Consider the following 57,671-nt stretch of genomic DNA (forward strand, 5'->3'; position numbering starts at 1 on the left):
AAAATAGTTGATTTTATCATTGGTCGTTAACGGTCTGTCTTCAGGTAAAGAAAGCATGTCCAGAGTCTCAACCTGATATTGGTACATTAATTCCTTAATGATTTCATGCTTATTCCGAAAATGATAATACAAATTTCCAGGACTAATACCTAACTCCGCAGCAATATGATTGGTTGTAACCGACCGTTCACCTCGCTCATTAAAAAGCTGCAAACTGATTTGTAAAATCCGGTCCTTTGTCTTCAGAGCTTTAGGTTGAGACATTTTAATAACCTTTAATAATTCACATGGTTAAGACTTGAACACATAAACTGACTTGACTATTTAGAGTATTTACTCTAAAAAATAAGTATATCAATATATTTGGTAAGTACCGATGAACAGTCAAACAAAAACAAATCCAGAGACTCAGCTTCCTTATGATGTTAAGCATTTACATGATTTGCTTGAACAACAAAAGCTGGCTTACCTACGCCATCCGGTACCCACTGCTAAAGAGCGTATTGATCGTTTAGCTCGTCTTAAAAGAGTCTTGGTAAAATATCAAGATCAGATTGCCGAAGCAATTAACCTTGATTATGGCAATCGTGCAGTTATGGAAACAAAAATTGGTGAGCTACTCACCAGTTTGGAGCAAATTAAGTATTACAGTAAACATCTAACTGCATGGATGAAGCCATCAAAACGCCATATTAGTGTATTACATCAGCCTGCAAAAGGTTGGGTACAATATCAACCTATGGGTGTGATTGGTATTATTACACCTTGGAACTACCCATTATTGCTTTCAGTCGGACCTTTGATCTGTGCGCTAGCTGCAGGCAACCATGCCATGATTAAAATCTCTAGCGCTTCGCCAAACTTTGGACGAGTCCTTGAAAGTGCACTAGCTGAAGCATTCCCACAAGAATTAGTGGCTGTGGTGAATGGTGGTGGCGTTATTTCAGATGCTTTTAGTCATTTGCCTTTTGACAAAATGATTTTCACAGGCTCAACTTCTGTTGGTAAAACAGTAATGGCAGCCGCAGCTCAAAACCTTGTTCCCGTGATTCTTGAGTTAGGTGGAAAATCTCCTGCCCTTGTGCATGCGTCAATGGACATGAAAGATGTAGCTCAGCGTATCGCTGTAGGAAAATTATGGAATGCGGGACAAACTTGTGTTGCACCAGATCATATTTTCTTACCACGCGGCAAAACTGCCGAGTTCATTGAAAACTTTAAATTGATTGTGGCTGGAATGTACCCTCATTTCCGCAACAACCAAGACTATACTTCTATTATTAATGATAAACAGTACAACCGGATTCAAGGCTATCTCGAAAACGCCCGCGATCAAGGTGCACGTATTGTTGAAATTAACCCACAAAATGAAATTTTAGATGATGTCCGTAAAATTGCACCGACTTTAGTCACTGGTGTGACAACTGCAATGGATATTATGCAAAATGAAATCTTCGGGCCTATTCTGCCGATTTTAGAATATGACCAAATAGAAGAAGTCATCGAGTTTATTAATAGTCGTCCGCGCCCTTTAGCAATGTATTATTTTGACTATGACCAAGCACGAGCTGACTATATTGCACAGCACACCCATTCAGGGCATTTCGGAATTAACATGGTAATTACCCATGTTGCACAAGATGATTTACCTTTTGGCGGAATTGGCGCATCAGGTATGGGTAAATATCACGGACCAGAGGGCTTTTTTAGCCTTTCTCATGAGCGTTCGGTGATGTCAAATCCAAAACTTTATAGCCTTAAATACATTCTTCCACCGTTCAATAAGCCTATTCATCGTTTCATTTCGAAAACCTTGTTGCGCTAACTGATCAAGGCATGATCTGTTATACTAAATCATGCCTCGTTTTTACCAATTTCGCTTGTCTTTTAATCGTATTTTTGGTATAAAACGCCCCTTGAATGAATTCATCCGTTTACATTTAGTATGACTGGCCACAGATTTGCTGTTGGCTGAATCAATGGAGTTACACCATGTCTAAGGTTTGCCAAGTTACCGGCAAGCGTCCAGTCGTTGGTAACAACGTCTCACACGCCAACAACAAAACCAAGCGCCGGTTCGAGCCGAACCTGCACCACCACCGTTTCTGGTTAGAAAGCGAAAAACGTTTTGTACGTCTTCGTTTAACCACTAAAGGTATGCGTATTATTGACAAATTGGGTATCGAAAAGGTTGTTGCAGACCTTCGTGCTCAAGGTCAAAAGATCTAAGGAGTCTGAGCAATGCGTGATAAGATTCGCCTCGTTTCTTCAGCTGGTACAGGTTACTTCTATACCACGACTAAAAACAAACGTACTATGCCGGAAAAAATGGAAATCAAAAAATTTGATCCAAAAATCCGTCAACACGTGATTTTCAAAGAAGCTAAAATCAAATAATTTTAGCCTCGAAAAAAACGACTTCTTTATGAAGTCGTTTTTTTTTGCATTTTTTTTATACCTACCTTTTTGTTAAACTTTATCTATATTCCGCCTTGGCATTTTTTATGCTTGTCTTTAGCCTAACTCACGTAAAAGGAGTTTTTAGTGCCGCATGACGTAGATTTAATTATTTTACTTGCTGTTGGTTTCGGCGTTGCCCTCATTTTTGGCTATCTTGCAGCCCGATTACGACTCCCTCCTCTTATCGGCTATTTAATTGCCGGAATTATTATTAGCCCAAATACACCAGGTGTAGAAGCAGATATTCATCTTGCTAACCAGCTCGCAGAACTCGGGGTCATGTTCCTGATGTTTGGTGTAGGGATGCACTTTTCATTAAAAGATTTATTGCAAGTTCGACGCATTGCTTTACCAGGCGCAATTTTACAGATCGCTGTTGCAACCTTACTGGGTATTGGGGTTTCAATGCTATGGGGCTGGAGTTTTGGTTCAGCACTTGTTTTTGGTTTAAGTCTGTCGTGTGCGAGTACGGTTGTACTATTAAAAGCTTTAGGCGACCGTGGTCTTTTAGATTCAGTTAACGGCAAAATTGCTGTGGGCTGGCTGTTAGTGGAAGACTTAGTGATGGTACTAGTTTTAGTACTCCTTCCTGCTACAGCAGTTTTACTCGGTGGCAAAGCACCAGCAGGTGCAGAGGGTAATATCTGGTTAACCCTTGGGATAACCTTATTAAAGGTGATTGGCTTTATTGCCTTTATGCTCATAGTAGGTAAACGTGTTGTGCCTATTATTATGCAGTTCGTTGCACGTTTAGGCTCAAGAGAGCTATTTACGCTGACCGTCGTCGCTGCTGCCGTTTCAATTGCCTATGGTTCATATGCCATCTTTGGGGTTTCAATGGCATTAGGAGCTTTCTTTGCGGGCATGGTCGTTAAAGAATCAGACTTTAGTCATCGTGCTGAGGAAGAGACTCTCCCACTACGTGAAATTTTCTCGATTTTATTTTTTGTTTCTGTGGGCATGCTGTTTGATCCACACATTCTTGTTGAGAGCCCACTACATATCTTAGCTGTTATTGCGATTATTATGGTGGGTAAAACACTTGCTGCAATGGCATTGGTTTTATTTTTCCGCTATCCAATCAATACAGCTTTAACAGTCGGGGCAAGCCTTGCACAAATTGGTGAGTTTTCGTTTATTTTGGCGACCTTGGGTGTTTCTTTAGGACTATTAAGCTTAGAAGCTCAAAACCTGATTCTAGCAGGCGCTTTATTCTCAATTACGCTCAACTCGTTCATCTTCTCAGCTATTGAGCCTGTACAACGCTGGATTCGCGAGCGTTCTCACTTAGCCCGACTTCTTGAACGTAGTGGTGACCCATTAGCAATGTTACCCGATGAAGTTGATCAAGCTTACTTACGCGATCAGGTCGTGATTGTTGGATATGGCGGCGTGGGACGACGCATTACTGAAAATTTAATTAATGAGAATATTAAGGTCGTTATTGCAGAAGAGAACCGTGAAATCGTAGAAAAACTGCGTCAGGCAAATATTGCTGCGGTGAGCGGTGTTGCTACCGAACCGAGCGTTTTAATTCAAGCACATATCATGCATGCACGACTCTTGGTGATCTCTCCTATGGATATTTTAGATATCCACCGTATTGTGAGCATTGCCAAGCAATTAAATCCTCAAATTCAGGTATTAATTTGCGCAGAAAGCAAAGAAGAAGCAGCAATTATCCGTGAAGAAAATATTGGCGAAGTGTTCTATGCAAAAGAAGAAATGGCAAAGAATATGAGTCACCACATATTAAATCAGATCGAGCTTGCCCATCAGTCAACAATTCATTAACCCATATAAAAAGCGTACTTAAAAGTACGCTTTTTTTAACTCAAGAATTTAGGCTGTTCGTCTAATACCTCAGCCTGCCACTCGTTTACCTGCTTCTCTAGCAGTCCAAACAATGCAGCCTGAATCATATGCTGAGCAACAACTGGAGTCTGCTCACCCAAGATTGCTTTGACTTCATCGCTAAATTGAATTTTAACCAAGGGTTCATTTTCAGAACCTGCATTACGCAAGGCGAGTTCACCACCTTCGAGTTGAACCAATTCCAACACTGCTTCTTGATTTCCAAATAACTCTTTCAATTGCTGTATAGACATATACTTCCTCCATGTTTCAACATGGTGGCAAAGCACCCTTGCACTTTGCTTCTCTTGTCTTATTTATATAGGCACACCTAGTCTAAATTTCAAGCATCTAGGCAGTTTAATTTTAGAACTCAACCATTTCATTACGAAAACCATCAATTAAATGGCTTAATTCTCGGTGCCATTCACGCAAGATTTTAACATCTGGCAACCAAGACTGAGGACCTTGTGTCACTTTAATAATGAGATTAGAAGAAGTTTCTTCTTCTGGAGTCGGTTCTTTTGGTTCTGGGGCGTATTGGCACATACGATAAGCACGTTTTAACTCCGCAACAAAACCATCTTTTGCCAATTGCTGCAAAACGGACACTTCAGGAGAAACCTGTCCTTTTGCCGCCATATGTTCCTCAATAGATTTTAAAGTAGGTTGCAAATCATTTAAACGGTAATAACGTACCAATTCTTGTAAGAACGCTAACATTGCGCCATGTAAATGAAATACAGCTGTTTCACGATAAGCTTGTACCTGCTGTACGTGATCGGTCTGCTCTGCCTGTTGACACGCTAGACGTGCGAAATAGAGCTTCTGATTGGTACGATCGGCATGATAACGAGCAACACGTGACATAACTAAACTTTCCTGTTCTAAAATCGCCATTGCAATAGCTATTCTTAGCTTAACGACTCCATTGATAAAATCAACGTTATTTATGGTAAATCCAGCTCAACTTGATAAATTTTACGTTTAGCTAAGACTTATTCTTCGGCTGCTTTAACTCGAATTCCATAGCCTTTAACTTTAAGCGTATTTAAGCCTTTAATTGCCTTAATCGCTTCACGTGGATTAGGCATTTCAACAAAACCAAAGCCTTTCGATTTACCTGTGTCTTTATCAGTCACAAGAACACATGTATCAACTTTACCATATGCCTTAAATAACTCTAAAACTTCAGCTTCACTTACAGCACGATCTAAATTACGAACTAATATCTTCATTTTCTAACCTTAATTGGCAATAAAAGGGAGGGCCAATATACATTTAAGTAATCACAGCGTCTTATACAGTAGTTTAGTCCAGATCGATACCAAAACCTAAATTTACTGCAGGAGATCTGTTCCATTGTTTTTTAGTAAATTGCTGAGGTACTTGTCTATGTATCTTTGCTTGAACTAAATGTGTAGGTAAATCATTTAAGAAATAACTCTCGACTTTACGACCTTGCTCGTCATACGTGTCTTGTGACCACGTATTAAGATTTTGTTTCGTCAAGATTAATTCATTTTCAGCACGTGTTAAGGCCACATACAGCACACGGCGTTCTTCCTCAACATCATCAAAATCACCCTGTGCTCTTGCATAAGGATATTGATTTGGTGATACATGAGGTACATAACAAACTTTCTGTTCGGCCCCCTTAGCTGAATGAATCGTAATTAGAGTCACTAAATCTTGATCAGCAGCTTTTTCAATTTCAGAAACTGAAATAGGTTCAAGCACATATTCTTCAAGGAATTCACCCAACGATGCATGCTTACGCGCAAGTTGCTTAACCAAATCAAAGTCTTTTAAACGGCGTGACCAGTCTTTAGTTTTATAATTTTGCTCTAGCTGCTCGCCTAAAGCATCAAGAGCTAAGCCAATACTTGCTTCAACATGCTGCTGTAGTACGTCTAACTGTTTTAAAATTAAAATTGCTTGTAAAGGGACCTTGCCATGGCGTTCAAGTCGTTGACAGCGTTCTTCAACATCAGCGATTCCCATTAGCTCTTGGGCTAACTTACTCGCTCCAACATCACCAATTCCATCCCATAAGGTTAAAAACCGCATCCAAGCCAAATCATCATGAGGGTTGCTCACAATACGTAGCAGGCTCAGTACATCTTTTACATGGGCCGACTCAAGAAGTTTTACTCCACCAATAAAGCGATAAGGTATTTCAGCAGCAATAAAAGCCCCTTCTAGATATCGGGCACTATAGCCAGAACGCACCAAAACCATATGGTTATGCCAGTTTGCACCTTGTTGATGGCGCGTTATTAAATCTTGTGCAATCCAGTTTGCTTCTTCAAACTCATTACCAAACAAATGTAGCTGTGGCTTTTGCCCTTGGCCACGATGTGCTTGTAGCTGTTTTTGATAATCAATTGGGCTATGTGCCAACAGCCAGTTCGATAAATCTAAGATTTCTTGAGTCGAACGGTAATTTAAAGCAAGTGTAAGTACTTCTGCATCAGGTATTCGTTCTTTAAAAGAATGAATATTTTCAAAGTCGGCGCCGCGAAAACCATAAATCGACTGCGCATCATCACCCACACAAAACAACTTCACTTTACCAATTAAGGGCTGCAACAAAGCCCATTGCAAAGGGTTTGTATCTTGCATTTCATCAACTAGCAATGCCTGACAGAAGCCTGCCACCCAATTGGTGAGCGCTTCTGAGTTTTGTAAATGCACCGCCACAATCGACAAGATATCGTCGTAATCTAAAAAATTACGCTCTTTCTTACGTTGCTCATAAGTTTTCATCAACTCAGCAATTTGTGCCTTGTGCTCGTAGGCTTCTGGAAGTTGCTTAAGCAGTGCTTCAGAAAGTTTGGTTTGAGTATTTCGAGCAAAAGAATACAAATCGCACAGCTCTGCCGCTTTAGGTAAAACGTTATCTTTGTCTTTACCTCTTAATAAGCGAAACATCAGTAACTGATCATCACGATCAATAATACTAAATTGATTTAAACCAAAAGCTTGTGGGTTACGGCGTAGCAAATACATGCAAAAAGTATGAAAAGTCGAAGCTCTTAAGCCCTTTGCCTGTGCTCCTACATGCTGCTCGACTCTTGCAACAATTTCACTCGCAGCACGTCGAGTAAAAGTTAAAATCTGGATTTGGTTTGCTGGTAAGCCTTGATCAATTAAATAAGCGGCACGAGCAACAATAGTCTTTGTCTTGCCACAACCAGCACCCGCCAAAACTAAACAGTTCTGAGCAGTCGTCGTGGCTGCTTTTTTTTGCTGAGCATTCAGTTCATTAATTAATTTTGCAAGACTCATAACACATATCGCTAAAACACCAAGACATAGTTTAACAGACCAAAGCAACAGATGCGTCTGCCATCCTAAAAACAAAAAAGAGCACCTAAAGTGCTCTTTGATACAGTATTTTTATTTAAGATACTGTTTTTGAACTAGATGGCAGATGCTTAATCGCGGAAGCCAAACCTAAAAAGTTAATTCCTTGAAATAAGATATCAATAGCAAGGAACATTCCTAACACCCAAAAAGGCGAATCTTTGGAAACTAAAATTAAAATACCGGTAGCGAGCGTTAATAACCCTGAAAATAGGGTCCAGCCCCATCCAGTAATTGGCTTAAGTAAAATCGCGTTTACTGTACGTATAGCCCCGGCAATAATCAGTGCTATAGATAATAAACTCGTCAAAACCACGGCTGTGGTGACGGGAGTAGAAAAAGCGTAATAACCAGCCATTAAATAAAGTATGCCAAAAAGTGCCCATAACCATCGGCTAGCACCTTTAAAAACACTCATAGCCGCGACAAGATGTAAAACACCTCCGACCATCATGAGTATTCCAAATAAAAAAACGACAGAAAAAGTCGCAAATGGTAATGAACTAAATAAAATCAGACCAAAGCCAATAAGCACAAAGCCTAATATCAAATACCACTTACGATCAGCATGTAACTGATTACGTACCAAATCATTACCGACAGTTTTCATCATGGCTACTCTTATTATCAGGTATTAGAATTTCATCTACCCAATAATAGTGATGCACTTCACATTTTTTGTCTGTATAAAATCTGCATCGTTTCTTAACAATTGATGTGGATAAAGCAGTATTTATCCACAGTTTTATTTCACCCAGCCAATTTCTTGGGCTGTAGGTAAACCTATGATTGTTTCATGTAAACCATTCGGCATTTTACTGCTCTGCTCAGATAACGGTGTTCGACCACCCATGATTTCAGCGTCAGTTTGTGGATATAAAGGCACTTTTTCAGGTTGCGCATAACCTAGAGGATAAAGTGGTTGTCCTGTTTGTAAATCATATTTGTCTTGTGCCCCAAAGCCATGTAATAGCTCATGAACAATTACGACCTGATTTTGTGAGGCTTGTGTTTTGGTCGCAAATAAATTCACACTACCAATACGACCTTTTTCTAAAGCAGTCGAATGGATCAAAACTTTTTGATAATTTGGGTCGTAATAATTTAAGTAAAGTTTGAGTGACGCCCCCTTATCTTCAGGTTGTTGATGTTGCCATGCATAAAAACGAAACTTTAAACTCCACCACATTACATGAAAGATATTGGCATTCTGAGGAACCTCAGGAGGACGTTGTTGTAACTGTTGTCCTAAACGAATTACAAAATTCGCTGATTGACCACGATAATGTTGTGACCACTGCTCTAAATAGGTTTTTATTTTCTCAAAATCAGTGTTTTGCAATTGATGGACATAGCTCTGTGATGTCTGTAAACCATCGGCATTAATAGGATGTAAAACCACAACAATAGGTTGATTCCAATCTTGGTTTTGATCTCGCCATGCCTGAACAGCAACAATCAGCAAAATAATTAACAAACATAAAACTCGAATGTTTTTCCACATTCTTTTTCCCCATAAAATTAAAATTTTCTTTTATTGTTTTAGATATAAAAAATGCTAGCTGAGCTAGCATTTTTTATTGTGGACTTAATTAGCCTTCAACCCATTTACCATTTTGATAAATTAGGCTCCATTTAGTTTGTTTGCCTTCTGGAGTTTCCGAGCCCACATATTGTGATTGATTCTTACGACTGAATTTCACAACTGTCGGATTACCTTCAGGGTCTACATCTGGTGCTTGTAAAATAAATTGATATTTAGGATCAAGCTGGGCTGCAACGCTACGTAATTCCGCAACTTTTGGCGCACGAGTTTCACGAATTTTCGGGAATTTACTTGCAGCCAAGAATAAACCAGCCGCACCATCACGCAACACAAAATAGTCATCATGTTTCGTTGAGCGTAAATGTTCCATCTTGATCGGTTCTACACGTGGAGGCGCAGGTTGACCACTTTTCAAGACCTTACGAGTGTTGTCACAGCTTGTACAAGCGAAATACGGGCCAAAACGACCAGTTTTAAGCTGCATCTCACCATCACATTTATCACACGGAATGGTTGGACCATCGTAGCCTTTAATCTTGAACTCACCTTCTTCAAGCTCAAAACCATCACAGTCAGGGTTGTTACCACATACGTGCAGTTTACGACCACCATCAATAACATAACTGTCCATAGCTGTGCCACATTTCGCACAGCGATGTTTTGACATCAAGTCTGCGGTTTCAGCACCATCATCATCAGATAGGGCCGCTAAGGACTCAACAGGTGTTAAATTCAAAGTACCTTTACAACGCTCTTTAGGCGGTAAGTTATAGCCAGAGCAACCTAAGAATACGCCTGTTGTACCTGTACGAATCTGCATTGGACGTGAACATTCGGGACAATGTACAGCTGGTACTTCAACCGGCTGGTTACGACGCATTCCATGCTCGCCTTGAGCATTGGTAAGACGTTTTTTAAAGTCACCATAGAATGTATCTAGTAACTCTTTCCAGTTACGCTCACCTGTTGCAACTTTATCGAGCTGTCCTTCAAGATCTGCCGTAAATGCATAGTTCATCAAGTTATTGAAGCTTTCATCAAGACGATCCGTCACAATTTCACCCATTTTTTCGGCGAAAAGACGACGGTTTTCTAACTTAACGTAGCCACGTTCTTGAATCGTAGAAATAATCGCTGCATAAGTCGAAGGACGACCAATACTACGTTTTTCAAGTTCTTTAACCAAAGAAGCTTCAGTAAAACGTGCAGGTGGTTTAGTAAAGTGCTGACTTGGGTCTAACTTTTCTAATTTTAAGATTTCACCAACTTTAATTGCAGGCAAAATAATATCGTCATCAGACTTGTTGGCACCACGAACTCGTGTAAAGCCATCAAATACAAGCGTACGGCCTTTTGCTTTTAATTCAACATTTGCAGCTTCAACCGTTAAAGTCGAAGATAAATATTCTGCTGGAGTCATTTGACATGCAACAAACTGACGCCAAATCAAATCATACAAACGTTGAGCATCACGTTCCACACCCGCAAGTTGATCACCTGTAAGCGCAACATTTGACGGACGAATGGCTTCATGGGCTTCTTGAGCACCCGCTTTGTTACCATAGCGGTTTGGCTTTGCAGGTAAATATTTCTCGCCAAATTGGCTTTCAATATGAGCGCGTACCATGCTTACTGCGTCATCACTCAAGAATGTTGAGTCAGTACGCATATAGGTAATAAAGCCTGCTTCATATAAACGCTGAGCCAGCATCATGGTTTTCTTCACAGAAAAACCTAAACGAGTACTTGCAGCCTGTTGCAACGTTGAAGTGATATAAGGTGCACTTGGATTCACCTTAGTCGGTTTATCTTCACGCTGTGCAACTTTATATTCAGCACCTTTTAAAACGTCTAATAGAGCATCGGTTTCAGCTTTATTTTTCAGTTTAAGAGTTTTACCAGCTTGCTTAACTGCTTCAAGACGAATGTCATCTTTCTTGGCTTGCGTGTCTGCAAAAACTTGCCAGTATTCTTCTGGAATAAAAGCACGAATTTCTCTTTCACGCTCTACAACCAGTTTCACCGCTACAGACTGCACACGACCAGCTGACAAACCACGGGCAATCTTTTCCCAAAGTAATGGCGAAACCATAAAGCCAACAACACGGTCTAAGAAACGACGTGCTTGTTGAGCGTTAACTCGGTTTAAATCTAGGCGTGTAGGTTGTTTAAATGCTTCTTGAATGGCATTTTTAGTAATTTCGTTAAATACCACACGGTGATAACGACTGTCGTCACCACCAATAACTTCTCTTAGGTGCCAAGCAATGGCTTCCCCTTCTCTATCCAAGTCCGTTGCGAGATAGATTGCATCGGCATCTTTGGCGAGTTTCTTTAGTTCAGCAACAACATTTTCCTTACCTGGCAGAACTTCGTAATGAGCTTCCCAACCATGTTCAGGATCAACCCCCATACGATTAACTAAAGCCTGACTAGCTTTTTGTTCTTTTTCTGCTTCAGTGAGTTTCGTCCGGGCAGCCGGCTTTTTCTCAGTCGATTTGCTGCCGCCTGTTGGCAAATCACGTACGTGACCTACAGAAGACTTTACAATGTATTGCGAACCCAAATATTTATTGATGGTTTTCGCTTTGGCAGGCGACTCCACAATCACTAAGGCACGTTTATGTGCAGCAGGTGCAGTAGATGCTGTGCTTTGAGATGCAGAGCGCGAGGTATTCGCCATATAAAATGTTATTCCTATACCAATAAATTTAAAAATCAGGCTTTAGCCAAGTTCAACAGATAAGCCTTCATCTCATCTAATTGTGTTGCTCTCAGGTCTGATTCCTCATCCCAATAAAGCCCTACACAGTTTGCCTGCATATCAATAGCATAAATCCCTTTTAATGCAATGGGAGAATCATTAAATTTCTCATCGCCCTGAACCACTTTTAATTTGCCGTCTATAACGCGAGCACGCATTAAAGATAAACGAGCATCGGGAATCAATACACTATAATAAGCAACCATGCTGGCACGCTTTTCAGTCGCCATTGGGACATGTGTCCATTCAGGTGCAACGATTACACGTGGGTGTAAACCCATTTTACGAGCTTTATCACGCATAATACCAAGTGCCTTTTCACGTGGGCTCACCCTTAAACCAAAAATGGAGCCTAGTACGAAAAGAACAATGATAACGGTAACCCAAATTCCCATATTGTCCATAGCAAAACCTATTAATCTCTTTTATTAGAGTTGCATAAGCTGACCAGAAAACGCAAGTTTCAACATAAAAATAATGCCCGATAAGATGGCAAGGCTCAAAATATTGAGATTTCACAGCGCAAATTGCGATGAGCTGACTCAAATATCATTAAGGATTCGAATGTCCATCAACAAGTGTCAGCCTTCCAAATTGGTCAATGTGAGCATCACCCCACTGTTTTAAAGCAAATAGAATTTTCTCAAGACTTTGTCCCAAATCAGTCAGGCAGTATTCCACTTTAGGCGGTACCTGAGGATAGACTTCTCGATGAATAATGCCATCTTGTTCCAATTCACGTAGCTGATTTGTCAGCATTCTTTGAGTAATACTCGGAACACGCTTTCGAATTTCATTAAACCTTAAGGTGCCTTCATTAAATAAATGCCAAAGAATGACACATTTCCATTTTCCATCAATCAAACTAATTGCAGCCTCAACGGCACATCCCGGAGAACAGTCAAAACTTGAATGTCTTGCTTTTGCCATTTTACAGTATCCTTTTTGACACTATGAGCGTTATTTGTCTGTAGTCACTCTTTTAAAGCTTACGTTATGATCAAACTCTCAACAAGAGGAATCATCATTATGAAAGGTGTGGCATATCAAAAAGCGGGGCCTATTACATCATCAGAAGCACTCGTGGATATTGAACTCGACACTCCCGTTGCAGAAGGCCATGATCTACTTGTTCGTGTCCAAGCTGTTTCAGTAAATCCGGTCGATACTAAAATCCGCAAGAATGTAAGCCCTGAGAATAATCAGTGGAAAACGCTTGGTTGGGATGCAGTAGGTATTGTTGAAGCGATTGGAGACAAAGTTACTCAATTTAAGATTGGCGATGTTGTTTGGTATGCAGGTGCTCTTAATCGCCAAGGCAGTAATAGTGAATTACAGCTTGTTGATGAACGCATTGTGGGTCATAAACCAAAAACTTTAGAAGCAACCAAGGCGGCAGCTCTCCCTTTAACTGCAATCACAGCGTGGGAGATGCTATTTGATCGCCTGCAAGTTCCAACAAATGCTCCAAAAAAAACATCAATATTAGTCATTGGTGGAGCGGGTGGTGTAGGTTCAATCACTATTCAGCTTCTTAAACAATTAACTAACTTAACGATTATTGCAACAGCTTCACGGTCAGAAACTCAAGAATGGGTTAAGCAACTTGGAGCAGATTATGTATTAGATCATCGTCAGCCTTTAGCAGCCCAAATCAAGCAATTAGATTTAACGGCACCTTTATATGTATTCTCAACCACTCAAACAGATCAACATTTATCAGATATCGTAGAGTTGATTGCACCACAAGGCCGTTTCGGACTTATTGATGATCCAGAACAGTTAGATATTAAACCGTTTAAATCGAAGTCCGTATCTGTGCATTGGGAATTTATGTTCACACGTTCAATGTACCACACCGAAGATATGGCAAAACAAAGTGAACTATTAAATGAGGTCAGCAAGCTAGTTGATGAAGGAAAAATTAAGACGACCGTGACGCAGGTTTTAAGCCCTATTAATGCTGAAAATTTAAAACGAGTTCATCAGCAAATTGAAAGTGGCACAACAAAAGGGAAAATTGTCTTACAGGGTTTTTAAGCAAAATTAATAATATTCCCAAATAAAAAGGCAAGTATCGAACTTGCCTTTTTATTAATAGTGAGGAGGTTTATTCGTTAATGGATCAAAAGGTGCAATACCTTCTGATAAATCCGAAGATTCCACACGTTGATAAAGAAATTGCATTTGTTTTTTCAAATCAGCTATTTCCTGAGTCTGAATAGCGAGTTGTTGATTTAATTGTTCAACTAAATCATCCAAAAATGTAATTCGCACTTGCAAATCTTCAATGGGTGCGGAAAATGACGCTTGATCATCATGATATGGTGGTTTAGTCATTTAAATCCTCATTTGAGATTCTGGAAAACATTATGGCCTATATTACCCTAAGGGATGTCCAACTTGCTTTTGGCGGACCTGCCCTGCTCGATGGCGCGAACTTTAATCTAGAACGTGGCGAACGAGTCTGTTTAATTGGTCGTAATGGTGAAGGTAAGTCTACTTTACTTAAACTGATCGAGGGAAGCCTATTACCAGATTCTGGTGAAGTTTCCATTCAAAATGGTTTAACAGTTTCAATGTTAGCCCAAGACGTTCCAATGGATTCTGGCAAAGTTGCTGACATTGTGGCTGATGGTGCAGGAGAAGCTGCCGAAGTACTCAGAGCTTATCATGAAGCAACTGATGCTTGTATGCTTGGCGACATGGAAGCGTGTGACCGTATGGGGAACCTACAGCACAAGCTCGACCAACTAGACGGCTGGGCACTCGAAAACAAGGTCAATGCCCTATTAAGTAAAATGGGACTCGACCCAAATGCGGATTTGGCAGATCTTTCAGGTGGACGTAAACGCCGTGTTTTACTTGCCCGCGCTCTTTTGACACAACCGGACGTATTACTTCTAGACGAACCGACGAACCATCTAGATGTTGAAAGTATTGAATGGTTAGAAAAATTCCTACTCGATCAAAATAATTTAACGCTTCTATTTATTTCGCATGACCGCTCTTTTGTAGATAGCATTGCGACTCGTATTGTTGAACTTGATCGTGGTATTTTACGTGGCTATGAAGGTAACTATTCACGTTACTTAGAGCTTAAAGCTCAGCAAATGGAAGCAGAAGAGAAACAAAATGCTTTATTTGATAAAAAATTAGCTGAAGAAGAAGCTTGGATTCGCCAAGGGATTAAAGCTCGCCGTACCCGTAATGAAGGTCGTGTGCGTGCCTTAAAAGCTTTACGTGAAGAATCGAAAGCCCGCCGTTCACAACAAGGCAAAGTGAGCATGGCGACTCAAGAAGCAAATCGCTCTGGTAAATTAGTATTTGATATTGAGCACTTAAGCGTATCTTATGATGATAAACCGCTTATTAAAGATTTCTCTACACTAGTCATGCGTGGTGACCGTATTGGCCTAGTAGGTGATAACGGTGTCGGTAAAACCACCTTAATTAAAGCCATTTTAGGTGAAATCGAGCACGGTGGTTCTGTTAAGACAGGTACACAGTTAGAAGTTGCTTATTTTGATCAATTACGTAATGCCTTAGACCTTGAAAAAACAGTAATGGCAAACGTTTCAGAAGGTTCTGACTTTGTTGATGTAAATGGTAACCGCCGTCATATCTACAGCTATTTACAAGATTTCTTGTTCTCACCTGAACGCGCACGCACACCGGTAAAAGCTCTTTCTGGTGGTGAGCGTAACCGTATCTTGCTTGCTAAATTACTGCTTAAACCATCGAACCTGATTGTGATGGACGAACCAACCAATGACTTGGATATGGTGACTCTAGAGCTTCTTGAAGAGATGCTTTCTGAATATAAAGGCACTTTGTTGCTCATTTCGCATGACCGTGCATTTATGGACAACGTCGTAACATCGACTTGGGTCTTTGATGGCAAAGGCAATATTGCAGAGTACATTGGTGGCTACCAAGACTATTTACAGCAACGTCCAGATGATAAAGTCGTAGACCAAAAGTCTGACGTTAAAAAAGCTCAGGCAAAAGCGGAAGCTGAAAAAGCCGCAGCTCAAAGTAACGTTAAAAAAGTCAAACTGAGTTATAAAGACCAACGTGAACTTGAGCAACTTCCTACCGAAATCGAAAAACTGGAAGTTGAACAAGCAGAGCTTTCTGACAAACTTGCAGATGGTTCATGGTTTGTCAGTAATGCCGATGAAGCAACCAAAGCAAGTCAACGCCTTGCAGAAATTGAAGAGGTATTACTTGAAAAATTAGAACGTTGGGATGAACTTGAACAAATGAGCAAAGGAAATTAATTTGCTTTCTTTCCTACAATTTAAATAACAAAAAAGCCTTCTGAAATTAAGGGGGCTTTTTTTGAAGGAAAAATGGCGGGATTTATTTCACTTGCTGATGTCAGCGTTGGCTTATGGGAACAGTGCTAGCTGGACTTGCAGTTCGCATTCTTTTAGAAAATCGTCGATAACCGCGCTTTACTTCTTCATCTTAACCGCTCAATTCAACAGTGTATTACGACGATAAATTCAGTTCGTGATACACTTTTGCCAGTTTTAATTTTGAATTCTTTATATCGCTATGAGCCAAAAGCAGACTTATACGCCCGGTGAATTTCAATGGTCCTTTTTATTGCCTAAATATTGGGGTATTTGGATTGCCATTGTTTTTTTAATGCTTTTGGCTATTTTGCCGTGGGCAATTCAATGGCGTCTGGCTCATGGCTTAGCAAATCTTGCTTGGAAATATTTAAAATCTCGCCGAAAAACAACTATTCGTAATTTAGAAGTCTGCTTTCCCGAATGGTCAGCCGAAAAAGTACAGCAACAAGCTAAGCAAGTTTTTGTAGATATGATGCTTGGTATTTTTGAGACATTAAATGCATGGTATAAGCCTTACTGGTTTAAAAACCGTGTCACCATTGAAGGTTTAGAACACATTACCAATGCTCAAGCTCAGGGCAAAGGCGTTTTATTATTGGGAACTCATAGTACGCTTCTTGATGCAGGGGGTTATGTGTGCGCTCAATATTTCGAGCCAGATGTCGTCTACCGACCTCAAAACAACCCATTGCTCGATATGCTGATATATCGTTGCCGTGGCACCATTTATAAAGCGCAAATCGATCATGATGATATGCGTGGTTTAATTTGTCATCTTAAAGATGGTGATGCAATTTGGTATAGCCCTGATCAAGACTTCGGACTCAAGCAAGGCGTTATGGCACCATTTTTTGGTGTACCAGCAGCTACAGTGACTGCTCACCGACGTTTATTAAAAATCTCGAAGGCAGTCGCAGTTCCTTTATATTTTTATCGTCAAGGCAATGTACAAGACCCTAAATATCATATCTTGATTGAACCTGCGGTCGACAATATGCCAAGTGAAGATGAAGTTGAAGATGCAACACGTGTGAATAAGATTATTGAAAATCAGCTTCGCATCGCACCAACTCAATATATGTGGTTCCACCGTCGCTTTAAAACACGTCCTGAGGGATATGAAGAGATTTACTGAAACCTTCAATAATTACCGCACTATAGTTATAAACATCTAAATAAACTCCAGTATGTACTATCGTGCGAAGGCGACATGGATGTCGCCTGTTGGGCTACGACATCATGGATGTGTCGTTAGTCCAACAAATGGTTTTGTTACTTTTGCCAAAACAAAAGTAAGGAGTAAACTCCAAATATTAAATAAATGAACTGCAAGACTCCGCTTTGCTACAACCTAAAGGCAAAAAACAATGAAAGTGATGCAACTTCTCCCAGAACTCAATAGCGGTGGCGTAGAACGCGGCACACTAGAAATTGCACGTGCACTGGTTGCACAAGGCCATCAATCTTTGGTTGTTTCAAATGGCGGACGTCTAGTGTCCCAGCTCGAAGCTGAAGGTTCTACTCATTTAACGCTGCCTATCCATAAAAAATCATTGTCAAGCTTGTGGCAAATCCGTCCATTACGTCAGCTGATTGAACAGCATCAACCGGATATTGTTCATGTGCGCTCTCGTGTACCAGCTTGGCTTACTCACTTCGCTTTGAGAAAAATACCAGCAAACAAACGCCCTCACCTCATTAGCACGGTACATGGCTTTTATTCAGTTAATCGTTATAGTACGATTATGACTCAAGCTGAAAAAGTCATTGCTGTTTCTGACAGTGTGGTTAAGTACATCACTGACCATTATAAAAACTGCCCACCACAAGATATTGTGCGGATTTATCGAGGCATTGACCCTGCCGCTTTTCCGCATAATTACCAACCTTCAGCACAATGGTTTAATCAAGTTTTTAATGATTTCCCTGAGCTTGAAAATAAGTTTTTACTTTGCTTACCTGGTCGTATTACGCGTTTAAAAGGACATGAAAGTTTAATTGAACTGATGCAGCAACTTCAGACGCAATATCCTCAGCTACATGCAGTTGTTGTCGGTGGGGCTGATGCCAAAAAGCAAGCTTACTTAAACGAACTGCAAAGCACCATTCAAAGCAAAGGACTTACTGATAAAATCACCTTTGTAGGCCATCGCTCTGATATTCGCGAATGGCTGGCTTTTAGCGATATTGTGCTCTCTCTATCCAATCAGGCAGAAACATTCGGTAGAACAGCATTAGAAGCGCTTTCAGTCGGTACGCCAGTGATTGGCTGGAACCGTGGAGGTGTTGCTGAGATTTTATCGAACGTCTATCCGCAAGGTCTTGTTGAAGCAGAAAATGAAAAAGCTTTAATAGAGACTGTAAAAAAACATATTGAACAACCGCAAGTCGTTGCTCCTGTCACGATGTTTAGCTTAAAAGATATGTGTGACCAAACACTAGAACTCTACCAACGCGTTTTAAAATAACCCAATAAAAAACCCGCGATCTTCGCGGGTTTTTTTCGACTAAAAAACTTCTTTCTTATTTAAGAGATGCTTCATAAGCAGCAGCTTTTTCAGAGTCGTATTGCTTTTCCCATTTACTGATTACAAGTACAGCAAGTGCGTTACCGACAACGTTCAGCGCAGTACGAGCCATATCCATAATACGGTCAACACCAGCAATAAATGCTAAGCCTTCAACAGGAATACCCACACTACCTAATGTCGCTAATAACACAACAAATGATACACCAGGAACACCAGCAATACCTTTAGAAGTAATCATTAATGTTACAACCAAAATCACTTGTTGGCTGATTGACATTTCAATACCGTAAAGCTGTGCAATAAAGATTGCTGCGATACTTTGGTACAGCGTAGAACCATCAAGGTTAAATGAATAACCTGTTGGAATTACAAAACTGGAAATTGCTTTTGGCGCACCGTAAGCTTCCATTTTTTGCATGATACGCGGTAAAACTGTTTCCGAGCTTGCAGTTGAATAAGCTAAAATCAATTCATCTTTCAAAATCTTAAACAAGATAAAGATATTGATACCGAACATTTTTGCAGTTAAACCAAGCACCACTAAAGCAAAGAATAAAATCGCACCGTATACCAACACGACTAATTTGCCTAAAGGGATAAGTGAAGCAAAACCGAAGTTTGCAACAGTTACAGCGATTAAACCAAACACCCCCACAGGCGCATACTTCATAATGATATGCGTTACGCGGAACATCGTTTCTGAAACAGCATGAAACACGTTCAATAATGGGTCTTTTGTCGTTGCTGGTAAAGAAGATAAACCGATACCAAATAGCACAGCAAAGAAAATCACAGGTAACATTTCGCCATGTGCCATCGAACTAATAATGTTCGTTGGGATAAGCGATAATATTGTTTGAATAAGACCATGTGACTGAGACTGAACTTCTTCAGTTGTATGCTTGTACTGAGAAATATCCGACTGTACCAACTGAGACATATCAATGCCTGAGCCCGGATGGAAGATATTTGCTGCAACCAATCCAACCAAAATAGCAATAGTCGTAATAATTTCAAAATAGAGAATGGTTTTAAAACCAAGTCGCCCTAAACTTTTCGTACTGCCAACACCTGCAATACCTAAAATTAAGGTAGAGAAAACGATTGGAATAACAATCATTTTAATCAGGCTAATAAAGATCTTACCCAATGGGTTAAGAACATTATTCACAATACTGTCTTTGATTTCAGGCTGGTTATGTAAAACAGCCCCGACAACTATCCCTAGGATTAAAGCAATTAAAATTTGCCATGCAAGGCTAAATTTAAAATTCTTCATAAGACAATCCTTATGCACCGCAAAGTATCAAATATGAGAGGGAGAAGACCACTAACTAAGAGTGAAACCTCAATATGTACAGTAATTTCCAAACAGAAATTTAAATGCACAAACAAATCACAACTCGCCGATCCGGCGAGATAAACAACAATGCCTGTTGACGATCCAACATGTCAACGATCGGCACATTCTATTGAGATTTATTAATTAAACAACCCCAATTTATCCTTAAATAGATCAAAGCCTATATTTATTCGTCAATAATCTATAAAAACAGAAGCTTAATAAAAAAAAATTTTGTATCTTTTTTCATTAAAAATTGCACAAATTTATATCAAAAAATGTGAGTGTTTACCTAGTATGAGATAGCTTTAAAAATTAAGATGAGCTCAAAATTTTTTATTTTATTTACACAGAATTAAATAAGGTATATAAAAATATCAACCCGAGTTCTGCGTCCTGCAAAACTCGGGTAAATGAGGTTGTGCTTTCAGGTTAATAATTATTTTTATCGTGTCCGTTCCAACATCTAATCCGTGATGCTATTCCATATCAGCTTCGTGTATCCTTACGTGGGACTATCCATTCCCGTTTCCATGTGCCGATGAATATAGAATAAGGTTTTTATAACTATCTGCCTATTCGCCCTAGACTCAAATCTTTGTACGATATTGCTTACATCGATTTTTATATTCTTTTTATTTATAAGGCTGTGCAATTTTATCAGTCACTATTTTCTCTTCTGCTTCTGCTTTGGCAATTCCTTCTTGGATGGCACTTTGCGCCTCCTCTTCATCATTTTGAGTTTGCTCAAGCTCTTCTTGAATAAGTTCAAATATTCGACCAGTCTGCAAAACCACATAGACAGGGAAATGATCAGATCCGATATGAGGCAAACGCTGCATTTTAACCAAACCAAAATCGGTACTATGGAAAATATGGTCTAAAGACCAACGCAGTAACGGATAGTCTGCATGAAAAGTATTAATGAAATGTCGGCCAACTCGCGGATCAAGTAATCCACTAATTCGCTGAAATAGACGCGTAGTACGCGACCATGCTACATCGTTTAAATCCCCCATCACTATACAGCTTTCATCAAGATCTTTAATTTGGTCACCCACAATTAAAAGTTCTGCATCACGTAAAGTCGAATCTTTCGCCTCAGTCGGACTAGGTGGTTTCGGATGTAAACAATAGAGTTGAACCGGCATACCGGAGCGTAAAGTCACAGTGGTATGAATAGAAGGAATTTCATCACTGAGAATAAATTTAACTTCGGTATTTGATAAGGGTAAGCGACTATATAAATGCATGCCGTAGAGGTTATCTAAAGGCACAGGAACACGATAAGGATAGTCGCCTTCAATCTCTTTTAAAGCATTCTCCCATGTCTTATCACTTTCTAGTGTAAGTAATAAATCAGGTTTTAATGTCTGGATATGCTCAAGAAGTAAATGATATTTATCATTAGGAGTAAGAACATTTGATACGATTAATGAAATCTGCTTTTGCGGATCTAATTGAGATGGTCTCACCTGTTTAACCTGTTTTTTCCAAAACAAGGTATAGGGCAAAACCATTTTAAGTTGGTAAGCAAGAGCGGCAATGAGCACAGCCAAAACTATTTCACGCCAGAGGTTCCATTCGGTAGGCCAAAAAAGTATTCCAATAAAGGCTAACAAACCAACAAATAGAATCTGCAAACGAGGAAAATCGGCACCACGAAACCACCACTCATCACGAGGAATAAGTGACCAGAAACTCAACCAAATCACCAGACCAGCTAGAACTTCGATATAAATCATTGAATTTTCTCTTTTAAGATGATTTGTTTTTTAAAGTTTTTGTCATCTTTATCAATTTTGTATGTAACATAAACAAGATATTCTACTCAATAAACATGGTGTTTTGTTTCTGTAACGCTTGCAGTTGTGGACACTTTTGATACACTCAACTCCCCCTAACAATTTTAACGCACCGAGGCAAAATGACATGAAAGTAGGTCTGGTCGGTTGGCGCGGGATGGTCGGTTCCGTCCTTATGCAACGTATGGTTGAAGAGAATGATTTTGCTCATATTGAGCCATTCTATTTCTCTACCAGTAATGCAGGTGGTGAAGCTCCTTCATTTGGTGGTAAGACTGCCCCAGCACTTATGGAAGCTACAGACATTAATAGTCTGAAGCAAATGGATGTCATTATTACCTGTCAAGGTGGTGACTATACGTCTGAAGTTTTCCCACAGTTAAAAGCAACTGGTTGGGATGGCTACTGGATTGATGCAGCCTCTACTTTACGTATGTCAGATGATGCAATCATCGTTCTTGATCCAGTAAACCTTAACGTGATTAAAGACGGCTTGGTTAACGGCACCAAAACTTTCGTAGGTGGTAACTGTACAGTATCGCTTATGTTGATGGGTGTAGGTTCACTTTTCCAAAATAATTTGGTGGAGTGGATGACTGCTATGACTTATCAAGCAGCATCAGGCGCTGGCGCACAAAACATGCGTGAGCTCATTACTGGTATGGGCTACTTATATAACAATACCAAAACATTGTTAGATGATCCTAAATCTGCAATTTTGGATATTGATCGTCAAGTTGCTGAGTTACAACGTGGTGAAGGTTTCCCATCTGCTAACTTTGGTGTGCCATTAGCGGGTTCATTGATTCCTTACATTGATAAGCAACTTGAAAACGGTCAATCAAAAGAAGAGTGGAAAGGTCAAGTTGAAACCAACAAGATCTTGGGTAACTCACAAATTGTTCCTATTGATGGTCACTGTGTCCGTATTGGTGCAATGCGTTGCCACTCTCAAGCACTTACAATCAAGTTGAAAAAAGATGTACCGCTTGATGAAATTGAAGACATGATTCGTACTTCAAACCAATGGGCGAAAGTTGTACCAAACACTCGTGAAGCGTCTATGACTGACCTTACACCTGTTGCTGTAACTGGTACTTTAACTGTGCCTGTAGGTCGTCTACGTAAACTCAACATGGGTAAAGAATATCTAGGTGCATTTACAGTGGGTGATCAGTTACTCTGGGGTGCTGCTGAGCCTTTACGTCGTATGTTACGCATTTTAGTTGAATACAAAAGCTCATAATTTGATTTGAATTATTCAGTCAAAATAAAAAGCCGATCACATTAGATCGGCTTTTTCGTAACTGGTTTGTGAAAATTTTACAATTTATTTACATTTCATTATTGTATAATTTTGAACGACTTTACGACTAATTAGGTCATGGATTGAGATGACTGTTTATAACAAATTAAAAATTGCCATTTTCACCATTATGTCTTCGCCTTCTATTTATGCGATTACATTAGACCCTATACAAATTCAGTCCGCACCTGGCGATTTGTTATATGCCGAAATGAATTTCCAACAAGCTGATCCCAACGCTACTTTACAAGTCAGTTTGGCAACTCCTGAAGATTTAAGCGCGTTAGGAGTGACTCATCAGCCGCCCGGAAATCTTAATTTTTATACACGTCAAAACGGCCAAGGCTCAGGGGTTATTATTATTACCTCATCTCGCCCTGTGATTGATCCTGAACTGAATATTGTAGTAAAAATTAGTGAAGGTTCCGCCACCCGTTTGCAGCATATTAAAACCGTAATTAAGCCTTCTTCTATAAAAAAGACTGAAAATAACGAAAATACGTTATCCCCTCAATTTATTGTCAATGAAAAAGATATTGCTCTAAATCTGCCAGAAAGTACCCGTTATGTATCAGCAACTTCGTCTCCAGCGACAACTGATTCGAATGGTGAACATAGCCTTAATATTAGCTCTGGAATTGCTCCAGCTATAAACATAAAATCATCCAATACATCTAGCGAAAGCTCTTCTGGTCAGGTTGCTCAACAAGTTACAGCAAGTACTACTTCTGATCAGGTAGCATCAGAAAATCAGATTAAACCAACCAGCGCCAAAACAGCCACAAACAATTCACCAAAAACTCCAGTCAACAAACTAACAGCGCAAAAGAAATCTACGCCTCAAAAGACGTCTAACCAAAACCCTGCCAAGAAACAAACCCTAAGTCCCTACAAAGGCCCAGCAACATCAGGTAAATATGTAGTACAACGCAACGAGTCTTTATGGAGCATTGCTAATCGCATCGCAGCAAAAACTAAACAACCTGTTGCGAAAGTCATGCATGATATTCAAGCTCAAAACCGACATGCTTTTATTCAGGGCGATGTAAATCGTTTACGTCAGGGAATTTCGCTTAACCTAGTCCACTCTCCTGCTCATAAACCTCAGCAAAATAAACCCAAAACAGACATAGCACCTACTGCAAAATCAACTTCTAGCAAGGCAAAATACCGTTTACAGCAAGCTGAAATGAGTATTGTGGCTGAAAACAGCCAAAATTCTACACATGGAACTGCTAAGAAGAGCACACAACAAGGTCAAAACAATACTGAGTTAGCAGTAAAAGTTATGACAACACGAGAAAAAACCGTTACATTACAAAGGAATGTAACCAAACTAAATCAAACTTTACGTTTAAAAGACCAACGTATTCAACTTTTGAATGCACGTTTGGCAGAGTTACAACAGCAGTTACAAGCACAGCAACAGACTCATAAGCAAAAACATTAAGTTAAAATTAGAGTTAGCTCGCTTTATATTGCAAATATTTATTTTTTAAGGGGAAAGTAATGTTATATGTGATTCCGTTCATCATATTGCTCGTGGTCGCTGTCATTTTAAAAAAACGCGAAAATAGCCAGAAGCAAGAGGCTAACTCCCCTAAAACGGTAAGTAGAAAAACCAATAAAAAAGCGAACTCTAAAACAAGTAAAAACTCGCGTGAAAAAAGTAAAGTCAATGTGGTTGAAGAACTCATTCCCTCTACTCCACAAAGCAGCCCTGTTCCGGATGCTGTACGTCAAAAAATTCAGCTACTTATTCAAGAAAGACAATTCTCAGCAGCTGAAGCTCAAGTCAATCAGGCGCTAAAAAAAGATAATACACAACATGAACTTTATTTATTGCTGCTTGAGATTCATATTGCACAAAAAGATGAGTTTGCAATAACTCAACTGATTGGCCATATTCGCAGTTTGTCACTCAATGAAATAGCCATTCAAGCAGAAGCCAAACAAAAAGAGTATGAGTCCTCAAGACAACCTGATGCCATCGATTTTCCTCAAGCTCAAATATCCCAAGAGCCAAAAAATAAAGCTGACACAACAGCTCAGTTTGACCAGTTAACAGCAAGTTCTTCTGAAGCTTCTTTTGATGACTTGCAGCAAGACTATACCCCTGTAAAGCAAGAACCTGCTGTTGAAGTTGAACCTTTAGAGTTTAACTTTTCATTCGAACAAACCACGACTACAGAAAGTGGCAGCCAACCGACCCAAGAATCGGAGTTACCATCATCTCAACAAACAAATGATTTGGCTGACTTAGATTTTTCTTTTGATTTAGCACCACTGCATGAACCTGAGGAAAAAGCTCAAGTAGTAGAAATACCAGCAGACCAAGAGAACAATACGAATGTTTTGGATTTTAATCTTGAATTAAATCCTGCAAATTCGGAGCTAAAAACTCATGAGCAGACCTCATCGTTAGATGAGCTTAAATTGGTAGAACAAGCTCCATTAGAACCAATTTCAATAGCACCTCTTGAGTTTTCTTTAGATGAACCTACCTTAGTCACAACATCAGAGATTGACACTCAAAATCATATAAATTTATTAGGTGAAGAGACTACTCCAGCTCAAACTCAAGACCCTCTTTTAGAAGCTTTTCCAGAATTAAAACAGTTAGATGAAAATGAACTTGATCTAAAACTTGCAGAGCAATACATCAAGTTAGGTGCTTATCCAGCAGCTCAAGCGTTATTGGCAAGTAATGAGCAAAAATTCAACACAGAACAACAACAACGCGCGAAAAACCTACTTAATCGCATAGCTTCTTAGAACTGTTCGATTTACCATAAGCAGTCAGAGATGACTGCTTTTTTATGCCTGCAAAAATATGAAAAAAATAGCCTTATTTTATATGGGTGGTACTTTTGGTTGCATTGGTGAACCTTTAGCTCCTATGCCTTATGACCAATTCCTACCTCAACTTGAAAAAGTAATTCCCCCACACTTAACAGTTGACTGCTTCGCTGCGCCCAATATTGTTGATAGCAGTGCATGTACAGCACCTGATTGGTTACGTCTAATTCAACGCATACAACAACTACAACTTGAAGGTTATCAACATTTCGTTGTTATTCATGGTACAGACACGCTCAGTTATGCGGCTGCAACCCTAGCCCGCTTTTTAGGCCAAAGCTGTCATATTGTAATTACTGGTAGCCAATACCCGTTACTTAATATTCAAGGTGACAATACTCGTGAATTTACTGATGCAATTGAGAACTTATACCTTGCATTAGAACAAGTGATTTCTCTACCTGTGGGTGCTTATCTCGCATTCCACCATCAAGTATTCCACGCACAAACTGCATTAAAAACGCATACGACTGAACTCGATGCTTTTTCAGGTTTAAGTAGTGAAGTTGAATTTGCGCCTCAGCAAAATGAATTGATCGTACAAGACAACCAAATTGAACGAGCAGCTTCATTTCAGATTTTAAACTGGATGATGCAACCGATTGCAACAGAGCACTTAGTTCAGCAATTACGTCACTTACTTCCAGCCCCTCCGCACTTTTTAGTGTTACAAGGTTTTGGTACGGGTAATATTGCGGTAAACCAAGAATTACTCGCAACATTAGATGAACTGTATGCTCATGGTTGTGTTCCAATTTTGGCAACACAAGTAACTTTTGGTGGTATTGATCAACGTTATGCGATTAGTGCATGGGCCAAAACTGCAAAAATTGTCATTAGCGATGCTAATAGTCATGCAGATCTCTATGCAAAAGCACTTCAAATCTATTTAAAATACCCAACTCCAGAACAATGGCTAAGTCATTGGAACGAAAATTTGCATTAAACAGAGGTAAAGCCATGCAACGTTATGCGGTCGGTATTGAATTTAGCGGAGTTCAATACCGAGGTTGGCAAACACAACAGCCAGGCGTTGCCAGCGTTCAGGAAACGATTGAGCGTGTACTTAGCAAAATTGCAGATGAGCCTATTGCACTTCACGGCGCGGGTCGTACTGACGCTGGAGTACATGCAACAAATATGGTGGCACACTTTGATACGAACGCTATTCGTCCAGAAACAGGATGGTTAAGAGGGGCAAACAGCCAATTGCCTAAAGATATTTCCATTCAGTGGATTAAACTGATGGATGAAAGTTTTCATGCGCGTTTTAAAGCGACTGCACGACGTTACCGCTATATCATCTATAACGCGCCCCATCGCCCAGCACTATTACACAAACAAGTTACTCACATTTACCAAAAGCTAGATGTGAAAAAGATGATTGAAGCTGCCAGTAAGTTTGAAGGAACGCATAACTTTGAAACTTTTCGCGCAGCAGCATGCCAGTCAAACCAGCCTGTGCGACATGTAACGCATTGCCGTTTATTTGAACATGGACGCTATTTGGTTCTAGATATTCAAGCAGATGGTTTTTTACATCATATGGTACGCAATATTGTCGGTTGCTTACTCGAAATTGGTCAAGGTATGTATGAAATTGATCATATCGATGCGATGTTTGCGGCACAAGATCGTAAAGCAGCTGGTGTAACTGCCCCACCCGATGGCCTTTATTTTATTCAGTGTAATTATCCTGAGCAGTTTGATTTACCGCAGCCACCACTTGGACCACATTGGCTAAACCTACCTGAGTAAGCTTAGCCAATTCGACCTATACTTAATCTAGCGATGTTGTTTACGCTTACGGTATTCAACCGGCGTTTCATTCGTCCAACGTTTAAAAGCACGATAGAACGTACTTGGTTCAGAGAAACCTGTTAAATACACAATACGCTCAACACTCTCATTGGTATTTGCCAAAAGCTTTTTAGCCAAACGACAACGATAGTCAGAAAGTATTTGCTGAAAACTAGTATTCGCCTCACTGAGCTGAGTACGTAAGCGACGCGGAGTAATATTCAACTGAGCAGCCACCGTTTCCAACGTGGTTTCTCCACTTTCCAGTGTTGAACCAATTGCACGGCGAACTTCACCCACCAAATCATAACGGGCCAGTTCCTGCAATTTTTCAATCGCGAGCTGCTCATGCAACTGCAATAACTCAGGCTCTGCTTGCCAAAGCTGGAAATCTAAAATAGCAGGGTCAAAATATAAACGTGTCTCTTTCTGGCCTAAGCTAACTGGGCAGCCGAATACACGGAAATATTCATCCTCAGAAGCACCTTCACTAAAATTAAAATCGATGAAGATAGGATGAAATTGCCCTTCAGTAATGAATTTAAAGAATCTAAGTATGCCTGAAATTGCACATTCGGAAAAATGACGGTTGACTAGATTGTCAGCGCCAATCTGTTCGCCATTGGTTAAATAACAACGTCCTTCTTCAACCACTAGTTTTGCATCAAATGCATCACTAATGAGTCGTTGATAAGCTAAAGCTCGTTTTAAGCCTTCACCAAAGGTTTCACTACTAATAAATAGATGTTCAATCACCTGCCCTCGATACAAAGGCAAATGCTCACCTAAATGCAGACCGATGTCTGGATCTTTACTGACTTCCTGAGCGGCAGTCCAAAAGGCGTACTGTGCACTTAACGGTGTACGTGCATTGGTATCGACCTGATTTAAAGCAACTCCCGCTTTGGTTAATATTTCTTCTGTTGGCAATCCCGCACGACGAATCGCTTGATAGCCAAAGCGTAATACAACTGATGCATCTGTTAGCTGACCCACGCAGTGCCCTTCCATGTAGATACTTCATTGATATTTAGGGCTGTTGACCTTTATGCAATTAACAGTCCCTAATAACTATGATTTTAGATTAGCGTTGATTGACCGAACTGACAACAGAATTACTCAGCTTTTGTGAAAAAAATTACATCTTTTTTGATTAGTCATAGTTTAACCAGATGCTTTAGCAGAAGTGTGTCTATCTTGTTTTTTTTAAAAAAATTGACTATAATTTGCGCCTTTCCAATTTGATCATCAGGTAGGCTATGGCCAATAAAGAGGAACTCATTGAGTTCGAAGGCGTTGTCACCGAAACGCTTCCTAATACGATGTTCCGTGTACGTCTTGAAAACGGTCACGAAGTTATTGCACACATTTCTGGTAAAATGCGTAAACACTATATTCGTATTCTTACTGGCGACAGTGTAAAAGTCGAAATGACTCCATATGACTTAACTAAAGGTCGTATTACGTACCGTGCTCGCTAATTAGTGAATGCAAAAAAGCCACTTTATGATGTGGCTTTTTTATTGCGTCATTTATTCATTTAAGCGACTGGTTTTACATCCTACCGTTTGGCATTCACGCAATCTTTCTTGCAGCCAATGGTTTCTTTCCTGCGTTGTCTGTAAACGACATTGCACGTCTACGCTATTCCTATTTGAATCTGTACACTCGGCATCACGTTGACGTATCCATACAAGTTGAGACTTCTTAAGAATATTTTTCTGCGCGGTGTTTAACTTTACTCGTAGAGCTTGATAATTCTTATTCAGATCTGCATCAGCGCTCGCATAAATTTTATTTGTACAGTAGATATCATCGTAAGTATTGCGGGCACTATCACAATTATCTGCATAGACCGAAGTCATTCCAAAACTGCATAAAAAAGCAAAAACTATTTTTCTCATCTTTTTCTTCCTTAAGTTTTCTATGAAATTATTTTTAAAGTGGTATGAATGTAATGATAAATCGAAAGACAAATTTGCCTTCCATTTATCATAATCCTCCTTTTTTACTTTACAAGTTTGCAAATACAACCTATTGTTCTTTAATAATAAATATAATTTTATATAGTGAGAAAAATGAACATATATACCCGATGCCAAATTGGCTTATTGTCTTTCATAATGATTTATCTTAACGGTTGTGCTAGCCACCTACACCAATCTGTAGATTTACAGGAATATTTAAAGGGCTTTCTAGGCAAATCATCGGCTAGTATTCAACAAGATATCAATTTACGTAGTCTTGGTTTTCAAGTCGCTAGCACTCCACAAAAAACATCCAACCAGCTCATCTATACGATTTTACGTCCGTTAAGCATCCCAATCCCGATGGTGAGTAATGTCGATATGAGAGGCGGTTCTGTTCCCATACAATCAGGTAATTTGAGTAGCAATTCTTATGATTTGAATTTCAACTGCAAAGTTATTTTTCAGCTTAAAAATGATATTGCCGAGTCTATTCAATATGAAGGTAAAGCCTGCTAAAACATAGGCAAAAAAAAACGCAGCGTTGAGCTGCGTTTTTTATAAGAAGCTTTTAAGCAAGAGCAGCGACAACTGCCTCACCCATCTCAGCTGTACCAACTTTTGTCATACCTTCAGACATAATATCCGCTGTACGTAAGCCTTGATCAAGTACTTGACCTACTGCATCTTCAATTGCTTTTGCAGCAGCTTCTTCACGGAATGTATAGCGAAGCATCATTGCAACTGAAAGAATTGTTGCCAATGGGTTCGCCACATTCTGACCCGCGATATCAGGTGCAGAACCATGGCAAGGCTCATACATACCTTTGCCATTTTCATCCAATGATGCAGATGGCAACATACCGATTGAACCTGTAAGCATTGCTGCTTCATCAGATAAAATATCGCCAAATAAGTTACCCGTTACGATTACGTCGAACTGTTTAGGCGCACGCACAAGTTGCATTGCAGCATTATCAACATACATGTGTGAAAGCTGAATGTTTGAATAATTCGCTTGCTGTAAGTCAGTAACTGTTTGCTTCCAAAGCTCTGTTACTTCTAAAACGTTGGCTTTATCTACCGAACAAACCTTACCACCACGTAATCCTGCAAGTTCAAAAGCCACTTTTGCAATACGTTTAATTTCACTTTCAGAATAAACGTCAGTGTTATAGCCTTGTTTCTCACCGTTTTCGAGTTCACGAATACCACGTGGCTGACCGAAATAGATCCCGCCAGTCAATTCACGAACAATTAAAATATCCAAGCCCGCAACAATTTCAGGTTTTAAGCTAGAAGCATCTGCTAATTGTGGATATAAAATCGCTGGGCGCAAATTAGCAAACAAGTTAAGTTCACTACGAATTTTTAACAGACCACGTTCAGGACGAATAGAGCGCTCAATGGTGTCCCATTTTGGTCCGCCTACCGCACCTAATAAAATTGCATCTGCTTTTTTTGCCTGTTCACTCGTTACAGCTGGATAGGGTTCGCCATGCGCATCAATTGCCGCGCCGCCTAGTAAGCCATGTTCCCAAGTTAACGATAAATTAAATTTTTCATTTACTGTATTTAATACTTTTTCTGCCGCCCCAACAATTTCAGGACCAATACCATCACCAGCTAAAATTAAAATCTGTTTAGACATGAACTTTTTCCATTTTCCAAAGACAAGCAGCGTTACAACTACCGCGGTGTTAGTTTTTTCTGTTCGAGGAATTCACCTAGTCCCGTTGTAACATCAAATGGTCGACAAAAACGGCGAACTACATGCTCATCTTGTTCTAAGTCAACACATAATGGATCTGGTACAGAAACATTCAGCAAACTACCCGAACGGTTAGTTTTGTCTCGGTACATTTTAAATGTATAGCGATGGTTGGCATTAAATTGGTGAATAACATGAATTGTTTCAGCCCGATCTGGAGAAATCGGATAGAAACGGATCACCACTTCATATTGTTTAGCAGGCACAGATAAATATAAGCTGTTAGTTTCGCTAAGCACTGAGCCTTGTAATCTCACAATTCCTTGATGAATTGCCTGATTACTAATTCTTCGTGTTTGCGCATCTACTACAGTAATATCATTTAGTCGTTCAAATTCACAACTCTTCGCGCCCGAACAATATATTGCTGCATTCTGCCCCAAATTTTCTTGTTCAGCCTGCTTAATACGGACAGTATCCACTACATTGTAAGTGCTTTGACAAGCACTGAGTGTTATTGCGCACAGGCTCAACAAAAAGCTATGAGTAACGTTCCTCTTCATTGTTCAAGCCCAATCCTCATCTAGTGCATAATTCTAAGGTGTTTTTATGCTTTAGCATGTTAGCAAGAGTTTGAACGCTACGCCATGGCTATGTTTAAAATGTACCAAAAGGTTAATTTAACTCTTGGAATACCCAAGGACGAACTTGTTTAGTTTTTTCTTCATACGCGCGAATTGCGTCCGCATTTTGAAGAGTTAAACCAATATCATCCAAACCATTTAACAAGCAATGCTTACGAAATGGATCAACTTCAAATTTAAAAGCTTCACCTGTTGGCGTACGTACTTCTTGAGCTGCTAAATCAATTGTTAATTGATATCCATCATTGGCAGCGCATTCTTTAAATAACTGATCAACAATTTCTTCTGACAAAATGACAGGTAACATGCCATTTTTGAAACAGTTATTAAAGAAAATATCAGCAAAGCTTGGCGCAATAACAGTACGGAAACCATATTCATTTAATGCCCAAGGCGCATGCTCACGGCTTGAACCACAACCAAAGTTAGTACGAGCAATTAAAACGGTTGCGCCTTGATAGCGAGGCTGATTTAAAACGAAATCCGGATTTTTTGGACGTATTGAATTGTCTTGTCCCGGATAACCTTCGTCTAAATAACGAAGCTCGTCAAATAAGTTGTCACCAAACCCAGTACGTTTAATTGACTTTAAAAACTGTTTTGGAATAATTAAATCTGTATCAACATTGGCACGATCTAATGGTGCAACGATACCTTGTTCAACTGTATAAGCTTTCATGGTTTGCTCCAGACCGAATTAAAATGAACGAACATCAACAAAGTGACCAGCGATTGCAGCAGCTGCCGCCATTGCCGGGCTCACTAAGTGAGTGCGACCGCCATTGCCTTGACGGCCTTCAAAGTTACGATTAGAGGTCGATGCACAGTGTTCGCCCGGTTGTAACTTATCTGCATTCATTGCTAAACACATTGAACAACCTGGTTCACGCCATTCAAAGCCAGCTTCCAAGAAGATTTTATCTAAGCCTTCTTTTTCTGCCTGTTGTTTAACTAAACCAGACCCCGGAACAATCATAGCTTGCTTAATGGTAGAAGCTACCTTACGGCCCTTAACTACCTCAGCTGCAGCACGAATATCTTCAATACGAGAGTTGGTACAAGAACCGATAAAGACACGATCAAGTTGAATATCACCTAATGCCTGTCCTGCATTTAAACCCATATATTGATAAGCACGTGTCCAGTCATTACGCTGAACATCATCTTTCGCTTGTTCTAAAGTTGGTACAGCTTCAGTGACCGGAATAACCATCTCAGGTGAAGTTCCCCAAGATACTTGTGGTTCGATTTCCGCGCCATTTAACTCAACTACGGCATCGAACACAGCATCTTCATCTGAATGCAATGTGTTCCAGTAAGCAACGGCTTGTTCCCATTGCTCGCCTTTTGGTGCGTAGCTACGGCCTTTCACGTATTCAATAGTTTTGTCATCGACTGCAACCATACCGACACGGGCACCGGCTTCAATTGCCATGTTACATACCGTCATACGTCCTTCAATCGACATATCACGGAACACTTGACCACCGAACTCGATTGCATAGCCTGTACCACCAGCAGTACCAATTTTAGCAATGATTGCTAACACCACATCTTTTGGCGTTACACCCTTGCCCAATACGCCATCTACACGCACTAACATATTTTTAGATTTTTTCTGAATCAAACATTGTGTTGCTAACACATGTTCAACTTCAGATGTTCCAATACCATGCGCCAAGCAACCGAAAGCACCGTGAGTTGCTGTATGTGAATCCCCACATACAACTGTCATGCCCGGCAAGGTTAAGCCCTGTTCGGGTCCAACCACATGCACAATACCTTGACGAATATCATTGATGCTAAATTCAACGATATTGAAAGCTTTACAGTTGTCATCTAAGGTTTGAACTTGAATACGAGATGTATCATCTTCAATCCCAGCAATACCTTGGTCACGTTCTTTTTTAGATGTTGGAACGTTGTGGTCCGGTGTCGCAACGTTTGCACTTAAACGCCATGGTTGACGACCCGCAAGTTGCAAACCTTCAAATGCTTGTGGACTAGTCACTTCATGCAATAAATGACGGTCAATATAAAGTAAACATGAGCCATCATCACGCTGTGAAACAACGTGGTCATCCCACAATTTGTCATATAAAGTTTTGCCTGCCATGTCGTCTTGCTCCATTGGACTGGGTAATTCTAATCTTTCTTCGATTATAGCCAGAGTTTCACATAAATCTAATTTATCATTTTTATAAATTAGAAAACTTTTTGGAATTAATCATAATCCTTTTGAGATACATCATATTTAATAAATCGCTTTTGTTAATGATTATCATTTGCATAATCAATTTTTAATCTTATACTCTACTCTCTATACTAAAAATATCTAAAGTGGCTAAAGAGAATGATCATGGCTAATATTCAAAAATTCGTTATAAATAATCAACGTACCTTAAAGAAAACCTTAAGCTATTACATTATGCATATTAGTGTAGCGATGCTAGTCGCATACTTTGTAACAGGTAATATCTGGATGGCTTTAACATTAAGTATGCTTGAACCAACCGTACAAGCTTTTGCCTTTTTCTTCCATGAAAAAGTATGGGCAGCTAAAGATCGCCACGTATCCGCCTTAGCTGAAAAAGAAACAGCGGCTTAGGCTAAGATTAGTGCGGTAATTCACAACTTTCTCACTCGATTCGCTGCAAGCATGATACGATTTTGGCTTGGCAACTTTAGCCTCTCGATTTTTCTATTCCAAGTTGAGTTGTATTATGAATCTTGCAGCCTTTGAAGCTTTTGTAAAAGTTATGGAAACAGGGTCTATCTCTGTGGCAGCAGATCAGTTATTTATTACTCAACCTGCTGTTACCAAACGAATTCATAGCTTAGAAGAATATTTTGGCGTAAAACTCTTTGAGTCCGCAGGCCGAGGTGTTCAAGCAACTCATGCTGCACATTCATTATTACCTAAGGTTAAAAACTGGCTCAATGAGCTGGGTGATATTCACCATACGCTTAGCCATGAACAAACGCAGGTGCAAGGCCGCTTAAAAGTCGGTACGAGTCATCATATTGGTTTGCATCACTTACCTGCACCACTTAAACACTTTGTTCAGCAATTTCCTCAAGTCACCTTAGATGTGCATTTTGTTGATTCAGAGCAAGCGCATGAACAAGTATTGGCTGGTGATTTAGAGCTAGCATTTTTAACCCTTCCACCCTCAGGTGATGAGCGTCTTAACTACATTACGATCTGGAATGATCCTTTAGTTTTTGTTGCTGCCCCTTTTCATCCATTAGCACAAAAGAAGAATCTCACCTTACAAGATTTAATTGAATATCCAAGCTTATTACCCGCTGCACAAACTTACACTGCCCAAATCACTTTAGCTGAGTTTGAAAAACAAGGGCTCAAACCAAAAATCACCATGAGCAATAACCCTCTTGAGTCTATTCGCATGTTGGTGTCGATTGGTTTAGGTTGGTCAGTTTTACCAAAAACCTTGCTGAATCAGGATATGCAGCAACTTGATTTAAATGTTGAGATGAATCGTCAATTAGGCATGGTGTGGCATCCTGCACGTACTCAATCTAGAGCCATGCAGGAACTGATTAAAATGATGCAGGAGTAGTCAATTAAATTGACCAGTCCTGAATTTCCCATTTATTTTCTTGAGCCAGTTTTTCAAGGCGATCATCAGGATTTACTGCAATTGCATGAGTTGCATATTCAAGTAAAAAACGGTCATTAATTGAATCGGAATAAGCCCAAGACTCAGACACGCTCCGACCTTCCAACCACGCATCTAGACGTGCAAGCTTGCCTTTTTGATAACACGCTAAACCAGCAACTTTCCCAGTATATTTTCCGTCAGCCACTTCAGCATTGGTCGCTAAAATTTCAGTAATCCCAAATTCACGGAAAATTGGCGCAGTAATAAAATCACTTGTTGCCGTAATCCCTACAATGGTATGGCCTAAATCTTGATGTTTTTTGATTGCATCAAAACCTTTTGGGCGCATTTGCGGACGAATCACTTTTTGCATGAACAATTGGTGGAGCTCAGTTAAGTAGTTATTGTCATGCTGGGTTAAAAAGCCAAAAACGAATTCATTATAAGCATATGGGTCAAGTTGCCCTGCTTTGTAATCTTCATAAAATTTATCATTCATCTGACGATGATGAACCGGATCAACCAAACCTTCATTGACTAAAAATTCACCCCAAGAATGGTCTGAATCGGTATTTAACAAGGTATGGTCTAAATCAAACAACGCCAGTTTCATGAAAATTCTCGTTTAAACTGAAATTTAAGAAAAAAAATGTAAATCTATCTCCGCTAGTCGATAGAAATTCGTTAAGATCGTAGCAATTTAAACATTTTACTTTGATCTTTTCGAGCTGGACATAAAAAAGTGTTTGTCCCCGCGATTAAAGTCAACGATATAGACAATATTTAGGTAGCCAAATGATCGATTCAGAAGGTTTCCGACCGAATGTCGGGATCATTTTGGCAAACGATGATGGACAGGTTTTATGGGCAAAGCGCATTGGTCACAATGCTTGGCAATTTCCACAAGGAGGCATCCAGTTTGGAGAAACCCCTGAACAGGCACTTTTTCGAGAACTGAGAGAAGAAATCGGCTTATTGCCCGAACATGTCCAGATTATTGCGCAAACCAAAGGATGGCTGCGTTATCGTTTGCCACATCGGTACATTCGGTCAGACTCTGACCCCGTATGTATCGGACAGAAACAAAAATGGTTTTTACTGAAGTTAACTGCGCCTGCAAAAAATATTCAGTTAAACCTCTCCGACCCACCCGAATTCGATGAATGGCAGTGGGTCAGCTATTGGTATCCTCTTGGCCAAGTGGTGAACTTCAAGCGTGATGTTTATCGTAAAGCCATGGTGGAGTTGTGTACACAGTTGCCGATGCAACAATTACCCTAAAAATCATTTATCTAGCAAATGATTTTTATTAAAAGTGCTGTTATAAATACATTCATAGTCTAAAAAAATACTGGAGTATACATCCATGTCAAACATGCAACTCGACACTCTACGGCGCATTGTCCAAGAGGTTAATGCGTCCGTCAGTTTGCATGAATCGTTAGACATCATGGTCAATCAGGTTGCTGAAGCCATGAAAGTGGATGTTTGCTCTATTTATTTACTCGATGAACGCAACCAGCGCTATGTATTGATGGCCTCTAAAGGCTTAAATCCAGAATCTGTAGGCCACGTATCTTTGCAACTCGGTGAAGGCTTGGTCGGTCTGGTTGGGCAGCGTGAAGAAATTGTTAACCTTGACAATGCACCAAAACATGAGCGTTTCTTGTATTTACCTGAAACAGGCGAAGAAATTTATAATTCATTCCTTGGCGTACCTGTCATGTATCGCCGTAAGGTTATGGGTGTTTTGGTTGTCCAAAACAAACTTCCTCAAGATTTTAGCGAAGCAGCCGAGTCCTTTTTAGTTACACTGTGTGCTCAGCTTTCTGGCGTGATTGCCCACGCTCATGCAGTTGGAAATATTGACGTATTTCGTAAACCAAGTAATGGCCCTGCTTATAAAACCTTCCAAGGTGCTTCAGGTGCAGGCGGTGTTGCTTTAGGTCGCGCTATTATTTTATATCCACCTGCTGATTTGGGTTCTGTACCCGATCGTGAAGCAGAAGATATTAGCGATGAACTCCGAATTTTAGATCAAGCCATTTCATCAGTTCGTTCAGAGATTCGCTCTCTAGATGAAAAAATGCATGATTCTTTAATGGCTGAAGAGCGCGCTTTATTTAGTGTTTTCTTAAGAATGCTAGATGAAAATGCTTTACCAGCAGAAATTAAAGAACTCATCCGTGATGGACATTGGGCACAAGGTGCAGTACGTCGTGTCATTGAAAAGCACACTGCCTTATTTGCACAAATGGAAGATGATTATCTTCGTGAACGAGTTTCCGACCTTAAAGATTTAGGTCGGCGTATTTTAGCGTGTTTACAAGAAGAAGACTCTAGCCATCGTGAACTGAGTCCAGACAGTATTTTAATTGGTGAAGAGATTAGTACTGCGGCACTCGTAGAGCTGCCTGTAGACAATATTGCAGCAATTGTGACATCAGAAGGTGCAGCCAACTCACATATGGTGATTGTGGCTCGTGCTTTAGGTATTCCAACCGTAGTTGGTGTAACCGAACTGCCTGTTAATACACTTGATGATGCAGAAATGATCGTGGATGCCTATCAAGGCCGTGTTTTTGTTAATCCTCCACGTCGTTTACGTCAACGTTATAAAGAGATTCAAAAAGAAGATGAGCAAATCGCAAAAGATCTCAAGCAGTACGAGACCAAAGAAGCGATTACTCCAGATGGTGTGTCTGTTCAGCTCTATGTGAACACGGGCCTCATGATTGACGTAGTACGCGGAGTACAACGTGGTGCTCAAGGTGTCGGTCTTTACCGAAGTGAAATTCCCTTCATGTTACGGGAACGTTTCCCGGGTGAAGAAGAACAACGTGCAATCTACCGTCAACAGTTGAGCCACTTTGCTAATAAACCAGTGGTGATGCGAACTCTGGATATTGGTGCCGATAAAGACTTGCCGTATTTCAGTATTGAAGAAGAAAACTCGGCATTAGGCTGGCGTGGTATTCGTTTCACGCTTGATCATCCTGAGATTTTTTCTTCACAAATTCGCGCCATGCTCAAAGCCAGCATTGGTTTAAATAATCTGCATATTTTATTACCAATGGTCACTACAGTCAGTGAAGTCGAAGAAGTACTTTATTTGCTTGAACGTGACTGGATTGCGGTGCAAGAAGAAGAGCAAGTTAAAATTACCAAGCCGAAAATTGGCATTATGGTTGAGGTGCCGAGCGTACTGCTACAAATTGATGAGTTTGCTGAACTCGTCGATTTCTTCTCGGTCGGTTCAAATGACTTAACACAGTATTTACTTGCGGTTGACCGTAATAATCCACATGTGGCCAACGTTTACTCACACTTCCATCCATCCATTCTACGTGCGCTAACTCGCTTAGTTAAAGAATGCCATGAATATAAAAAACCTATCAGTATTTGTGGTGAGATGGCGGGTGATCCATTATCGGCAATTTTGCTCATGGCGATGGGCTTTAATACCCTTTCAATGAGTTCGAGTAACATTTTGCGAGTACGAAAAGCAATTTGTCATGTTCCGATGACAGATGCACAAAAGTTACTGGATGATGTCATGAAAATGAATAATCCACTCATTGTAAAAAGCTGGCTTGAGTACTACTTTAAAACGCATGGCCTAGCTGATATGGTCAAATCGAATCGAATCGTAAATGTTTAATATATAAAAGATAAAGGAGAGCAATGCTCTCCTTTATTTTGTTTAAGATAGCTTCTACTACAACTAAATATAAAAAATTTCTTTTTCAATATTTATCCCGTTCAAACCTTTTAAACAAACATATAATCGGTTTTTCAAATCAATATTGACAGTTTAATCCATTTGAAAAATAAGACTCTGACTTCTAGTATATTTAAAGAGCGTTATTAAAAGATCTTACGTTGTTCCAACAATCGAAGAGGTAATTCTATGCATCGTTATTCACAGGTTTCATCTTATTTTTCCTCTTGTTTTTTAACCTTCATGCAGTAAATTGGAGGAATAACAATTAAAGAGATCTGATGCATTATTAAATAAAAAATAATGGGCTGACATCTTAGTGAAAAGACTTTTCAAACAATTTCTCTCACCATTTGTTCACTCATTTCTTTATTTGATAAACATGAGTTTTTAAACCAGAAGTCCAGGAAAATGAGCCCTAACATTTTTACTAAGAGCTCAATAATTATTACCCAGAGAGAATATAACCATGTCAGACGAATCAAAATGTCCTTTTTCAGGCCATAAATCAAAACCAGAGGTAACAGTCGGTGGTGGCACGCCTAGTTTACACTGGTGGCCAAAACAACTACGCGTTGATTTACTGAATCAACATTCAGAACGCTCTAATCCACTCAGTAAAGATTTTGATTACCGTAAAGAGTTTAAAAAAATCGACTATTATGCACTCAAAGCTGATATCAAAAATGTGTTAACCGATTCTCAAGATTGGTGGCCAGCCGATTGGGGAAATTATACAGGCTTATTTATCCGTTTAGCATGGCACGCTGCCGGCACTTATCGTATGGGTGATGGTCGTGGCGGTGCTGGTCGTGGTCAACAACGTTTTGCACCTTTAAATAGTTGGCCTGACAATGCAAGCCTAGATAAAGCACGCCGCTTATTATGGCCAGTTAAACAAAAATACGGTCAAAAAATATCGTGGGCAGATTTATTTATTCTTGCTGGAAACATCGCACTTGAGTCTTCGGGCTTCCGCACCTTCGGTTTTGGCGCAGGCCGTGAAGATGTTTGGGAACCAGACAACGACGTAAACTGGGGTGATGAGAAAGAATGGTTAGCTCATCGTAACTCAGAAGCTTTAGAAGGTAGTAATCTCGCTGCAACTGAAATGGGTCTAATTTATGTGAACCCTGAAGGTCCACAAGCCAGCGGTGACCCCAAATCAGCTGCGCCGTTTATTCGTGCGACTTTCGGCAATATGGCAATGGATGATGAAGAAATTGTTGCTTTGATCGCAGGCGGTCATACCTTAGGTAAAACCCATGGTGCTGGCTCTGCTGACCATGTTCAGGCTGATCCTGAGGGAGCGTCAATTGAACAAATGGGCTTTGGCTGGTCAAACAGTTTTGGTACTGGTGTTGGTAAAGATGCGATCACTTCAGGCTTAGAAGTCATTTGGTCACAAACGCCAACCCAATGGAGCAACTACTTCTTTGAAAACCTATTCAAATACGAGTGGGTACAAGAACGTTCCCCTGCTGGTGCAATTCAATGGGTAGCAGCAGATGCTGAGGCGATCATCCCAGATCCATTCGACCCATCAGTTAAACGTAAGCCAACAATGCTTACTACAGATTTGACCTTACGTTTTGATCCTGAGTTTGAAAAGATCTCTCGTCGTTTCCTTAACGATCCACAAGCCTTTGCCAATGCTTTTGCCCGTGCATGGTACAAATTAACTCACCGTGATATGGGACCAAAAGCACGTTATTTAGGCCCTGAAGTTCCGGCTGAAGATTTAATTTGGCAAGACCCATTACCGGCTGCTAACACGATTCCGTCTTCTGCTAGCATTGATGATGCAAAAGCAAAAATCGTTGCACTAAGGCTATCTGCTGGTGAGTTGGTTTCTCTTGGCTGGGCTTCAGCGTCAACTTTCCGTGGTGGAGACAAGCGTGGCGGTGCAAACGGCGCACGTATTGCGTTATCGCCACAACGCGAATGGGAAGTAAACAAAAAAGCTGTTGAGACTTTAACTAAAATTGAAGAACTCAAAGCCTCAACTCAACTGTCATTAGCTGACTTAATTGTGCTTGCAGGTAACGTTGGCGTAGAGCAAGCTGCTCAAGCGGCAGGTTTCAATATTAGCGTTCCATTTGCCGCAGGTCGTGTTGATGCATTACAGAGTCAAACTGATGTCGAATCTTTCCAATTACTTCTCGGTCTTGCCGATGGTTTTAGAAACTGGAAAAAAGACGGCGTCAGCGCATCAACTGAGGCATTATTAATTGATAAAGCACAAAAACTGACTTTGACTGCACCAGAGTTAACAGTATTGATTGGTGGTTTACGTGTACTAGGCACTAACTGGGATGGTTCACAACACGGTGTATTCACTCAGCAAGTTGGTGTACTCAGCACAGACTTCTTTACGAACTTACTCGACATGTCCACTGTATGGGCACCTGTTGATTCAACAAGCGAAGTATTTGAAGGCAAAGACCGTAAAACAGGCGCAGTAAAATTTACTGCAACACGTAATGATTTAGTCTTCGGTTCAAACTCAATCTTACGTACATTGGCCGAAGTTTATGCTCAAGCAGATGGTAAAGAAAAATTTGTTCAAGACTTTGTTGCTGCATGGACTAAAGTTATGAATCTTGACCGTTTTGACTTAGCATAATTTTGTCAAAATAATAAAAAGCCAGTTCAAATTGAACTGGCTTTTTTCATATCAAGCATTGAGTTTTAAACAGTCAGTTTATGCCCTTCCCGAATGCAATAAAAAGGATTTGCAAGCTTTGACGAGGCTTTAATTGCTTGACCTAGAGCATGCTCTGGATCTTCTCTGTCCTCATCAGTCAACTGGAAAGTCCGATAATGAATCGCAACAGAACGATGAGCTTGTAAATCAAAGTGTGCATGTAGCGCATCTTGTGGATTCATATGTACATAGCTCATCAATTCACGAGGCTCATACGCACCTATTGGAAGTAAGGCCACACGTGGTGCACCATAACGAGCATGAATTTGCTTAAAGTGCCCCGCATAACCGGTATCACCAGCAAAGAAACAATGACCTGTTTTAGCCACAACCGAAAAGCCTCCCCAGAGTGCTTTATTCTGGTCACGTAAACCACGACCTGAACCATGCTGTGCAGGTGTATAGATTATTCTTAATTCGTGATAGGGAATTTCTTGCCACCAATCCATTTCAATCACATGAAATTCTTTTGGTAGGTAAAACCCATTCCCGAGTCCAGTGTAAATTGGCATTGCGAATTTTTTGTGTAGCCATTCAAGCGTAGCCAAATCCATATGATCATAATGATTATGGCTGAGTAGAACACCATGAATTGTCGGTAATTGCTCTAGTGCAAATCCTGCAGGGCATACACGGCGTGGTCCACGTCCTTGGGAGGGACTAGCATAATCACACCACACTGGGTCAGTAATAAAGTTATAAGGTCCGATCTGAATCAGCACAGTTGCATGCCCAACAAACCAAACTTGCCAATCATCTAAATCTGCTTGAGGTCGATTTTGTGGCAATGCTACAGCCGTATTTAGGCGGGTTTCATATTCACTTTGAATATCTACTTTCCATGTAAAAGACTCACGCGTAACTAACCAACGCAACAACTCTTTTGAACCACGTGCAGGTGATTTAGGCTGTTGATTATAAAAACGTGTATCCGTTTCATGCCCAGACTCGGGATGACAAAAAGGAGGTTTTATCCATGTATGCGTCCAACAGGACTGAGTCGGCAATTGATATGTTAATGTCGGCTTGTCTTTCATGGGCTTTTCTATGTTTTAGCATCAGCAGAATGGATGTGTTCAGGTTTCTATCTTAACGATTAAAAGAAATTAAGCTATGGCACTTACACTTATTTATCATATAAATATCCTTTTTACCGTGGACACAGCCAACCTAAGTCAAATTAGAGTGCCATAAAAAACACATAGATGTGTTGGGTTTATGCGTCAGTAATTACCATTCTTATTAAGACCTATTGTATAACATAACAATTAGAGAATGCCTAAAGCCACCATAGAACCGTACTGTTTCCTCTTTATCGCTTCCAATTTTTAACTTTGAATTAGTTTGCTGAACAAAAAATAATATATTTAGTAACAATTACAGTTCAGTAGATTTAGGCGGACTACAAGTTATAAAATTATTATATTATTCTCATTTTTGCATATTATGAGAATTTCTTAAATGAATATTCAAAACATTTAAAAAATTCTTTGATTAAGTAAAGATAATGTATTTGTTGACTAATCAATAATATATTTTATGAATTATTAAAGCCTACTCCCCTATATTAAATCTTTAATGAAAATTAAAATTCCATTTATTTTATAAATACCTAAAGCACCTTCACGCTATATCTATTTATGCTTTATACTTCACTTAAATCATAGTAAGACATTTTTTGGATTAGTCTTATGGAACTACGCCATCTCCGATATTTCATTACCGTTGCTGAAGAATTAAATTTTAGTAAAGCCGCTCTTAAACTTTTCACTGCACAACCCTCCCTTAGCCAGCAAATTAAAGATTTAGAAGAAGACGTCGGTGTACGACTTTTAAACCGCACAAAACGCAAAGTTGAGTTAACCGAAGAAGGAGAAGTATTTTTAGAGCATGCTCGGCTCACCCTCGCTCAAGCCGAAAAAGCGGTTGCTATGGCACGGCAGGTTTCAAAGGCGAAACAGCAACTCTTACGTATCGGTTTCGTCCCCATCGCAGAAATGAAAATTTTCCCTTACGTTCTTCCTAACCTACGACTACAACACCCCGACCTTACTATTGAATTATCTAACTTAAACAATACCGAACAACTTAAAGCCTTAAAAAAAGGTGAATTAGATATTACATTTACCCGTGAAAACACAGATAGTGATGAAATCCAAAGCCAATTTGTTTTAACTGAACCCTTAATTTTCTTGCTTCCTAAAAATCATCCGCTTGCTCAATACGAAAGAATTCCCGTTCATGCTTTACAAGGTATTGATTTTATTATTCCCGCTGCCGAACAATCACAAACATTACATAACACGATTTTAGACTTCGCTAAAACTCACAATATCGACCTCAATATTGTTCAAAAAGCAGACAGCATGCTCTTCAATATCAACTCTCTTGGCGCTGGATTAGGTTGTACAATTTTACCCGCTTACGTGGCACCTTTAGGAATCAAAAATACGGTCGTTCGTCCACTTGACGTTGAGTTGCCGACACTTGATCTATTTGTAAATTACCGTAAAAACTCACAATCTGTAGGTGTGCAGAAATTTATTGATCAACTCACTAAAGTATTTCATCTCGATAAAAACTTAAATCACGCTTAATTATCCAAAATAATTTTATTATTAATAAGGCTATCTTTATAAAAAAGTATAAATAAATATTCTTTCTATTTATTCTATACTTTTTATAAATAGTCTAATCTTGATTATTGTTCTATTTTATCATTTGAGTAAAAGCACGCACCTCATAATATATAAGTGAAAGAAATTGGAATAAAATCTATATAAAACTGGATATTATTTTCACCATTCAATAAAAAATAATATATGTATTACGTAATAAAAGGAGATAAGGAAAAAATGGTTGGTATATTTCAACATCTTGGACGTAGTGTACAAAACCGCCCTCATTTCTTTATTGCTTTATTGATGGGAGTGATTACAGCCAGTATTTTGACATGGTTAACTTCATGGAAATGGTCAACTATTTTATTAGTCAGTTGGAATGCTTCGGTTAGCATTTATTTACTCCATGTTTGGCAACTCATGAAAAGTGCCGATCATTCACAAATGCAACAGCAAGCTAAAAAACAAGATGAAAGCAAATGGGTCATTATGCTGATAGTTTTATTGGCCTTAACCATGTGTCTGGTTGCGATCCTCATTCAACTATCACAACTCCCTTCTGACAGTTCTGCAAAGTTAGGTCATGTGGCTTTAGCTTTACTTACCATTGTTTCTGCATGGCTTTTTATGCATACCGTTTTTGCCCTACATTATGCCCATGATTTTTATATGGCTTTGTCTAGAAATGAAGAAAATGGAGGGTTAGATTTCCCGGGAACACAACATCCCACTTATCCTGATTTTCTATATTTTAGTTATATTATTGGTACTTCTGCACAAACTGCCGATGTGTCAATTACCACCAAGCATATGCGCCTTTTAAACTTATTTCACGCAGTGTTGTCTTTTGGATTTAATACTACCATTTTAGCGATCTGTATTAATGTGGCTGCGGGCTTTCTTACCAACTAAAATCTTTATTCGAACAACAAAAAAGCCACCCTTTTGGGTGACTTTTAAGAATAGTACGTCTACAACAGTTGGCCCATAGTGCTTTGTTTTAAGCCTTCACGCTGTTTAATCGTTTCAACATAACGTGTAATAGCCGGATGTGATTCAATCGTTTTCATTTTTAATTGCCATAAAAGCATGGCGCCAACACTTACATCTGCTGCGGTAAATTGTTCGCCACATACATACGGGTTCGCTTCACTCAAACCTTGCACTAAAGCTTGATAAGCATCATTGTAATCGCCATAGCCAACAAACATCTTTTGCTCAGGCGATACTTCTATTCCTAAAGCTTTATCAACACCAGCAGCTTCCCAAGGGCCTGCCATCACAAATAACCAACGATAGTACAAACCGCGTTTTGGATCATCTAAAGCAGGTGCTAAACCTTTTTCAGAAAACTTATCAGCTAAATAAGCACAGATTGCGCCTAACTCATAAATAACCACATCACCATCTACCAATACCGGCACTTTTCCAAAAGGATTAAGTTTTAGATATTCAGGGGATTTCATTTCGGTCTTGTATGCAACTTCAATTCGCTCACATTCAACACCGAGCTCGACTAAAAGCCAGTCAATAACGACACCACGCGACTCTTTGTTAGTATAAAGTTTAAGGCTCATTCTTATCACTCCTTGTTTATCGTAGTTCCTAGTTTACAAGTGGGCTTTGTCAATTTTTGTCAGTAGCGTTTTGCATTTCCTGTTTCCACCATTTTTGGAACAGAAGCTTTTTAAATTCGGGATAACTATCTTGGCTAATATGAAGCTGATGAATCCGATCGATTCGAAAGTGGCGGAATGCCTGACGTAATTCACACCAAGCAGCGAGTACCACTTTACCGTTTAAATATCCCAAAGCAAAAGGCCAAAGCGAACGTTCACTCAAACGGTTTTGCTCATCACAATAATCTACTTTTATTTTTACTTGATTACGAATGGCTATACGCACTTGCGCTACCAGCGTTTCATCAACAGGATACCAATAATGGGCAACCCCTAAGGTCATATCATCAAGCAAATATTTTCGATGTTTAGGTAAGACTGCATAAAGTTTTGAATAAATTGAAACCGCAGCAGATTTTAGTGATTGATCAGGAACTTCTTTCAACCATTCTAAAGCTAAAAATAAAGCTTCTGCCTCATCTTCATTAAATGTTATGGGCGGCAATAAAATATCTTCTTTAAGCTGAAATCCAAGGCCTGCCGATGCCTCTATTCTTACACCTTGCTCACGTAAGCTATCGATATCTCGATAGACACTTCGAACGCTAATTTCTAGACGTTCAGCCAAGACTTGCGCTGTGATGGGGTAACGGGCTTCGCGAAGCTGTTGCAAAAGATTTAATAGGCGAATTGAACGGCTCATTTTTTCTCTTCTTATTGTTTTGTTATTTAACTTAGATTAAGAGGGAACGCATTCCCTCTTTGAAATTTTTTAAATTAAGCGACATCTACAGTAGATAACTGCGCATATTCTCTTAAAAAGCGATGAAGCTCCTGTACATCTTTAGCAATCGTTAAAGGTTGAAACTTTTGCAGAACTTCAACCGAATGCACCCCATAGCCTACCCCGATACGCGGCATACCCAAACGCTGTGCCATCTCAAGGTCATAACTACTGTCACCAATCATGACCGCCTGTTCAACACTCACTCCTGTTACAGTCAAAATTTCTTGCAACATCAGTGGATCTGGTTTCGAACGGGTTTCATTGGCTGCTCGAGTAACGTCAAAAAGATGAGTACTCTGTGTTTTTGCAATCACACGGTCTAAACCACGACGGTTTTTACCCGTTGCTACAGCAAGTTTTAAACCTTGCGCTTTTAAGTCATGTAATAGCTCAGCAATACCGTCAAACCATGCATCATCCGTAGAATTAGCAATATAGTGATCGCCATATGCTTTTAAAATCGAGTCATGCAACTCTGGCGCTTCTGGAAATAAGGTCTGCATCACCTCTGGCAAGCCTAACCCAATAATACTTTTTGCTGCTTCATCACTTAAAGGTAATTCATGTTGCTCTGCTGCATGTTGTAAGCTAGCAACAATCTGGCCAACAGAGTTATATAAAGTTCCATCCCAGTCAAAAATAACTAATTCGGTTTTCAGACTCATTTTGCTACTCTCAAAGCCTTTAATAACTGGGTCATGTCTTCTGGTAACGGCGCTTCAATCGGTGGATAACCCGGAATATCTAAACGCATCGCGTGTAAACATAAACGTCGTGCTTGCGGACCTGCGTACTCAGTGGTGTGTCCATATTTATCATCACCCAACAACGGATGTCCAATACTTAAACCATGTACACGGATCTGATGGGTACGGCCTGACAAAGGTGAGGCATGAACCAAAGTCGCATTTTTAAAGCGCTCTGCAACCACCCATTCCGTTTTACTCGGTTTACCTTCTTTAGATACACGTACACGACGCTCGCCATTGGCTAACTCATAACGAAATAAAGGAGCATCAATGAGTTGTTTATCCAGACTCACCTGACCTTTTACAATTGCTGCATAAGTCTTACGAATTTTGTGCTCACGCAACATATCTTGTAGCAGCTTTAAAGTACTACGTTTCTTGCTAATCATGACCAGACCAGAAGTATCACGGTCAATACGGTGAATTAGTTCTAAGTATTTTTTACCTGTTGCTGCACGTAGAGCCTCAATCAAACCATACGCCACACCACTACCACCATGTACGGCAATACCTGATGGTTTATTGATGAGTAACAGACCTTCATCTTCATAGACCACACGGCTGAGTAGGCCTTGTGCTACACTGTCACTCACAGGAGCGGCTGTTTCATCCTTTTGTTCATAGCGAATAGGTGCAACACGAATCTGATCTCCAATCTCTAATTTGGTCTCAGCTTTAATACGTTTTTTATTTACTCGAACCTGACCTTCACGAATCAAACGATAAATACGACTCTTAGGTACACCCTTTAAACGCGAAAACAGGAAATTATCAATTCGCTGTCCTGCTTGATGTTCATCCACCTCAAACCAAGTGACACTTTGCCATTGCTGTGTAGAATTCATACTAATATTTAAACCTGAAATTTTGCTAAATTTGATTAATAAATGACCGATTAGCTTAGTTTTTTCACAAGAAATCTAAGCTTAGCCCATAGGCAGATGCTGCAAGGTTTGATATAGTCAGCGCACGGATACCGCCGTAAGTGAACATCTAATAGGGAATTTCCCTGATTGAAACCTCAATCAAAATGATGCTTTCATCACCAGCTCGGATTGGTCCTAAAGAATTATGCCGACGCCGAAGGCTTATTATATCGGCAAAATGACAAACTGTTGCGTTTAATTCAGTTTGTTCAAAAAAATATGTTACCAACTCTAGTTGGTTATGGAACGTAAACTGATACACATCAGACAAATCGCTCCTTAATGTTGCCTTCAGGCTAAAGCGTTGATGCATTGGAACTGCCGAAAGCACCGATACGATGAGCATTCCGTATCAAACTTCCAAAAAGAAGTCACTTCGCGCCCAATGACAGTGAAAGTCATTAACCAATGCACCGCTCACCCGCCAGTGAAGCACTAAGGAAGTCTGATTTAAAGGTTGAAGCAGTATTGCCTACATCACAGACGAGAATCGAAGCTAAGGCTAAATGTAGCCGGTAACAGATGACTCAGACCACAAATATTTTGAGATCTGGGAAATGATCCGTCATGTTCGATGTTCGTTCAGAACCTTTAAGTTTGTGCGATATGTTTGTGTGGGTCACTATTAGGTGTCACACCCATGAAACGTATGTTGATTAATGCAACTCACGCAGAAGAAGTCCGCGTTGCACTTATCACTGGTAATCGTCTTTACGATTTTGATTTAGAGAATCGTACCCGAGAACAGAAAAAATCCAATATCTATAAAGGCCATGTAACCCGCGTAGAACCATCTTTAGAAGCTGTTTTTGTTGAATACGGCGCAGGCCGTCAAGGCTTCTTGTCTATGCGCGAAATTGCTAACAGTTATTTCCAAGCAGACCCACGACAAACTTCAAACATTCGTGAACTTATCACTGAAGGTACTGAATTACTTGTTCAAGTCGAAAAAGAAGAACGTGGCAATAAAGGCGCTGCCCTTTCTACCTTTATTTCACTTGCAGGACGTTATTTGGTTCTTATGCCAAACAACCCGAAAGGCGGCGGTATTAGTCGTCAAATTTCAGGTTCTGTACGTGAAGAGCTAAAAGAAATTCTAGCTTCTTTAAATTTACCGCGTGGTATGAGCGTTATTGTACGTACCGCTGGTATTGGCCGTACCCAAGAAGAATTACAGTTAGACTTACAGCATTTGCTTGACCTTTGGACACAAATCCAAGGCACAGCGAGCTCTGGTCCATCTCCAATGCTAGTTCATCAAGAAGCTGGCGTTGTTACTCGTGCTATCCGCGATTATTTACGTGATGATGTTGCAGAAATTTTAATTGATAGCGAACAGGCTTATAACGAAGCTTATAACTTTGTTAAAGCAGTAATGCCACGTCAATTAGACAAACTCAAAACTTATACTTTAAACGAGCCTTTGTTTGCTCATTTTGGTATTGAAAGCCAAATTCAAACTGCTTATGAACGTGAAGTAAAACTTCCTTCTGGCGGTTCAATCGTGATTGACCAGACCGAAGCTTTAGTTTCAATCGACATTAACTCTGCGAAATCGACTCGTGGACATGACGTTGAAGAAACTGCACTAAATACGAACTTAGAAGCAGCAGAAGAAATTGCTCGCCAACTACGTCTTCGTGACATCGGTGGTTTAGTTGTAATCGACTTCATCGATATGACTAAAGAACGCAACCAACGCATGGTTGAAGCAAAACTTCGTGAAGCAACACAAAGCGATCGTGCACGTATTCAGTTTGGCCAACTCTCTCGTTTTGGCTTAATGGAAATGAGCCGTCAACGTTTACGTCCATCTCTTGAAGAAGCAACAGGTTATGTGTGCCCTCGCTGTCATGGTACAGGCATGGTTCGTGACTTACGCTCACTTTCACTTTCTATTATGCGTAAAGTAGAAGAGATCGCGCTTCGTGAACGCCATGGTGAAGTACAAGTAGAAGTACCTGTTGAAATTGCAGCGTTTTTACTCAATGAAAAACGTCATAGCCTTGTTTATTTAGAACAAACTTCTAGTGTTCGTGTGACTGTTTTACCTCACCCACACTTAGAAACACCTCACTACGAAATTCAGTACAATCCAGATGGATTTGCACCATCTAGCTACGAACGTACTGAAGCAACACGTTCAAGTGAAAAAGAGTTAGGTTATGAATCTTCTGAATGGCATTTAGAAGAAGCTGATCATGGCCATACTCATGCAGCCCCTGCTGCCAACAACGTAGCTAACCAAAAGAAAGTAAATCAAGCAGCTCAACCTGCTGTTGCTCAGGCAAGCGCTCAAAAAGCAGCAAGCCCATGCGCATGGTTAGAAAATCTTTTTGTTCAAAAACAAGCTCAAACAGTTGATCAATCTCGCTCAGCACAAAATGCTGCTGCCGCAATTGAACAAATGGTGAATACAGGCGCTATTAGCCGTGGACAGTTTGGCCAAGTTACAGCACCAGCAGTTGCTGAAGTTATTTCGGCTCCATCTAACAATGCTTATATTTCTCAATCTCCTGTTAAACAGGAAGCACGTGAGAATGTTGAGAAAGACGATAAAGTACAACAGCAGCGTCCAAACAACAAAAAACGTAAGCACAAAGAGCAACGTGAACAACATCAGCACCACCATAATCAAGAACCACAACAACAGCAGGTTCATGAAGAGGTTGTACAGTTATCACGCCAAGAGCAACGTGAATTAAAACGTCAACAAAAGCGTCAACAACAAGATCAGCCACATGCCCAACATCAAAATGATGGTCAACAAGCTGAGCATGCTGTGCCACGTCGTGACCGTAATAATCAACAACGTCCAAACCGTCCGAATCGCCACCGCGATCCAAGCGTATTAAATGAAAATCAAAATACGCCAGCACCAGCAGTTGTGGATGAAAAACAAATTAAGGTTGATTTGATTGATGCTCCACAGCATGAAGTCATGAATACAGCCTTAGTCATCAATGTTGATCAAGCACAAAGCGAAATTATTGCTTTAACGCCTGAGCAACCTCTTGAACGTACTGAAAAAGCACCTGTTGTTGAAGTTGTTCAAGAACCAACTCCAGCACCTGTTGCTGCTGTGGAAGAGACAGTAACTGCTGAAGCAGAAGCTCCTCAACCAAAGGCTGAGAAAACTCAACCGCAAATTCAACGCGCGAGTAATGATCCTCGTATGCGTCGCCGTGAACAACGCAACGCAAAACGAGCTAAAGCTGTTACACCATCAATTGCCCCATCGCAAATTCCAACGTTGGCGCAATATACGATTGGTAGCTTGATCCGTCATGTTTACGGTGAAGACTGTACAGTACTGATTGAACAGTTTGGTTTAGTTCCAACATTCAATCGTGCATTGCAGAAATTTGCAGAGCAATATGCAAGTACTCTAGTAACCGAAGTCGCAGCTGAAGCTGAAGACAAAAAGCCTGTTACTCGTGATGCTGAGCTTCCAAGCAACAAGCCTTCACAAGAAGCAGAACCTGCGCCAGTACTTCCGTTGACGCCGCCAAAAGAGGCAACACCGCGTGTTGCTAATGATCCGCGTGAGCGTCGTCGTTTAGCGAAACTTGCTGCTGAACAGGCTTTTGAGCAAGTTAAACAACAACATTCTGCACCAGAAGAAGCTGCTCCTGTAGCGTCGACTGTAGAAGAAACTGTGGTTGCTCCTACTGCTGAAACACAAGCACCTGTTGAGTCAAAGCAGCAACCGCTTGAGCTTGATCAGGAAACTGAGGCTGCAGCTAGCGTAGAAGAAACACCAGCGACAACTGTAGTTGAAGCTCCGGTTGCGAAACAGTCAAAAGCAACTGCAAAAGCCAAAGCAGCTACAGAACAGGCTGTAGAGCCAACTGAAGCTCCTTCCGAGAGTGAGTCAGAAGATTCTAAAGCTGATAAGGACAAACCAAGTCGTCCTCGTCGCCCTCGTGGCCGTCCACCAAAGAAAGCAAATCCTGTAGCTGAGTAAATCATTTGCTCAATTGCAGCTAATTTAAACAAACCTAGTCATTTCGATGACTAGGTTTTTTTTGTTATTTTTAACCAATTAGGTTGATTGCACTAGAAGAAAAGTTTTAAAAGCATGGTGAACCATGAAAAATACTGTACTTTTGCCAACGCAACCTTTTTTGGATTGATCGAAAAATAAATAGGATTGATATGAGCCAGACAACACAGACCGATATCATTACGCTTGGGGATGTTGCCACTAGACTTCCTAGCTTTATTCCCAAAGTACCCCATATCCTGAATGGTCTTAAACAGGCTTATTTAAGAACAGCAAATACACCAACTGGATTAGGCGTAGCTTTTGAGAAAGCTGTTAAGCGAAATCCAAAAGGTACTGCTTTATTATTTGAAGATCAAAGTTACTCATACGAAGCTTTAAATGAATGGGCTAACCAGATTTCTCACTATTATTTATCTCTCGGCGCACGTAAAGGTGATGTGATTGCCGTAATGGTTGAGAACCGTTCAGAGCTCATTGCTACTATTGTGGGTTTAGCTAAAATTGGGGTGACTATTGCGCTTGTGAACACATCTCAAGTCGGTAAAGTCCTCGCTCATAGCATCAATCTTGTAAAACCAATTGCAGTGATTGCAGGTGAAGAAGTCCGTGCTGCAATTGATGAAATTCGTCAAGACTTAAACGTTCCTCAAGACCGTTTTCATTGGTTTGCAGATCAGGCAACGCGTCAAGATGCGGGAACTGCGCCTCAAGGTTATGCCAATCTTGCAATAGAAATTGATCAATTTCCGAAATTCAATCCATCGACCACACATTCTGTTCATGGAAATGATGGCCTGTTTTATATTTATACTTCGGGTACAACGGGTTTACCCAAAGCAGTTATTTTTAAACATAGTCGTTGGACACTCGCCTATGGTACTTACGGCCATATTTTAAATCTTGGTCCAGATGATGTGATGTATGTCACTTTGCCGCTATATCATGCAACAGGCGTGGTTGTTTGCTGGTGTGGTGTGATTGCAGGAAGCGCTACCCTTGCCATCCGTCGTAAATATTCAACCAGTGCATTCTGGAAAGATGTACAGAAGTTTAATGCGTCTGCAATCGGCTACGTAGGTGAACTTTGCCGTTACTTGATGGATGCTCCAACTACAGAGCTTGACCGTGCTCACCGTGTGACCAAAATGATTGGTAACGGCATGCGTCCAAACATCTGGGATAAATTCAAACAACGTTTTGGTGTCGAGGAAGTTCTAGAGCTTTATGCTTCAAGTGAAGGCAACGTTGGCTTTAGTAATATTTTCAACTTTGACAACACAGTAGGCTTCTCCCCTACGCCATACGCTATCATTGAGTTTGATAAAGAGAAAAACGAACCGATACGCGATAAAAATGGCTGGTGTAAGAAAGTTAAAGCAGGCGAAGTCGGTTTATTGGTAGGAAAAATTACCAGTCGCTCTCCATTTGACGGTTATACCGACCCAGAAAAGAATAAATCTGTGATTATGCAAGATGTCTTTAAAAAAGGTGACTCATATTTCAACACAGGTGATCTTGTTCGTAATATTGGTTTCCGTCATGCTCAGTTTGTTGACCGCTTAGGTGATACCTTCCGCTGGAAAGGCGAAAATGTATCTACCACCGAAGTTGAAAACATGGTGTGTGAATATGACAAGATCGCTGAAGCTGTCGTCTATGGCGTAGAAATTCCAAATACTAATGGTCGTGCAGGTATGGCAGCAATCACACTGGCTGATGGTGCCGAGTTAAATGACGCTGACTTAACAGAAATGGTGACTGTATTTAAAAAATGCTTACCTACTTATGCAGTACCAGTGTTTTTACGTATACAAGCTAAAGTTGAAACCACAGGTACTTTTAAGTACCAAAAGAATAAATTGAAGGAAGATGCGTTTAATCCAAGCAAAACTTCTGAACGTTTACTTGCATTATTGCCTGGTGAAAGCAGTTACTGTGACATCACAAGTGAAATTTTTGACAACATTCAGGCGTATAAATACCGTTTTTAGTTCATTTTTTAGCTAAACAAGAGGAAATCGTGCTTTTTATAGGCAATCATGCAAATGTTTTTAAATTTCCTCTTGTGTTAGTTGAATAACTTGCTAAAATACGCGACATCAAAACGATACGGGTCGTTAGCTCAGTTGGTAGAGCAGCGGACTTTTAATCCGTTGGTCCCGCGTTCGAGTCGCGGACGACCCACCACTTATCTGTTTTGAACCTATTTGGGTCGTTAGCTCAGTTGGTAGAGCAGCGGACTTTTAATCCGTTGGTCCCGCGTTCGAGTCGCGGACGACCCACCAAATTCTAAAAAGCCTCTCAGTTCGAGAGGCTTTTTTTATTGTTAATGTATTTTAGTTTTATGACTAAAAGATGACGATACATTTCTTATAAAGAACATCTCGGACCCATTCCATAAAAATTTCCAAACGTTTAGGAATATAACTTCGGTTCGGATATAGAATATTAAGTGGTAATGATTGAGCCGTGTAGGTGCTCAACACTTCAACTAAAGCTCCCTGCTCAATTTTGTCCTGAACATCGTAATATGGAAGTTGAATAATTCCTAAACCTGCACTAGCCGCTGCAATATAGGCTTCCGTATTATTTACACTTAAAGCACTATCCATCATCACAGTTCCATTTTGATATAAAAATACGCCCTGTTTCTCTCCCACCGCTCCTGCATAGTTAATAAGTTTGTGCTGAGATAGATCTTCTAATTGTTCAGGAATGCCATATTGGTCTAGATAGTCAGCACTTGCACAGTTCACCATAATCAAGTTACCAACAAATTTTGCAATTAAACTACTACTCTCTAGCTGCCCTACTCGAACAACACAATCGATTCCTTTCTCGATTAAGTCAGTCATGTCATCAGAGCTATGAAGTTGTAAATGAATATCTGGATAGCGGCTATAAAAATCGGGAAGTTCAGGAATAATCACTTGATGCACGATTCGGCTGGGCATTGAAATTTTTAGCGTGCCGCGATAATGCTGCTTTTGTGTCTGTATTAGCTGTTCGAGCTGTTCATAATCAAATAACAGGTTTTGGCATTCGGGCAATATTCTTTGTCCATCTTGAGTGAGGCTGACTTTACGCGTAGTCCGATGAAATAAGCGTACTCCATAGTGAGTTTCTAGCTGTTGAATAGCACTCGTCACTGTAGAGCGAGGTAAATCAAGCTGATTTGCCACTTCACTAAAGCTTTGTCGTTTAGCGACTTCTGTAAAAATAAAAAATTGCTGCAACCGATCCATTTAATTGTTCGTATTTTCTGAATAGTTAAACCAAACTAGCATAATTGATCAAAAATTACCGCCAATCTAGACTAAAACACATTAAAACAAGTCATCATAGGAATAATCATCATGACAACTCATACCCTTAAAGATAAAGTTGTATTGATTACAGGCGGTGCAAAAAACTTAGGTGGACTCATTAGCCGTAAATTTGCAGAGCAAGGTGCAAAAATTGCAATTCACTACAACAGTGCTGAAACTCAGGCAGACGCAGAGCAAACGCTCGCAAAAGTTAAAGCATTGGGTGCAGATGCTATTTTAATTCAAGCAGACCTAACGGATATCAATAATATCGAAAAGCTCTTCTTAGACACTAAACAGCATTTTGGTGGAATAGATATTGCGATTAATACCGTTGGAAAGGTTTTAAAGAAGTCATTTTTAGAAACGACAGAACAAGAGTTTGATAGCATGAGCGATATCAACTCAAAAATTGCCTATTTCTTTATTCAATCCGCTGGACGTCATTTAAATGACGGCGGAAAGATCTGTTCAATCGTGACTTCTCTTCTTGCAGCCTACACTGGGCTCTATTCAACCTATGAAGGTTTAAAAGCGCCTGTTGAACATTACACTCGCGCTGCATCAAAAGAATTTGGTAATCGCCAGATTTCTGTGACTGCTGTTGCACCTGGCCCAATGGATACGCCGTTCTTTTATGGTCAGGAATCTGCCGAAGCAGTCGCTTACCATAAATCAGCTTCAGCTTTAGGTGGACTTACCAAAATTGAAGATATCGAACCTTTAGTCCGCTTTTTGGTAACCGATGGTTGGTGGATTACGGGTCAAACAATTTTTGCAAATGGCGGTTATACCACCCGCTAAGGTCAAAAAAGCCGCATCTCATTCTGTGGCTTTTGCTTTGCTATTTAATTACAAAAATTCTTCAAGTACCGAATTTAAGAAAATATGCCCTTGCTCTGTACAAGCTAAACGAGAACTATCCTCTACCAGAAGTTTTCTAGCTCTCAGTGAAGTGAGTACCTCGTTTAAATGATCTAAGCTTAAGCCTGTACGCTGCTCATATAACTCAGCGTTTACACCATCATTTAGTCGTAAAGCATTCATCATAAATTCAAAAGGTAGCTCTTCTGCCTCAATTTTTTTCATTTGCAGATGTTCGGCTGGAACCTTAGCTAAATAGTCTTTTGGTAAACGGGTCTTTTGGAAACGATACACACCATCTGGTCGTGTCACTTTGCCATGTGCACCTGCCCCAATCGCAAGATAGTCCCCAAACTCCCAATAATTCAAATTATGTGCTGAAGGCAGCTCTTTACGCCATGCCGAAACTTCA

52 protein-coding genes, 2 tRNA genes and 1 pseudogene (2 of these 55 running past the window's edge) are annotated in these 57,671 nt (G+C 40.1%); 28 read left to right on the top strand and 27 right to left on the bottom strand.

Annotated features, from left to right (window positions below; genetic code table 11):
• Nucleotides 1-264 carry the beginning of a TetR/AcrR family transcriptional regulator gene (locus tag F931_RS15950; protein ID WP_016142281.1) on the bottom strand. It extends 429 nt beyond the left edge of the window, so 264 of the gene's 693 nt are visible here — the first part of the coding sequence; the start codon lies at nucleotides 262-264; the stop codon falls past the left edge of the window.
• A 112-nt stretch (nucleotides 265-376) separates the two neighbouring features.
• On the opposite strand from F931_RS15950, the gene calB reads away from it, so the two are divergent.
• The 4 genes from calB to ybaL all read left to right on the top strand — a co-directional run bounded on the left by calB (nucleotide 377) and on the right by ybaL (nucleotide 4,254).
• Nucleotides 377-1,825 carry a coniferyl aldehyde dehydrogenase gene (gene calB, locus F931_RS15955; protein ID WP_002115149.1) on the top strand — a complete coding sequence of 483 codons (1,449 nt, stop codon included), beginning with the start codon at nucleotides 377-379 and terminating at the stop codon, nucleotides 1,823-1,825.
• Nucleotides 1,826-1,992: 167 nt separating this feature from the next.
• Nucleotides 1,993-2,229, top strand: a complete 237-nt coding sequence (gene rpmB, locus F931_RS15960) for a 50S ribosomal protein L28 (RefSeq protein ID WP_000048256.1) — start codon at nucleotides 1,993-1,995, stop codon at nucleotides 2,227-2,229.
• A gap of 12 nt (nucleotides 2,230-2,241) precedes the next feature.
• On the top strand, nucleotides 2,242-2,397 hold the full coding sequence (rpmG, locus tag F931_RS15965; RefSeq protein WP_001205031.1) for a 50S ribosomal protein L33: 156 nt from the start codon (nucleotides 2,242-2,244) through the stop codon (nucleotides 2,395-2,397).
• A 147-nt stretch (nucleotides 2,398-2,544) separates the two neighbouring features.
• Nucleotides 2,545-4,254, top strand: a complete 1,710-nt coding sequence (gene ybaL / locus F931_RS15970) for a cation:proton antiporter (protein ID WP_016142282.1) — start codon at nucleotides 2,545-2,547, stop codon at nucleotides 4,252-4,254.
• A gap of 35 nt (nucleotides 4,255-4,289) precedes the next feature.
• On the opposite strand, the gene F931_RS15975 is transcribed toward ybaL, so the two are convergent.
• From F931_RS15975 to F931_RS16015, 9 genes are all read right to left on the bottom strand, one after another.
• Complete coding sequence (locus F931_RS15975; RefSeq protein ID WP_002114792.1) at nucleotides 4,290-4,568, bottom strand: hypothetical protein; 279 nt, start codon at nucleotides 4,566-4,568, stop codon at nucleotides 4,290-4,292.
• Between the two features lie 112 nt (nucleotides 4,569-4,680).
• The gene (locus F931_RS15980; protein WP_016142283.1) at nucleotides 4,681-5,184 is read right to left on the bottom strand and encodes a DUF6586 family protein; all 504 of its coding nucleotides are present in this window, start codon (nucleotides 5,182-5,184) and stop codon (nucleotides 4,681-4,683) included.
• Between the two features lie 128 nt (nucleotides 5,185-5,312).
• On the bottom strand, nucleotides 5,313-5,552 hold the full coding sequence (gene rbpD, locus F931_RS15985) for an RNA recognition motif domain-containing protein (RefSeq protein ID WP_002115113.1): 240 nt from the start codon (nucleotides 5,550-5,552) through the stop codon (nucleotides 5,313-5,315).
• A 73-nt stretch (nucleotides 5,553-5,625) separates the two neighbouring features.
• Nucleotides 5,626-7,605, bottom strand: coding sequence for an ATP-dependent helicase (gene pcrA, locus F931_RS15990; protein WP_025470383.1), 1,980 nt, complete (start codon nucleotides 7,603-7,605; stop codon nucleotides 5,626-5,628).
• A 115-nt stretch (nucleotides 7,606-7,720) separates the two neighbouring features.
• Nucleotides 7,721-8,293, bottom strand: a complete 573-nt coding sequence (locus F931_RS15995) for an HdeD family acid-resistance protein (RefSeq protein WP_025470384.1) — start codon at nucleotides 8,291-8,293, stop codon at nucleotides 7,721-7,723.
• A 135-nt stretch (nucleotides 8,294-8,428) separates the two neighbouring features.
• Entirely contained in the window at nucleotides 8,429-9,187 is a 759-nt protein-coding gene (locus tag F931_RS16000) for a hypothetical protein (RefSeq protein ID WP_016142286.1), read from the bottom strand.
• Nucleotides 9,188-9,275: 88 nt separating this feature from the next.
• Nucleotides 9,276-11,912, bottom strand: a complete 2,637-nt coding sequence (gene topA / locus F931_RS16005; protein ID WP_002115027.1) for a type I DNA topoisomerase — start codon at nucleotides 11,910-11,912, stop codon at nucleotides 9,276-9,278.
• 35 nt (nucleotides 11,913-11,947) lie between these two features.
• Entirely contained in the window at nucleotides 11,948-12,397 is a 450-nt protein-coding gene (locus F931_RS16010; protein WP_004842579.1) for a hypothetical protein, read from the bottom strand.
• Between the two features lie 148 nt (nucleotides 12,398-12,545).
• On the bottom strand, nucleotides 12,546-12,923 hold the full coding sequence (locus tag F931_RS16015) for a winged helix-turn-helix transcriptional regulator (RefSeq protein WP_016142287.1): 378 nt from the start codon (nucleotides 12,921-12,923) through the stop codon (nucleotides 12,546-12,548).
• 99 nt (nucleotides 12,924-13,022) lie between these two features.
• Here F931_RS16015 and F931_RS16020 point away from each other — a divergent pair, with 99 nt between their 5' ends.
• Nucleotides 13,023-14,033 carry a zinc-binding alcohol dehydrogenase family protein gene (locus tag F931_RS16020; RefSeq protein ID WP_016142288.1) on the top strand — a complete coding sequence of 337 codons (1,011 nt, stop codon included), beginning with the start codon at nucleotides 13,023-13,025 and terminating at the stop codon, nucleotides 14,031-14,033.
• A 54-nt stretch (nucleotides 14,034-14,087) separates the two neighbouring features.
• Here F931_RS16020 and F931_RS16025 read toward each other — a convergent pair whose 3' ends face one another.
• Nucleotides 14,088-14,333: a SlyX family protein gene (locus F931_RS16025; protein WP_002115104.1), complete on the bottom strand. Its 246-nt coding sequence runs from the start codon at nucleotides 14,331-14,333 to the stop codon at nucleotides 14,088-14,090.
• 32 nt (nucleotides 14,334-14,365) lie between these two features.
• Here F931_RS16025 and uup point away from each other — a divergent pair, with 32 nt between their 5' ends.
• The 4 genes and pseudogenes from uup to lpsB all read left to right on the top strand — a co-directional run bounded on the left by uup (nucleotide 14,366) and on the right by lpsB (nucleotide 18,825).
• Nucleotides 14,366-16,276, top strand: coding sequence for an ATP-binding cassette domain-containing protein (gene uup, locus F931_RS16030; protein ID WP_016142289.1), 1,911 nt, complete (start codon nucleotides 14,366-14,368; stop codon nucleotides 16,274-16,276).
• 101 nt (nucleotides 16,277-16,377) lie between these two features.
• Nucleotides 16,378-16,446, top strand: a pseudogene (locus F931_RS22415) (LysE family translocator); the annotation flags it as partial.
• 110 nt (nucleotides 16,447-16,556) lie between these two features.
• Complete coding sequence (locus tag F931_RS16035; protein ID WP_016142290.1) at nucleotides 16,557-17,492, top strand: LpxL/LpxP family acyltransferase; 936 nt, start codon at nucleotides 16,557-16,559, stop codon at nucleotides 17,490-17,492.
• 232 nt (nucleotides 17,493-17,724) lie between these two features.
• Complete coding sequence (gene lpsB, locus F931_RS16040) at nucleotides 17,725-18,825, top strand: glycosyltransferase family 4 protein (RefSeq protein ID WP_016142291.1); 1,101 nt, start codon at nucleotides 17,725-17,727, stop codon at nucleotides 18,823-18,825.
• A 55-nt stretch (nucleotides 18,826-18,880) separates the two neighbouring features.
• Here the strand turns inward: lpsB and gltP are convergent, their stop codons facing one another.
• Nucleotides 18,881-20,167 carry a glutamate/aspartate:proton symporter GltP gene (gene gltP, locus F931_RS16045; RefSeq protein WP_016142292.1) on the bottom strand — a complete coding sequence of 429 codons (1,287 nt, stop codon included), beginning with the start codon at nucleotides 20,165-20,167 and terminating at the stop codon, nucleotides 18,881-18,883.
• Nucleotides 20,168-20,865: 698 nt separating this feature from the next.
• The gene (locus F931_RS16050) at nucleotides 20,866-21,975 is read right to left on the bottom strand and encodes an endonuclease/exonuclease/phosphatase family protein (RefSeq protein ID WP_016142293.1); all 1,110 of its coding nucleotides are present in this window, start codon (nucleotides 21,973-21,975) and stop codon (nucleotides 20,866-20,868) included.
• A 187-nt stretch (nucleotides 21,976-22,162) separates the two neighbouring features.
• On the opposite strand from F931_RS16050, the gene asd reads away from it, so the two are divergent.
• The 5 genes from asd to truA all read left to right on the top strand — a co-directional run bounded on the left by asd (nucleotide 22,163) and on the right by truA (nucleotide 27,958).
• A complete protein-coding gene (gene asd, locus F931_RS16055; RefSeq protein WP_016142294.1) occupies nucleotides 22,163-23,281 on the top strand; it encodes an aspartate-semialdehyde dehydrogenase in 1,119 nt (372 codons plus the stop codon).
• 148 nt (nucleotides 23,282-23,429) lie between these two features.
• On the top strand, nucleotides 23,430-24,791 hold the full coding sequence (locus F931_RS16060; RefSeq protein ID WP_016142295.1) for a type IV pilus assembly protein FimV: 1,362 nt from the start codon (nucleotides 23,430-23,432) through the stop codon (nucleotides 24,789-24,791).
• 59 nt (nucleotides 24,792-24,850) lie between these two features.
• Nucleotides 24,851-26,116, top strand: coding sequence for a hypothetical protein (locus F931_RS16065; RefSeq protein WP_016142296.1), 1,266 nt, complete (start codon nucleotides 24,851-24,853; stop codon nucleotides 26,114-26,116).
• Between the two features lie 58 nt (nucleotides 26,117-26,174).
• The gene (gene ansA / locus F931_RS16070) at nucleotides 26,175-27,146 is read left to right on the top strand and encodes an asparaginase (RefSeq protein WP_025470385.1); all 972 of its coding nucleotides are present in this window, start codon (nucleotides 26,175-26,177) and stop codon (nucleotides 27,144-27,146) included.
• Between the two features lie 14 nt (nucleotides 27,147-27,160).
• Entirely contained in the window at nucleotides 27,161-27,958 is a 798-nt protein-coding gene (gene truA, locus F931_RS16075) for a tRNA pseudouridine(38-40) synthase TruA (protein WP_016142298.1), read from the top strand.
• Between the two features lie 27 nt (nucleotides 27,959-27,985).
• Here the strand turns inward: truA and F931_RS16080 are convergent, their stop codons facing one another.
• Nucleotides 27,986-28,996 carry an AraC family transcriptional regulator gene (locus F931_RS16080; RefSeq protein WP_016142299.1) on the bottom strand — a complete coding sequence of 337 codons (1,011 nt, stop codon included), beginning with the start codon at nucleotides 28,994-28,996 and terminating at the stop codon, nucleotides 27,986-27,988.
• Between the two features lie 263 nt (nucleotides 28,997-29,259).
• On the opposite strand from F931_RS16080, the gene infA reads away from it, so the two are divergent.
• Entirely contained in the window at nucleotides 29,260-29,481 is a 222-nt protein-coding gene (gene infA / locus F931_RS16085; protein WP_001284370.1) for a translation initiation factor IF-1, read from the top strand.
• A 51-nt stretch (nucleotides 29,482-29,532) separates the two neighbouring features.
• On the opposite strand, the gene F931_RS16090 is transcribed toward infA, so the two are convergent.
• Complete coding sequence (locus tag F931_RS16090) at nucleotides 29,533-29,904, bottom strand: lysozyme inhibitor LprI family protein (RefSeq protein WP_016142300.1); 372 nt, start codon at nucleotides 29,902-29,904, stop codon at nucleotides 29,533-29,535.
• A 174-nt stretch (nucleotides 29,905-30,078) separates the two neighbouring features.
• Between F931_RS16090 and F931_RS16095 the strand changes: the two genes are divergently transcribed.
• Nucleotides 30,079-30,486, top strand: coding sequence for a hypothetical protein (locus F931_RS16095; RefSeq protein ID WP_016142301.1), 408 nt, complete (start codon nucleotides 30,079-30,081; stop codon nucleotides 30,484-30,486).
• 52 nt (nucleotides 30,487-30,538) lie between these two features.
• On the opposite strand, the gene leuB is transcribed toward F931_RS16095, so the two are convergent.
• The 4 genes from leuB to leuC form a co-directional block, all read right to left on the bottom strand.
• On the bottom strand, nucleotides 30,539-31,618 hold the full coding sequence (leuB, locus tag F931_RS16100) for a 3-isopropylmalate dehydrogenase (protein WP_002114882.1): 1,080 nt from the start codon (nucleotides 31,616-31,618) through the stop codon (nucleotides 30,539-30,541).
• Between the two features lie 38 nt (nucleotides 31,619-31,656).
• Complete coding sequence (locus F931_RS16105; protein WP_016142302.1) at nucleotides 31,657-32,241, bottom strand: hypothetical protein; 585 nt, start codon at nucleotides 32,239-32,241, stop codon at nucleotides 31,657-31,659.
• A 112-nt stretch (nucleotides 32,242-32,353) separates the two neighbouring features.
• Nucleotides 32,354-33,001 (bottom strand): 3-isopropylmalate dehydratase small subunit, encoded by a 648-nt coding sequence (gene leuD / locus F931_RS16110; protein ID WP_016142303.1) that lies wholly within the window; start codon nucleotides 32,999-33,001, stop codon nucleotides 32,354-32,356.
• 18 nt (nucleotides 33,002-33,019) lie between these two features.
• Nucleotides 33,020-34,438 (bottom strand): 3-isopropylmalate dehydratase large subunit, encoded by a 1,419-nt coding sequence (gene leuC, locus F931_RS16115; protein WP_016142304.1) that lies wholly within the window; start codon nucleotides 34,436-34,438, stop codon nucleotides 33,020-33,022.
• 237 nt (nucleotides 34,439-34,675) lie between these two features.
• Here leuC and F931_RS16120 point away from each other — a divergent pair, with 237 nt between their 5' ends.
• Both F931_RS16120 and F931_RS16125 read left to right on the top strand, forming a co-directional pair.
• Complete coding sequence (locus tag F931_RS16120; protein WP_025470388.1) at nucleotides 34,676-34,930, top strand: DUF2061 domain-containing protein; 255 nt, start codon at nucleotides 34,676-34,678, stop codon at nucleotides 34,928-34,930.
• 115 nt (nucleotides 34,931-35,045) lie between these two features.
• Nucleotides 35,046-35,906: a LysR family transcriptional regulator gene (locus tag F931_RS16125; protein WP_016142306.1), complete on the top strand. Its 861-nt coding sequence runs from the start codon at nucleotides 35,046-35,048 to the stop codon at nucleotides 35,904-35,906.
• Between the two features lie 4 nt (nucleotides 35,907-35,910).
• On the opposite strand, the gene F931_RS16130 is transcribed toward F931_RS16125, so the two are convergent.
• Entirely contained in the window at nucleotides 35,911-36,561 is a 651-nt protein-coding gene (locus F931_RS16130) for an HAD family hydrolase (RefSeq protein ID WP_016142307.1), read from the bottom strand.
• A 182-nt stretch (nucleotides 36,562-36,743) separates the two neighbouring features.
• Here F931_RS16130 and nudH point away from each other — a divergent pair, with 182 nt between their 5' ends.
• From nudH to katG, 3 genes are all read left to right on the top strand, one after another.
• A complete protein-coding gene (gene nudH, locus F931_RS16135) occupies nucleotides 36,744-37,229 on the top strand; it encodes an RNA pyrophosphohydrolase (RefSeq protein ID WP_000567255.1) in 486 nt (161 codons plus the stop codon).
• 85 nt (nucleotides 37,230-37,314) lie between these two features.
• Nucleotides 37,315-39,609 carry a phosphoenolpyruvate--protein phosphotransferase gene (gene ptsP / locus F931_RS16140; RefSeq protein WP_016142308.1) on the top strand — a complete coding sequence of 765 codons (2,295 nt, stop codon included), beginning with the start codon at nucleotides 37,315-37,317 and terminating at the stop codon, nucleotides 39,607-39,609.
• 529 nt (nucleotides 39,610-40,138) lie between these two features.
• Nucleotides 40,139-42,295 carry a catalase/peroxidase HPI gene (gene katG, locus F931_RS16145; protein ID WP_016142309.1) on the top strand — a complete coding sequence of 719 codons (2,157 nt, stop codon included), beginning with the start codon at nucleotides 40,139-40,141 and terminating at the stop codon, nucleotides 42,293-42,295.
• Nucleotides 42,296-42,360: 65 nt separating this feature from the next.
• On the opposite strand, the gene F931_RS16150 is transcribed toward katG, so the two are convergent.
• Nucleotides 42,361-43,413, bottom strand: coding sequence for an MBL fold metallo-hydrolase (locus F931_RS16150; RefSeq protein WP_016142310.1), 1,053 nt, complete (start codon nucleotides 43,411-43,413; stop codon nucleotides 42,361-42,363).
• Nucleotides 43,414-44,067: 654 nt separating this feature from the next.
• Here F931_RS16150 and hcaR point away from each other — a divergent pair.
• Together hcaR and F931_RS16160 are read left to right on the top strand one after the other, a co-directional pair.
• Nucleotides 44,068-44,973, top strand: a complete 906-nt coding sequence (hcaR, locus tag F931_RS16155) for a DNA-binding transcriptional regulator HcaR (RefSeq protein ID WP_016142311.1) — start codon at nucleotides 44,068-44,070, stop codon at nucleotides 44,971-44,973.
• 258 nt (nucleotides 44,974-45,231) lie between these two features.
• A complete protein-coding gene (locus tag F931_RS16160; protein ID WP_016142312.1) occupies nucleotides 45,232-45,909 on the top strand; it encodes a DUF1345 domain-containing protein in 678 nt (225 codons plus the stop codon).
• A 59-nt stretch (nucleotides 45,910-45,968) separates the two neighbouring features.
• On the opposite strand, the gene F931_RS16165 is transcribed toward F931_RS16160, so the two are convergent.
• The 4 genes from F931_RS16165 to F931_RS16180 form a co-directional block, all read right to left on the bottom strand.
• Nucleotides 45,969-46,574 carry a glutathione S-transferase family protein gene (locus F931_RS16165; RefSeq protein WP_016142313.1) on the bottom strand — a complete coding sequence of 202 codons (606 nt, stop codon included), beginning with the start codon at nucleotides 46,572-46,574 and terminating at the stop codon, nucleotides 45,969-45,971.
• Nucleotides 46,575-46,623: 49 nt separating this feature from the next.
• Complete coding sequence (locus F931_RS16170) at nucleotides 46,624-47,319, bottom strand: helix-turn-helix transcriptional regulator (RefSeq protein WP_016142314.1); 696 nt, start codon at nucleotides 47,317-47,319, stop codon at nucleotides 46,624-46,626.
• 74 nt (nucleotides 47,320-47,393) lie between these two features.
• The gene (ppaX, locus tag F931_RS16175) at nucleotides 47,394-48,068 is read right to left on the bottom strand and encodes an HAD-IA family hydrolase (protein WP_016142315.1); all 675 of its coding nucleotides are present in this window, start codon (nucleotides 48,066-48,068) and stop codon (nucleotides 47,394-47,396) included.
• Nucleotides 48,065-48,997 carry an RluA family pseudouridine synthase gene (locus F931_RS16180; protein WP_016142316.1) on the bottom strand — a complete coding sequence of 311 codons (933 nt, stop codon included), beginning with the start codon at nucleotides 48,995-48,997 and terminating at the stop codon, nucleotides 48,065-48,067. The genes ppaX and F931_RS16180 overlap by 4 nt, the downstream gene beginning before the upstream one ends.
• A gap of 721 nt (nucleotides 48,998-49,718) precedes the next feature.
• Between F931_RS16180 and rne the strand changes: the two genes are divergently transcribed.
• The 4 genes from rne to F931_RS16200 all read left to right on the top strand — a co-directional run bounded on the left by rne (nucleotide 49,719) and on the right by F931_RS16200 (nucleotide 55,372).
• A complete protein-coding gene (gene rne / locus F931_RS16185; RefSeq protein ID WP_016142317.1) occupies nucleotides 49,719-53,045 on the top strand; it encodes an Rne/Rng family ribonuclease in 3,327 nt (1,108 codons plus the stop codon).
• A 191-nt stretch (nucleotides 53,046-53,236) separates the two neighbouring features.
• Nucleotides 53,237-55,078, top strand: a complete 1,842-nt coding sequence (locus F931_RS16190; RefSeq protein ID WP_016142318.1) for a long-chain-acyl-CoA synthetase — start codon at nucleotides 53,237-53,239, stop codon at nucleotides 55,076-55,078.
• 120 nt (nucleotides 55,079-55,198) lie between these two features.
• Nucleotides 55,199-55,274: transfer RNA gene (locus tag F931_RS16195), tRNA-Lys, on the top strand.
• Nucleotides 55,275-55,296: 22 nt separating this feature from the next.
• A tRNA-Lys gene (locus tag F931_RS16200) sits at nucleotides 55,297-55,372 on the top strand.
• Between the two features lie 63 nt (nucleotides 55,373-55,435).
• Here F931_RS16200 and F931_RS16205 read toward each other — a convergent pair.
• On the bottom strand, nucleotides 55,436-56,332 hold the full coding sequence (locus F931_RS16205) for a LysR family transcriptional regulator (protein ID WP_016142319.1): 897 nt from the start codon (nucleotides 56,330-56,332) through the stop codon (nucleotides 55,436-55,438).
• A gap of 111 nt (nucleotides 56,333-56,443) precedes the next feature.
• Here F931_RS16205 and F931_RS16210 point away from each other — a divergent pair, with 111 nt between their 5' ends.
• Nucleotides 56,444-57,199 carry an SDR family oxidoreductase gene (locus F931_RS16210; protein WP_016142320.1) on the top strand — a complete coding sequence of 252 codons (756 nt, stop codon included), beginning with the start codon at nucleotides 56,444-56,446 and terminating at the stop codon, nucleotides 57,197-57,199.
• Between the two features lie 48 nt (nucleotides 57,200-57,247).
• Here F931_RS16210 and hemW read toward each other — a convergent pair whose 3' ends face one another.
• A protein-coding gene (gene hemW, locus F931_RS16215; RefSeq protein WP_016142321.1) for a radical SAM family heme chaperone HemW crosses the window boundary here: on the bottom strand, nucleotides 57,248-57,671 show its 3' end. Its footprint extends 731 nt past the window's final position; the window shows 424 of its 1,155 coding nt (coding positions 732-1,155); the start codon falls outside the window, past its right edge; its stop codon occupies nucleotides 57,248-57,250.

Source organism: Acinetobacter pittii ANC 4050 (assembly GCF_000399685.1).
Classification (GTDB): domain Bacteria; phylum Pseudomonadota; class Gammaproteobacteria; order Pseudomonadales; family Moraxellaceae; genus Acinetobacter; species Acinetobacter pittii_E.

Coding starts and splice junctions, on each gene's coding strand:
- lpsB (WP_016142291.1), top strand. CDS start 17,725: ATGAAAGTGATGCAACTTCTCCCAGAACTCAATAGCGGTGGCGTAGAA.
- F931_RS15975 (WP_002114792.1), bottom strand. CDS start 4,568: ATGTCTATACAGCAATTGAAAGAGTTATTTGGAAATCAAGAAGCAGTG.
- F931_RS16125 (WP_016142306.1), top strand. CDS start 35,046: ATGAATCTTGCAGCCTTTGAAGCTTTTGTAAAAGTTATGGAAACAGGG.
- F931_RS16015 (WP_016142287.1), bottom strand. CDS start 12,923: ATGGCAAAAGCAAGACATTCAAGTTTTGACTGTTCTCCGGGATGTGCC.
- F931_RS16010 (WP_004842579.1), bottom strand. CDS start 12,397: ATGGACAATATGGGAATTTGGGTTACCGTTATCATTGTTCTTTTCGTA.
- calB (WP_002115149.1), top strand. CDS start 377: ATGAACAGTCAAACAAAAACAAATCCAGAGACTCAGCTTCCTTATGAT.
- F931_RS16050 (WP_016142293.1), bottom strand. CDS start 21,975: ATGATTTATATCGAAGTTCTAGCTGGTCTGGTGATTTGGTTGAGTTTC.
- F931_RS16165 (WP_016142313.1), bottom strand. CDS start 46,574: ATGAGCCTTAAACTTTATACTAACAAAGAGTCGCGTGGTGTCGTTATT.
- rbpD (WP_002115113.1), bottom strand. CDS start 5,552: ATGAAGATATTAGTTCGTAATTTAGATCGTGCTGTAAGTGAAGCTGAA.
- truA (WP_016142298.1), top strand. CDS start 27,161: ATGCAACGTTATGCGGTCGGTATTGAATTTAGCGGAGTTCAATACCGA.
- uup (WP_016142289.1), top strand. CDS start 14,366: ATGGCCTATATTACCCTAAGGGATGTCCAACTTGCTTTTGGCGGACCT.
- leuB (WP_002114882.1), bottom strand. CDS start 31,618: ATGTCTAAACAGATTTTAATTTTAGCTGGTGATGGTATTGGTCCTGAA.
- F931_RS16025 (WP_002115104.1), bottom strand. CDS start 14,333: ATGACTAAACCACCATATCATGATGATCAAGCGTCATTTTCCGCACCC.
- F931_RS16180 (WP_016142316.1), bottom strand. CDS start 48,997: ATGAATTCTACACAGCAATGGCAAAGTGTCACTTGGTTTGAGGTGGAT.
- F931_RS16105 (WP_016142302.1), bottom strand. CDS start 32,241: ATGAAGAGGAACGTTACTCATAGCTTTTTGTTGAGCCTGTGCGCAATA.
- F931_RS16160 (WP_016142312.1), top strand. CDS start 45,232: ATGGTTGGTATATTTCAACATCTTGGACGTAGTGTACAAAACCGCCCT.
- leuD (WP_016142303.1), bottom strand. CDS start 33,001: ATGAAAGCTTATACAGTTGAACAAGGTATCGTTGCACCATTAGATCGT.
- leuC (WP_016142304.1), bottom strand. CDS start 34,438: ATGGCAGGCAAAACTTTATATGACAAATTGTGGGATGACCACGTTGTT.
- hcaR (WP_016142311.1), top strand. CDS start 44,068: ATGGAACTACGCCATCTCCGATATTTCATTACCGTTGCTGAAGAATTA.
- F931_RS16205 (WP_016142319.1), bottom strand. CDS start 56,332: ATGGATCGGTTGCAGCAATTTTTTATTTTTACAGAAGTCGCTAAACGA.
- F931_RS16095 (WP_016142301.1), top strand. CDS start 30,079: ATGAACATATATACCCGATGCCAAATTGGCTTATTGTCTTTCATAATG.
- rne (WP_016142317.1), top strand. CDS start 49,719: ATGAAACGTATGTTGATTAATGCAACTCACGCAGAAGAAGTCCGCGTT.
- F931_RS16060 (WP_016142295.1), top strand. CDS start 23,430: ATGACTGTTTATAACAAATTAAAAATTGCCATTTTCACCATTATGTCT.
- F931_RS16190 (WP_016142318.1), top strand. CDS start 53,237: ATGAGCCAGACAACACAGACCGATATCATTACGCTTGGGGATGTTGCC.
- topA (WP_002115027.1), bottom strand. CDS start 11,912: ATGGCGAATACCTCGCGCTCTGCATCTCAAAGCACAGCATCTACTGCA.
- F931_RS16210 (WP_016142320.1), top strand. CDS start 56,444: ATGACAACTCATACCCTTAAAGATAAAGTTGTATTGATTACAGGCGGT.
- ptsP (WP_016142308.1), top strand. CDS start 37,315: ATGTCAAACATGCAACTCGACACTCTACGGCGCATTGTCCAAGAGGTT.
- pcrA (WP_025470383.1), bottom strand. CDS start 7,605: ATGAGTCTTGCAAAATTAATTAATGAACTGAATGCTCAGCAAAAAAAA.
- F931_RS16020 (WP_016142288.1), top strand. CDS start 13,023: ATGAAAGGTGTGGCATATCAAAAAGCGGGGCCTATTACATCATCAGAA.
- rpmG (WP_001205031.1), top strand. CDS start 2,242: ATGCGTGATAAGATTCGCCTCGTTTCTTCAGCTGGTACAGGTTACTTC.
- F931_RS16120 (WP_025470388.1), top strand. CDS start 34,676: ATGATCATGGCTAATATTCAAAAATTCGTTATAAATAATCAACGTACC.
- F931_RS16065 (WP_016142296.1), top strand. CDS start 24,851: ATGTTATATGTGATTCCGTTCATCATATTGCTCGTGGTCGCTGTCATT.
- F931_RS16000 (WP_016142286.1), bottom strand. CDS start 9,187: ATGTGGAAAAACATTCGAGTTTTATGTTTGTTAATTATTTTGCTGATT.
- ansA (WP_025470385.1), top strand. CDS start 26,175: ATGAAAAAAATAGCCTTATTTTATATGGGTGGTACTTTTGGTTGCATT.
- gltP (WP_016142292.1), bottom strand. CDS start 20,167: ATGAAGAATTTTAAATTTAGCCTTGCATGGCAAATTTTAATTGCTTTA.
- nudH (WP_000567255.1), top strand. CDS start 36,744: ATGATCGATTCAGAAGGTTTCCGACCGAATGTCGGGATCATTTTGGCA.
- rpmB (WP_000048256.1), top strand. CDS start 1,993: ATGTCTAAGGTTTGCCAAGTTACCGGCAAGCGTCCAGTCGTTGGTAAC.
- F931_RS16130 (WP_016142307.1), bottom strand. CDS start 36,561: ATGAAACTGGCGTTGTTTGATTTAGACCATACCTTGTTAAATACCGAT.
- F931_RS16090 (WP_016142300.1), bottom strand. CDS start 29,904: ATGAGAAAAATAGTTTTTGCTTTTTTATGCAGTTTTGGAATGACTTCG.
- ppaX (WP_016142315.1), bottom strand. CDS start 48,068: ATGAGTCTGAAAACCGAATTAGTTATTTTTGACTGGGATGGAACTTTA.
- F931_RS15995 (WP_025470384.1), bottom strand. CDS start 8,293: ATGAAAACTGTCGGTAATGATTTGGTACGTAATCAGTTACATGCTGAT.
- F931_RS16170 (WP_016142314.1), bottom strand. CDS start 47,319: ATGAGCCGTTCAATTCGCCTATTAAATCTTTTGCAACAGCTTCGCGAA.
- asd (WP_016142294.1), top strand. CDS start 22,163: ATGAAAGTAGGTCTGGTCGGTTGGCGCGGGATGGTCGGTTCCGTCCTT.
- F931_RS15980 (WP_016142283.1), bottom strand. CDS start 5,184: ATGTCACGTGTTGCTCGTTATCATGCCGATCGTACCAATCAGAAGCTC.
- F931_RS16035 (WP_016142290.1), top strand. CDS start 16,557: ATGAGCCAAAAGCAGACTTATACGCCCGGTGAATTTCAATGGTCCTTT.
- infA (WP_001284370.1), top strand. CDS start 29,260: ATGGCCAATAAAGAGGAACTCATTGAGTTCGAAGGCGTTGTCACCGAA.
- katG (WP_016142309.1), top strand. CDS start 40,139: ATGTCAGACGAATCAAAATGTCCTTTTTCAGGCCATAAATCAAAACCA.
- F931_RS16150 (WP_016142310.1), bottom strand. CDS start 43,413: ATGAAAGACAAGCCGACATTAACATATCAATTGCCGACTCAGTCCTGT.